Here is a 57,311-nt window from a genome sequence, read left to right as displayed (position 1 = left end):
CGCCCTTGCCGCAGTTCGGAGTGCCCAGCACCTGCCGGGTCGAGTGGTCGCCGACCGCGACGAGGTTGCACCAGAATCGCGAGGAGATACCCCGGTAGTTCGGATTCTTGACCACTTCGCAGAGTTGCCCCTTGCGGATCATCTGACCCCACTCGCAGCCGAACTGGAATTTATTGCGTGCATCGTCGATCGACCAGGAGCGGTTCGAGGCCATGAGAATCCCGTCCTCAATGCCTTCGATCAGTTGCGTGAGGTTGCCCTCGCCCGGCTCCACGTTGAGGTTGGCCATCCGGTCGATGGTGGGTCTATTCCAGCTGCAGGCGCGGCTGCTAGCCACCCCTTCTATACCGCTGCGGCGGGCAGACAGCGAGCCGCCGAGCGGGCGTTTGAGAATGCCGTCTTCGATCAGCAGGGCTTTTTGGGCCGGCGTGCCGTCATCGTCGTGGGAGTAGCTGGCCAGTTCTTCGGGGATATGCGGGTCGAAGCTGACGTTCAGCAGCGGCGAGCCATAACGGTAATGCCCGAAATCGTCCTGCTTCACGAAGCTGGTCCCGGCGTAGTTGCGTTCGTCTCCGAGGATCCGGTCCATCTCCAGCGGGTGGCCGATGGACTCATGGATCTGCAGGATCATCTGGTCGGGCATCAGCAACAGGTGGCGTTTGCCGCTCGGTGTGTTTGGCGCCAGCAGCAGTTGCAGGGCCTCATCGGCCAGGCGAGCGCCGGCGCCGAAGAGCCCGCTTCTGGCCAGCACATCGAGGCCGCCCTGCTGCGCGAAGTTTCCGCCGCTGAGGCTGCGAATCTGGCTGTCATGACCGTCGTAGGCGGTGATTTGCATGTTCGGGTAGACGAAACGCTGAGCAAAACGCAACTGCGAGCCCGTGCTGTCAAAAAACAGCTGCTCGCGAGTTTCCCAGCTCAGTCGGGCTTCCCGGTTGACGATCCGGCTATCCGACGGCACGGCGTCGCACTCCTGAAGCAGCAGGTCCAGGCACTGGGCAACCGTCGGCAGGGCCTGCATGAGGTCGAGAGAGACATAGTCGGCGCGTTGGCCCGTGCGTGACGGCGAGGCGGTTGGCAGCGAGAGGGCGTGGGACGCCGCTGCGGCGGCGAGCTGTTCGGCTTTTACCAGTGCTCGCTGAAGGCCGTCCGCACTCAGGTCGGAGGTTGCCGCATAGGCTTCGAAACCGTTGACCTGGGCAGTCAGCATGACGCCTTCGTCAAAGGTGGTGTGTACCGGAAGGGGGGTGGCCTTGATGACTCCAAGGTGAAGCGTCTGACTTTTTACGTGGCGTAGCGACCAGAAATCCGCATCGCTGCGAAGCGCGCTGACACGCGCCCTGAAGGATTCGAACGCATCGAACATGTCTGTTCCCCGAAACCGCCCTGCAGGGTAAGCAAGGCAATAAGTGGGCAGCGCTTTTGGCGCTGCGGTCTCCCGTTCCGTCGCAGCCGTCGATAAACGACCTGAGCGCGGTGAGGTGAAGTCCCTCTGAAACTTCTATGCCAAATATTAAGCACGGGTAAAAAAAAGCAGTATTCGCCTGCCCAGCGGGGCGTGACGTCATCCCGCTGCTACAGACGACGGGCTCCGCATCAGTGTTGGGGGGCCGAGGACCGTTGCAGCCCTTGCATACTCATGAGCGGATCGGACTGATGCGCAGCGCGAGTGATCACAAACTGTGCATATTGCTGTCTCTTTTGCCTTTATTGCACCGCTTTTGGGCGCCCTTGCCGCCGCTGACGAGCGTAGCGCCAGTGCGGGCGGCGGGCTTCAGCCGACGAGAGACGACGGTTTCGGATAACGCCGGTCGGCCTTGCCGGCCTTGAGGATCGCGCTCGGCACGTCGTGGCCGACCAGCATCGGCAAGCGTTCTGCGGCCTCGAGCAGCCGGTCCAGATCGACGCCGGTTTCCAGCCCCATGCGCTGGAACATGTGCACCAGATCCTCGGTGCAGATATTGCCGCTGGCCCCCGGCGCATAGGGACAGCCCCCCAGACCACCGAGGGACGCGTCGAAGCGGTCGATGCCCGCGTTCAGTGCCGCCAGTGCATTGGCCAGACCCATGCCGCGGGTATTGTGGAAATGCGCGGTAAACACGGCGTCGGGCCAACGGCTCAGCACTTCGCGGCAGATGCGCTCGACCTGCGCCGGGTCGGCCATGCCGGTGGTGTCGCAGAGGGTGATGCCCTGCACGCCGATCTCCAGCAGGCGTTGCACCAGCTCATAGATGCGCCGCTCGGGCACATCGCCCTCGAAGGGGCAGCCGAAGGTGGTCGATAGCGAGGCGTTGATGAACACGCCACTGCCGCGAGTGACTTCGATGATTTCGCGGAACTGCACCAGCGACTGTTCGGGCGTCATGCGCAGGTTGGCCAGGCCGTGGGTGTCGCTGGCCGACATCACCAGGTTGATCTCGTCCACCTCGCAGGCCAGCGCTCGCTCGCAGCCCCTCGCGTTGGGCACCAGCACGGTGTACTCGACGCCCTCCGCACGGCGGATGCCGCGCATCACGTCCTCGGCGTCGCGCAGGTTGGGGATGGCCTTGGGCGAGGTGAAGGAGGTGACCTCGATCTTCGCCAGCCCGGTTTGCGAGAGGCGGTCGATCAGGGCGATCTTGGCTTCGGTCGGCACGAAGTTCGCTTCGATCTGGAAGCCGTCGCGGGTGGCGACTTCCTGGATATACAGGCGTTTGCTCATGGGGAGTCCTGGGGTTTCGTAGGGTGGATGACGCTCTACCCATCCACCGTTGTGGCTTGCTGGCTGGTGGACAAGCTTCGCCTTGTCCACCCCTGCGTGGCGTTCAGATGATCCCGCGTTCGCGCAGGCCCTGGCGTTGTTCATCGGTGAGGCCGAGGCCGGCCAGCACATCGTCGGTGTGCTCGCCCAGTTGCGGGCCGCCTTCGCCGATGCGCCCTGGCGTGCGCGACAGCTTGGGCAGCACGCCCGGTACCTTGAGCGGGCCGGCGAAGGTCTGCACCTGCTCGATCATCTGCCGCGCCAGGTAGTGCGGGTCCTTGACGATATCGGCGGCGGTGTAGGGATAGCCGGCCGGTACGCGGGCGCCCTTGAGTGCTTCGATCACCTCGTCACGGCTGTGCTGGATGGTCCATTCGCCAATGGCGGCATCGATCAGCTCGGCGTGCTGGGCGCGGCCGTCGTTGTGGGCGAAGCGCGGATCATCGGCAAGGTCCTGGCGGCCCATCAGGGTCATCAGGCGCTTGTAGATGCTGTCGCCATTGCCGGCGATCAGCACGTAGGCGCCGTCGTTGCACAAATAGGAATTGGACGGCGTGATGCCGGGCAGGGCACTGCCAGCCGGCTCGCGTACATAGCCGAAGGCGTCGTATTCGGGCACGAGGCTTTCCATCATGGCGAATACGGACTCGTACAGCGCCACGTCGATTTCCTGGCCCTGGCCGCTACGGTTGCGCTCCTGCAGGGCGAGCAATACACCGATCACGCCATACAGCGAGGACAGCGAATCGCCAATGCTGACGCCGACCCGCACCGGCGGCTGGCCCGGATAGCCGGAGAGGTGACGTAGGCCGCCCATGGCTTCGCCGATCACGCCGAACCCCGGCAGGTCGCGATAGGGGCCGGTCTGGCCGTATCCGGAAATGCGCAGCATGATCAGCCGCGGGTTCAGCTTCGACAGCTCATCCCAGCCCAGGCCCCATTCTTCCAGCGTGCCGGGGCGGAAGTTCTCCACCAGAATGTCGGCTTCGGCCACCAGCTGGCGGACGATTTCCTGGCCTTCCGCGGCCTTGAGATCCAGCGTCACCGAGCGCTTGTTGCGCGACTGCACATGCCACCAGAGCGAGGTGCCGTCCTTGAGCTTGCGCCACTTGCGCAGCGGGTCGCCGACCCTGGGGGGCTCGATCTTGATCACGTCGGCGCCGAATTCGCCGAGCAGCTTGCTGGCGAAAGGGCCGGCGATCAGTTGGCCCATCTCGATCACCTTGAGGCCCTGCAGCGGCAGGCTCTTGTCTGTCTGTTCGCTCATCACGACACCTGTGCCGGTTGATTCATGGTGCCGAGCATGACCGACCCATCGGCAGCGGACAATTGGTCGTTGGCCAAGCATGGCTTCGCGCTCCACGAAGCCAGGAGACGTGCGGCCGTGGAATAGCGGGGGGAATAGGTGCATGCTTCGTCACCCGCGAATACGGAAGCCTGCCCATGCGCCGCATCGATTTCGTCACCCTTCGGCTGTTCGTCGCCATCGCCGAGACCCGTAGCCTGACCCGCGCCGCCGAGCGCGAGCATCTGGCGCTGGCAGCGGTGAGCAAGCGCGTCAGCGATCTGGAAGGGCAGCTCGGCGTCAGCCTGCTCTATCGCCAGCCCAAGGGCGTCGAGCTGACGCCGGCCGGCCACGCGCTGCTGCACCGCGCGCGCAACCTGCTGGACAACCTGCAGCAGCTGGACGCTGACCTCAGCGAGTTCAGCCAGGGCGTGAAGGGCCATGTGCGCATCCACGCCAACACCTCGGCGGTGATCGAGTTCCTGCCCGAAGACCTGAGCGCCTTCGCTCGCCAGCACCCGGAAGTGAAGATCGACCTGGAGGAGCGCGTCAGCAGTGACACCCTGCGCGCCCTGCGCGAGGGGCTGACCGATATCGGCATCTTCGCCGGGCACATGCCGGCCGAGGACCTGCAGGTGTTTCCCTACCGCGAGGATCGGCTGGTGCTGGTCACGCCACGTGAGCATCCGCTGGCCGGCCGCGAATGCATTGCACTGCGCGAGGCGGCAGGCTTCGACTTCATTGGCCTGCAGCAGGACGCCTCACTGCATGCCCTGCTGCAGCAGTCGGCGCAGCTGATGGGTACGCCGCTGCGCCTGCGCATTCAGGTACGCAGCTTCGAGGCGATCTGCCGGATGATCCACACCGGCATGGGCATCGGCGTGCTGCCCGAGCAGGTGGTGCGCAACTACCTGCCGGCGCTGGACGTGGCCATGGTGCCGCTGACCGATGTCTGGGCGCGGCGCGAACTCAAGCTCGGCGTGCGCAATCTGGAAAGCCTGTCGGTGACTGCCCGGCAGATGCTCGAGCACCTCACGCTTCGCGAAGGCCAGGCCTGAACGAAGCCGTTCGACGGCGCGATCGCGTCACGGCCTTCGCCAAACGCGAAGTCGCGCTTGGCCAATTAGCAATTCAGCCCGAGGGGGCAGCGGGGTAGAGTCGGACCAGCTGCATGGCTCACACAACTACAAAACGGAGCTCTCCATGGCACGACTCACCCGTGGCATCACCCGTCTGCTCGCCGCTTCCGCGCTGTTTAGCGTCCTCGGCGCCCAGGCCGATCCGATCCTGATCAAGTTCTCCCATATCACCGCCGACAGCACGCCGAAGGGTCAGGGCGCGCTGATGTTCAAGAAGCTCGTGGAAGAGCGCCTGCCCGGCCAGGTGGAAGTGCAGGTGTTCGCCAACTCCTCGCTGTACGGCGACGGCAAGGAGATGGAAGCACTGCTGATGAACGAGGTGCAGCTGCTGGCGCCAGCACCGTCGAAGCTCGAGCAGTACACCAAGCAGCTGCAGCTGTTCGACCTGATGTTCCTGTTCGACGACATGGCCGCGGCGCAGCGCTTCCAGCAGTCGGACAAGGGGCGCGCCATGCTCAAATCCATGGAGGACAAGGGCATCACCGGCCTGGCCTACTGGCTCAACGGCATGCGCCACTTCACTGCCAACAAGCCGCTGCGCGAGCCGGCCGACGCCCGCGGGCTGAAATTCCGCGTACAGCCCTCGGACCTGCAGGCCGCCCAGTACACCGCCCTGCGGGCGGTGCCGCGCAAGATGGCCTTCGCCGAGATCTACCAGGGCCTGCAGACCGGCGTAGTCAATGCCCAGGACAATCCCTGGTCGAACATCTACAGCCAGAAGTACCACGAGGTGCAGAAGTACATCACCGAGTCCGGCCACGGCATCGGCAACTACCTGCTGATCACCAACACCAGGTTCTGGAACGGCCTGCCGGCAGAGGTGCGCGGCGAGCTGGAAGCGATCATCGACGAGGTCACCGTGGAGGTGAACCGCCAGGCCGAGGCGCTGAACGAGAAGGCCAAGCAGGGCGTGATCGACTCGGGCAAGAGCGAGATTCTGGTGCTGACCGACGAGCAGCGTGCCCGCTGGCGCGAAGCGGTACAACCGGCCTGGAAAAAGTTCGAGGGCGAGATCGGCAAGGAGCTCATCGAGGCGGCCCAGGCAGCCAACTCTGCGCCCTGAGGCAAGCCCGCCAATGGTCTGTTAGACCAATGTGCAGTTTCGGCCACGGCGCTGGCTGCACAGAATGGCGGCGTCTATCTGCGTGATCGGACAAGTGTGTATTCCAACCGGATGGTTGACCGAGCGGCCCCTGAGGCCGCTTTTTTTTTGCCTTCAGCTTTTCGCCGGAATTGGCAGTAATGCCAGCGGCGCCAGTTCGTCATGCAGGCGGTTGATGCGCTCCAGCAGATCGTTGACCGCACGGCGGTCACGGTCGTTCCGCAGGTCCGTATCCGCGGCGTCGCGCAGCGCCGCCAATTCATCCACGTAGGCCTCCAACTGGTCGCTGGAGGCCTGCCCGTGCAAGGCAGTCTTCAGGCACTGCATCAGCGCCATGACGATCGCCGGGTCATTGCTGCCATAGGTACGAATCGGGTCGAGGATAAGCGTCAGCCGTCGTTGCGGGCTCAGCTGTGGATAGAACAGCCTGGGCTTGCCATTGTCGATGCAGCCCACGTCCAGCGGCGGGACGCCACCCAGGCGACCGAGCAACACGCCGTGCAGATTGAGCACGCGTATTGCCGTGCCCGGATCGTTGATCGACGGGCTGATGGCCTTTACCGCGATTTCGGTCATCTGCCGCATGCCATAGAAAACGTTGGCGCCGGCGAACTCTTCATCGTGGAAATCGAAGCAGTCGAGCACCTGTCGGGTTCGCCGGGCATCCAGTTCGGCGCTGACCTTGAGCAACGGATGCCCTTCGACCAGAAAGAAGCCGGGCTCCACCTGTAGCACCGCCTGCAGATCGTCCGGCCCCAAGAGCTCCCGCAGGCGTTGCTCGTTGACCTCGCGCAGATAGCCGGGCGTGACCGCTTCGATGCAGTACCAGTCGCGGTCATCCGGCGCCGCGGTGATCGACCCCAGGCGCTCGCAACGCTGCGCCAGGTTATGGCAGGCGCTGCGGTAGAGCTGGCCGACGATCCAGTCCACCTGGATGGACTGCGAGATGGAACGGATGAATACGACGAACAGGGCCATACAGCCCAGGCCCATCAGTACGGCGAGCAGCACGCCGAACGCAGGCAGGCTATCGGGTTCGTTCTTGTTGATGAAGGCGATCATCAGCAGGAAGAACAGGATGCAGCCCAGGTAGTTGCCGAGGATCAGCTGGTTGCGCCGATCGCTGATCAGCCCGGGCAGCACGCGCGGGGACAGTCGCGAGGCGGCCCCGTTGAGCACGACCATGACCATGGAAAAGCTGAACGCGGTCAGCGAAATGATGCTGGTGATGAGCGTGCCGAGGATTTCCCGGGCGTTGTCCGCCTCTGCCAGGCCGGGCGGCAGCATGTTTCGCCAGGCGTGAGCCAGGTCGGTCGTTTCGAAGAGCAGGACGAGACCGCCCAGCATGAAGTAGCCGGCCGGAATCACGGTGGGGTAGAAGACTATGCTCTGGGGGATCCGCTGCAGCTGACGAAACAGGGCATTGCTTGGTGCTGACATGGGGGCTCCCGGCGATGGCTGTTACGAATTGAGACAGCAGCCCTCGGCAAATGGCCGCGAAACAGTGTCTATGCTTGGAGAGTGGCCGCTGGTCGCGGCCGCTGCGGTATTCGGCATCGGCTGAAGCAGACGTCTGACAGGCGCGTGGTTGGCGATCCGCACGGGAAGGGTGGATCGATCGGGTGGTGAGGGTTCGCCTGCGAGACAAGGCTGCGACCGGAAAATAACCAGATAACCCGAGGTGACTGCCATGTGTGCTGCGTCCGTGTATCCCGTGTCCCCTGAGGCTGCAAAGCACTCCCTGACCGACGAGGCCGCTTATCGGGCCATGTATCAGCAGTCGGTGATCAACCCTGAAGGATTCTGGCGTGAACAGGCGGCACGGCTGGACTGGATTCGGCCCTTCAGCGAGGTCAAGCGCACCTCCTTCGACGACCACCACGTCGATATCAAGTGGTTTGCCGACGGCACGCTGAACGTGTCGGCCAATTGCCTGGACCGGCACCTGGCCGAGCGCGGCGATCAGGTGGCGATCATCTGGGAGGGGGACGACCCCTCGGAGCACCGCGAGATCACTTACCGCGAGCTCTACCAGGAGGTCTGCAAGTTCGCCAACGCCCTGCGTGGCCAGGATGTGCACCGCGGTGACGTGGTGACCATCTACATGCCGATGATTCCCGAGGCCGCGGTGGCAATGCTGGCCTGCGCGCGCATCGGTGCGATCCACTCGGTGGTGTTCGGCGGCTTCTCGCCGGAGGCATTGGCCGGGCGCATCATCGATGGCAGCTCGAAGGTGGTGATCACTGCCGATCAGGGCATACGTGGCGGCAAGACCATCGCCCTGAAGGAGAACGTCGACGAGGCGCTGACGAACCCGCAGACCCGTTGCGTGCAGAAGATCATCGTGGTGCGCCGCACCGGAGCGAACATCCGCTGGCACCCGCACCGGGATGTCTCCTACGACGACTTGATGCGGGTTGCCGGCGAGGTCTGCGCGCCGAAGGAAATGGGCGCCGAGGAGCCGCTGTTCATTCTCTACACCTCGGGCTCCACCGGGAAACCCAAGGGCGTGCTGCACACCTGCGGCGGCTACCTGCTGTACGCCGCGCTGACCCACGAGCGGGTCTTCGACTACCGCCCCGGCGATATCTACTGGTGCACCGCCGACATCGGCTGGATTACCGGTCATAGCTATCTGATCTACGGCCCACTGGCCAACGGTGCGACGACCCTGATGTACGAAGGCGTGCCGAACTATCCGGACGTTACCCGTATCGCCAGGATCATCGACAAGCACCGGGTCAACATCCTCTACACCGCGCCGACGGCAATCCGCGCGATGATGGCCGAGGGGCCGGCGGCGATGGAGGGTGCCGACGGTTCGAGCCTGCGCCTGCTCGGCACGGTGGGTGAACCGATCAATCCGGAAGCCTGGCACTGGTACTACGAGACGGTCGGTCGGTCGCGCTGCCCGATCGTCGATACCTGGTGGCAGACCGAGACCGGCGGCATCCTCATCAGCCCGTTACCCGGTGCCACGGCGCTCAAGCCCGGCTCGGCGACGCGGCCGCTGTTCGGCGTAGTGCCGGGGCTGGTGGACAATCTCGGCAACCTGCTGGAAGGCCCGGCGGAGGGCAATCTGGTGATTCTCGACTCCTGGCCAGGGCAGATGCGCACCATTTACGGTGACCACGACCGTTTCGTCGATACCTACTTCAAGACCTTCCGCGGCATGTACTTCACCGGCGACGGCGCGCGCCGCGACGAGGACGGTTACTACTGGATCACCGGGCGCGTCGACGATGTGCTCAACGTCTCCGGACACCGCATGGGCACCGCCGAAATCGAGAGCGCCCTGGTGGCGCATGCCAAGGTGGCCGAAGCCGCGGCCGTTGGCGTGCCGCATCCGCTCAAGGGCCAGGCCATCTATGTTTACGTGACTCTGGTTGCTGGTACCGAGCCCAGCGACACGCTGCGCCAGGAGCTGCAGCAGTGGGTCCGGCACGAGATCGGCCCGATCGCTGTGCCGGATACCATCCAATGGGCGCCGGGGCTGCCGAAGACACGGTCCGGCAAGATCATGCGCCGCCTGCTGCGCAAGATCGCCACGGACGACTACGACACCCTGGGCGATACCTCGACGCTGGCCGATCCGGGTGTGGTGGATCAGCTGATTGAGGCCCATGAAGCGGTGAAGTGGTGCTGAACTCGCGGGCGTCCTGCGAGCGGTCTACGAGGCGGCCGGAATGCCGTTACGGCTCCCCGTGACCGCTGCGTGCGAGCTTGCTCGCGCGCCGGTCGACTCGCGGGGCTCATGTCGCCTGGCAGCTTCGTTCGCAGACAGGTCCGCTTGCCACAGGCCCGCAGGGCGATGTTCAGACGCCGGCGGGCGGGCTTTTCAGATCGTCGTTGCCGGTGACCGTGGTGCCGTTGGTAGCAGCTGCGGCGTTGGCCTGCAGTTGCTCCTTGTTCGAGTCATAACGCTCGAACGGCATATGGTGCGAGCGCCCTTCGGCCATGCCCGCCTGTTCGCTGACTTCATTGAACACGCGCTTGGCCTCGCAGTGGCCGGTCACGCCCCGGGCAACGGCCATCCCGCCGATGCCCAGTTGCAGCAGGCCGCCGAGGCCTCCGCGGCGCAGACCCTTGGCGAGGAAGTACAGGCCGCCGGCCAGGGACATGGCGCGCTCCCAGCCGTGGACGTTCTGTTCGAGGTGCTTGGAAGAGTTGTTCATGGGGGGCTCCGACGAAGACATTCTCAATGAATGACTCTTGCCGGAGCCGCCTGTTCGCCACCGCAGGTCGGCAGGCATGGTCCGATCAGGCCATGCCGAACACCTTGAGCACGAAGGCGTACTCCAGCGCCACGTCCTTGAGCGCCTGGTAGCGTCCGCTCATGCCACCGTGACCTGCGCCGAACTCGGTCTTGAGCAGCAGCAGGTTGTCGTCGGTGCGGGTGGCACGCAGCTTGGCGACCCACTTGGCGGCCTCCCAGTACTGCACGCGGCTGTCGTTGTAGCCGGCCACGGCAAGCAGTGGCGGATAGGCCTGGGCCCGGACGTTCTCATAGGGCGCATAGGCGCGGATGCGTTCGTGCACCTCGGGCTGGTTCGGGTCGCCCCATTCGTCGTACTCGGTCACCGTCAGCGGCAGGTCGGCATTGAGCATGGTGTTGAGCACGTCGACGAAGGGCACCTCGGCGATCGCCGCACCGAACAGTTCCGGACGCAGGTTGAGCACGGCACCGATCAGCAGGCCGCCGGCACTGCCGCCGCTGATGGCCAGGCGTGGCGATGTGGTGTAACCGTCGGCCAACAGCTGCTCGGCACAGGCGATGAAGTCGCTGAAGGTGTTCGGCTTGTGCTCCAGCTTGCCGGCGCGGTACCAGGCCTCGCCGAGATCGCCGCCGCCACGCACATGGGCGATGGCGAAGATGAAGCCGCGGTCGAGCAGCGACAGCCGCGCGTGGGAGAACCAGGGGTCGAGGCTGTGGCCGTAGGCGCCGTAACCATAGAGGTAGAGCGGTGCGGGCTTGCCGAAGCTGTCACGCCGGCCGACCAGGCTGATGGGAATCTGCGTACCGTCCTGGGCGGTGGCCCAGATGCGCCGACTTTCATAGGCGTCCGCATCGAAGGGGCCTTCCACCGGGGTTTCCTTGAGCACCTCCTGCGTGCCGTCGGCCAGGGTCAGCTGGCGGATCTGCGCCGGGCGATTCAGCGCCTCGTAGCGCAGGCGGATCACCGTGCTGGTGAATTCCAGCGAGTTCTGCACGTGCAGGCTGTAGGCCGCATCGGGCAATTGCAGGCGATAGGGTTGGACGCCCTGCGGTCGTACCTCGATCACCGGCAGGCCGCTTTCGCGCAGGGTCAGGGTGATCGCCTCGGCGTTCAGGCTGACATCCTCGAGCATCACCGCGTCATCATGCGGGACCAGCTCCTGCCAGTGCTCGCGGCCTGGCTCGGTCTCGCTGGCGTGATAAAGGGCGAAGTTGATACCCGCCTGGTTGCTGCGGATCAGCCAGCGCCACTGGCCTTCGTAAAGGCCATGATCGGGGAAGTACTCGTGATCCTCCTGGCGCGGCGCCAGACAGGTCCAGCTGCCCTCCGGCTGGTCCGCCGACAACACCCAGGCTTCGCTGGTGGTCTTGCCGTGGGAAAGGATGACCAGCTGGCGGTCGGAGCTGGCGCGGTAGCAATGCACGAAGAAGCGCCCGTCCGGGTCGTGATAAACCTCGCTGCTGTCCGTATCGCCAAGGCAGTGGCGGTAAATCTTGTGCGGGCGGTGGGTGTCGTCCAGCTCGCCATAGAACAGGGTCTGGCTGTCGTTGGCCCAGGTCATGCTGCCGTCGCAGTTGTCGAAGGGCAGCTCGGTGACCGCGCCGCTGGCCAGGTCCTTGACGTACAGCCGGTAGATCTCGTCGCCCTCGCGGTCGAGGCTGTAGGCGAGCTTGCTGTGGTCCTGGCTGACGCTGAAGGCACCCAGCGAAAGAAAGCCGCCGCCGGCCAGCTCGTTGGGGTCGAGCAGCAGCTGTTCGGCGCTTTCATCGACGGTCAGCGAACCATCCAGGGGGCGCGGGCAGCGGTAGTGCCGGGGATACTCGTCGCCTGCGGTGGTGCGCTGGTAGTACAGCCACGGCCCCCACGGGGAGGGCAGTGACAGATCGGTTTCGCGGATGCGGCTCTTGATCTCCTGAAACAGGGCTTCACGCAGTTCGGCCTGATCGGCGAGCTGCTCCTCGAGATAGGCATTCTCCGCCTTGAGATAGGCCAGCACGTCCTCGGCGTCGCGATTCTCCAGCCAGCGGTAAGGGTCGGTGCCGGTGTCAGCGCGGGCGATGGGGGCTTGGGACATGCAGTACTCCGGATTCGGTGGTGCGTTGGCCGCACATGGCGTGCAACGAAATGCGGCAGTGTACCTGCTCGACTGCGTCTAGGATTGACCCGGTTGGTACGGCCCGGTTTCAGCCGGGCCGACCGCCGAGCCACGCGGCCATGGATAGGGTGAATGCAGGCGGATCGGCGCTGTCGATGGTGACCGGGTAGTCGCGAAATGTCCGCTTGCAGGTCACTTTCGGTTAGGCAAAGCAGCCGATTGACAATGCTGCGCTTTTACCCGAAGGTGTGCCGACCCAAATCAAACGGGCGTATGAATCGAGCGTTTGCCAGAGCAGATGCCGGTCACCCGGATTATCGTGTCGGTGGGTGTCGTTCGCCGCGAGGCGCGGTCGAGTCAGGGCCGAAGACGTGAGACACGTAACGTTCAGCTTCCATACCTGGAGATCAGTTGATGATTTACGAAGGTAAAGCCATCACGGTTAAGGCTCTTGAGAGCGGCATCGTCGAATTGAATTTCGACCTCAAGGGTGAGTCCGTCAATAAATTCAATCGCCTCACTCTCAACGATCTGCGCCAGGCTGTCGATGCCATCAAGGCCGACGCTTCGGTCAAGGGCGTGATCGTCACCAGCGGCAAGGATGTGTTCATCGTCGGTGCCGACATCACCGAGTTCGTCGACAATTTCAAGTTGCCCGATGAAGAGCTGGTTGCCGGCAACCTCGAAGCGAACAAGATCTTCAGCGATTTCGAAGACCTGGGCGTACCCACCGTGGTCGCCATCAACGGCATCGCCCTGGGTGGCGGTTTCGAGATGTGCATGGCTGCCGACTATCGCGTCATGTCCACCACCGCCAAGGTCGGCCTGCCGGAAGTCAAGCTGGGCATCTACCCGGGCTTCGGCGGTACTGTGCGTCTGCCGCGCCTGATCGGTGTGGACAACGCCGTCGAGTGGATCGCCTCCGGCAAGGAAAACCGTGCCGAAGACGCCCTCAAGGTGCACGCGGTCGATGCCGTCGTCGCTCCGGAGAAACTGCAGGAAGCTGCCCTGGACCTGGTCAAGCGCGCCATCTCCGGCGAGCTGGACTACAAGGCCAAGCGCCAGCCGAAGCTGGACAAGCTCAAGCTCAACGCCATCGAGCAGATGATGGCCTTCGAAACCAGCAAGGCCTTCGTGGCTGGCCAGGCCGGCCCGAACTATCCGGCTCCGGTCGAAGCTATCAAGACCATCCAGAAAGCCGCCAACTTCGGCCGTGACAAGGCCATCGAAGTCGAGGCCGCCGGCTTCGTCAAACTGGCCAAGACCTCGGTTGCACAGAGCCTGGTCGGCCTGTTCCTCAGCGATCAGGAACTGAAGAAGAAGGCCAAGGCCTACGACAAGCAGGCCCGCGACGTGAAACTGGCAGCCGTACTCGGCGCCGGCATCATGGGTGGCGGCATCGCCTACCAGTCAGCCGTCAAGGGCACGCCGATCCTGATGAAGGATATCCGCGAAGAGGGTATCCAGATGGGCCTGGACGAAGCCTCCAAGCTGCTCGGCAAGCGTGTCGAGAAGGGCCGTCTGACGCAGGAGAAGATGGCGCAGGCGCTCAACGCGATTCGTCCGACCATGTCCTACGGCGACTTCGGCAATGTCGACATCGTCGTGGAAGCCGTGGTCGAGAACCCGAAGGTCAAGCACGCCGTGCTGGCCGAGGTGGAAGGGCACGTACGCGAGGACGCGATCATCGCCTCCAACACCTCCACCATTTCCATCAGCTACCTGGCCCAGGCGCTCAAGCGTCCGGAAAACTTCTGCGGCATGCACTTCTTCAACCCGGTGCACATGATGCCGCTGGTTGAGGTGATCCGCGGCGAGAAGACCAGCGAAACCGCCATCGCCACCACCGTCGCCTACGCCAAGAAAATGGGCAAGAGCCCGGTCGTGGTCAACGACTGCCCGGGCTTCCTGGTCAACCGCGTGCTGTTCCCGTACTTCGGCGGCTTCGCCCGCGCCATCGCGCACGGTGTCGACTTCGTTCGTGCCGACAAGGTGATGGAGAAGTTCGGCTGGCCCATGGGTCCGGCTTATCTGATGGACGTCGTCGGCATGGACACCGGCCACCACGGCCGTGACGTGATGGCCGAAGGCTTCCCGGATCGCATGAAGGACGACACCCGCACGGCCGTCGACGTCATGTACGAGGCCAACCGTCTGGGCCAGAAGAACGGCAAGGGCTTCTACGCCTACGAGATGGACAAGAAGGGCAAGCCGAAGAAGGTCGTCGATGCCGAGGCCTACGAGCTGCTCAAGCCGATCGTTGCCGAGACTCGCGAGCTGTCCGACGAGGACATCATCAACTACATGATGATCCCGCTGTGCCTGGAAACCGTGCGCTGCCTGGAAGACGGCATCGTCGAGACCGCTGCCGAAGCCGACATGGGCCTGATCTATGGCATTGGCTTCCCACCCTTCCGTGGTGGCGCGCTGCGCTACATCGATTCGATCGGCGTCGCCGAGTTCGTCGCGACGGCCGACAAGTACGCCGACCTGGGCCCGCTGTACCACCCGACCGCGAAGCTGCGCGAGATGGCTGCCAACGGCCAGCGCTTCTACGGTTAATCGAGGGAGAGAGAATTCATGAGCCTGAATCCAAGAGATGCAGTCATCGTCGACTTCGGTCGCACCCCGATGGGGCGCTCCAAGGGCGGCATGCACCGTAACACCCGCGCCGAGACCATGTCCGCACAGCTGATCGACGGCCTGCTGGCGCGCAATCCGAAGATCGACCCGGCCGAGGTCGAGGACGTGATCTGGGGCTGCGTGAACCAGACCCTCGAGCAGGGCTGGAACATCGCCCGCATGGCGTCGCTGCTGACCCGCATTCCGCACACCAGCGCCGGCCAGACCGTGAGCCGTCTGTGCGGTTCGTCCATGAGCGCGCTGCACACCGCCGTGCAGGCTATCCAGACCAACAATGGCGACGTGTTCGTCATCGGTGGCGTGGAGCACATGGGCCACGTCAGCATGATGCATGGCGTCGACCCGAACCCGCAGCTGTCGCTGCACGCGGCCAAGGCGTCGGGCATGATGGGGCTGACCGCCGAGATGCTCGGCAAGATGCACGGCATCACCCGTGAAGCCCAGGACCAGTTCGGCTACCGCTCGCACCAGCTGGCATGGAAAGCGACTCAGGAAGGCAAGTTCAAGGACGAGATCATCCCGATGGAAGGTCACGACGAGAACGGCTTCCTCAAGGTCTTCGACTACGACGAGACCATTCGCCCGGAAACCACCCTTGAGGGTCTGGCCGAGCTCAAGCCGGCGTTCAACCCGAAGGGCGGTACCGTGACCGCCGGTACCTCCTCGCAGATCACCGACGGTGCGTCCTGCATGATCGTCATGTCGGCCCAGCGCGCCAAGGATCTCGGCATCCAGCCGTTGGCCGTGGTTCGCGCCATGGCACTGGCTGGCGTTGACCCGGCAATCATGGGTTACGGCCCGGTTCCGTCCACCCAGAAGGTGCTCAAGCGCGCCGGTCTGACCATGGACGACATCAGCCACGTCGAGCTGAACGAAGCCTTCGCAGCACAGGCTCTGCCGGTGCTCAAGGACCTCAAGCTGCTCGACAAGATGGAAGAGAAGGTCAACCTGCATGGCGGCGCCATCGCCCTGGGTCACCCGTTCGGCTGCTCCGGTGCGCGCATCTCCGGCACCCTGCTGAACGTGATGAAGCAGAACAACGGTACGCTCGGTGTCGCCACCATGTGTATCGGTCTGGGCCAGGGGATCAGTACGGTCTTCGAACGCCTCTGACAGACAGATGCAAATGACTGCGCTAGGCTGACAACCATTTCTGCAGGTTTGCGGAAAGAATGTTGTCAGCCGGTGCATGGAAGCCGGGGCCTGGTGCCCCGGTTTTTCTTTTTTGTCGTTGCGTGGAGGTAGGCATGCAGTTGGAGCCGGGGCGTTATCGCCATTACAAGGGGCCGGAATATCGCGTATTCGCCGTGGCCCGGCACTCCGAGACGGAGGAGCTGGTGGTGTTCTACCAGGCGCTGTATGGCGAGCGCGGACTCTGGGTGCGGCCACTGTCGATGTTTACCGAGACGGTCGAGGTCAACGGTGAAACGGTGCCGAGGTTCGCGCTGATCGAAGCCGAGGCCAGCGTCTTTCGGGATTGAGCTGGCACAGGGCTACCAGTGCCGCGCTTGACCTCAGCTCCATCGCCACTATATATAGCGGTGCTTTTTAGACAGAGCGCTAACCCAGGCGTCCGGTTCATGGCCTCGAATCGTCGCTCTGGTCCGCGCCAGGCCGAGCCGAGCAGGAATATCCTGCAGAGCCGCCCCGTTCGCAAAACGCGCACGAACGTTCGCTGATGCCTTGCCGATTACCGACGGCACGGGTATTCAAACTGCCGGAGGCGCCGCCTCTGTTCACCTCTAGATTCAGGAACTCTCCTCTCCATGGGTAAATCGCTGGTCATCGTGGAATCACCGGCCAAGGCCAAGACAATCAACAAGTATTTGGGCAACCAGTACGTGGTGAAGTCGAGTATCGGCCACATCCGCGACCTTCCCACCAGCGGCTCGGCCAACAAGGAGCCGGTCAAGCGCGGCAAGGCTGCGGCGGCCGAAGCGCCTGCGCTGTCGCCCAAGGAGAAGGCCAAGCGTCAACTGATCGCGCGCATGGGCGTCGATCCGGAACATGGCTGGAAGGCCAAGTACGAGATCCTGCCCGGCAAGGAAAAGGTTATCGAGGAGCTGCGCCGCCTGGCCAAGGAAGCCGACACGATCTATCTCGCGACCGACTTGGATAGAGAAGGGGAGGCCATCGCCTGGCACCTGCGCGAATCCATCGGTGGCGATGACAGCCGTTACAAGCGCGTGGTGTTCAACGAGATCACCAAGAAGGCGATTCAGGAGGCCTTTTCCCAGCCGGGCGAGCTCGATCTGAATCGCGTCAACGCCCAGCAGGCGCGGCGCTTCCTCGATCGGGTGGTTGGCTACATGGTTTCGCCGCTGCTCTGGGCGAAGATCGCCCGCGGCCTGTCTGCCGGTCGCGTGCAGTCGGTGGCGGTGAAACTGGTGGTCGAGCGCGAGCGCGAGATCCGCGCCTTCGTCCCGGAAGAATACTGGGAAGTTCATGCCGACCTGGCGACTGCCCAGCAGGCCAAGGTGCGCTTCGAAGTCGCCCGCGAGAAGGGCGAGGCGTTCAAGCCGCTGAACGAGGCGCAGGCCAATGCTGCGCTGGAGAAGCTCAAGGGCGCCAGCTACAGCGTGACCAAGCGTGAGGACAAGCCGACCAGCAGCAAGCCTTCGGCGCCCTTCATCACCTCGACCCTGCAGCAGGCGGCGAGCAATCGCCTCGGCTTCGGCGTGAAGAAGACCATGATGATGGCCCAGCGCTTGTACGAAGCCGGTTACATCACCTACATGCGTACCGACTCGACCAACCTGTCGGCCGACGCCATCAGCATGGTGCGCGGTTTCATCGAAGGCGAGTTCGGTGACAAGTACCTGCCCGAAAAGCCGAACCTGTATTCGAGCAAGGAGGGCGCGCAGGAAGCGCACGAGGCGATTCGCCCGTCCGATGTCAACCTGCGGCCGAACCAGCTGTCCGGCATGGAGCGCGATGCCGAGCGCCTGTACGAGCTGATCTGGCGTCAGTTCGTCGCCTGCCAGATGCCGCCGGCGCAGTACCTGTCCACCAGCGTGACGGTCGAGGCCGGTGACTTCGAGCTGCGTGCCAAGGGGCGCATCCTCAAGTTCGACGGCTACACCAAGGTCATGCCGCAGCAGAGCAAGGCTGGCGAGGACGACGTGCTGCCGGAAATGAGCAAGGGCGACGCCATGAAGCTGCTCAAGCTCGACCCGAGCCAGCACTTCACCAAGCCGCCGGCCCGCTATTCCGAAGCCAGTCTGGTCAAGGAGATGGAGAAGCGCGGCATCGGCCGGCCATCCACCTATGCGGCGATCATTTCCACCATCCAGGATCGGGGCTACGTCTCGCTGCACAATCGCCGTTTCTACTCGGAAAAGATGGGCGACATCGTCACCGAACGCCTCTCCGAGAGTTTCAACAACCTGATGGACTATGGCTTCACCGCTGGCATGGAAGAGCATCTGGACGACGTCGCTCAGGGCGAGCGCGACTGGAAGCATGTGCTGGACGAGTTCTACGGTGATTTCCGCAAGAAGCTCGAGGTCGCCGAGTCCAGCGAGAATGGCATGCGTGCCAACCAGCCGACCCTGACGGACATCCCGTGCAAGGTCTGCGGCCGGCCGATGATGATCCGCACCGCGTCCACCGGCGTGTTCCTTGGTTGTTCCGGCTACAGCCTGCCGCCGAAGGAGCGCTGCAAGTCCACGGTGAACCTCATTCCGGGTGACGAGATCGCCGCGGATGACGAGGGTGAGTCCGAATCCCGCGTGCTGCTGGGCAAGCATCGCTGCCCGATCTGCAGCACCGCGATGGATGCCTACCTGCTCGACGAGACGCACAAGCTGCACATCTGCGGCAACAACCCGGACTGCTCCGGCTACGAGATCGAGGAAGGTCAGTACCGTATCAAGGGGTACGAGGGGCCAAGCCTGGAATGCGACAAGTGCGGCAGCGAGATGCAGCTCAAGACCGGTCGTTTCGGCAAGTTCTTCGGCTGCACCAATGCCGAATGCAAGAACACCCGCAAGCTGCTGAAGAATGGCGAGCCGGCGCCGCCGAAGATGGATGCGGTGAAGATGCCGGAGCTCAAGTGCGAGAAGGTCGACGATACCTACGTACTGCGCGATGGCGCTTCCGGGTTGTTCCTGGCTGCCAGCCAGTTCCCGAAGAATCGCGAGACCCGCGCGCCGTTGGTGCGAGAGCTGATTCCCCACAAGGACGAGATCGATCCCAAGTACCACTTCCTGCTCCAGGCACCGCAGCAGGACCCGGACGGCCGCCCGGCGGTGATCCGCTTCAGCCGCAAGACCAAGGAGCAGTACGTGCAGAGCGAAGTGGATGGCAAGCCCACCGGCTGGAAGGCGTTCTACGACGGCGGCAAGTGGCAGGTCGAAGACAAGCGCTGATCCTGGCTCGACCGACTCGCCAGGCGAGTCGGTCGGGTTGATTGCCTCACGCCCACGCCGTCTGTTCGTCGTTCGCTCTGGTGCAGCGTTCGTCGAAGGTCCATTCTCTGCACATTCTCTTCCGGAGAGCATGCCATGGCTCACGAGCTCTACACCCGTACCAACCAGAAGATCTTCTTTGCAGGCCTCTCGCTGGAAAGCTGGCGCAAGGCCGAAGAGACTGCCTCGATGAACTCTCAGGGGCTTATCCAGGCCGAGCGCGAGGCGTGTCTGTTTCACCTGTACGGCGCGTTGCTCGGCCTTTGCCACGAGATCGCCGGCTACTATCGCTCGCCGGGCGCCGATGCGCCGGTGGTGGAGGCGTTCCTGACGCGCAGCGTTCTAGAGGCCGCGCCGAGTCCGGAGCTCGCCGAGCTGCTGGAACTGTCGGAACAGCCGAGTACCTGGCTCGGGCAGTTGCTGGCCGCCTATCGTCAGCTGTTCCAGCCGCCGCGCGCCCCGGCCAAGGCCAAGACCGATCCGCGGCAGCCATTGATCGAGGCGGTCACCGTCGAGGACGAGACTCCGCCGCTGACCCGCGCCGAGCTGGAAGCGTGGCGGCAGAACCTCAAGGGGCTGGCGCTGCGCTTTCGCGAATCGCTCACCGAGTGGTAACCGGCGACGCCGGGCTAATGGCGATGCCTGATGCGCAGGACCAGGGCGATGCCGCCCAGAATCGCGGTGCCGGCCAACAGTAGCGTTGTGGTCATCGCTTCGCCCAGCAGCACGGCACCGGCAATGGCCGCCAGTAGCGGAACGCTGAGTTGCACGCTGGCGGCCTGTATCGCCGCCAGACCGGGCAGGGCGGCGTACCAGATGGCATAGCCGACCCCTGACGTCAGCGCCCCGGAAAGCAGCGCGTAGGCCACGCCCGGCCAATCCCACGTCTGCTGGCCCAGCGAAAGCAGGCAGAGCACCGCCGCCAATGGAACCGCCCGGAGAAAATTACCCGCAGTGGCTGCAAGCGGTGTGGCTGCACCACGTCCACGGAGCGAATAGACGCCCCAGGCGATGCCGGACAGGATCATCAGCAAAGCGCCATCCAAGGGCGGGGTGCTGCTCCCCGGGAGCAGCAGGATCACCAATCCACTGACCGCCAGCAGCAGGCCGGCGAGCTGCCCGGCGCTGAAACGCTCGCCTCTCAGCAAGCCCCAGGCAAGCATGCTCAGCTGTACGGCACCGAACAGCAGCAGTGCGCCGGCGCCAGCGTCCAGGTCGATATAGGCAAAGGAAAAACAGGCCGCGTAGACGAACAGCGCCATGGCACCGACCCAGTCACCCCCTAGGGGCTGGTCGGCCCTGTCGACGCGCAACAGCAGCCATAGAGTGAGCGCTCCGGCGACTATCCGCAGGCCGGTGAAGCTGGCTGGATCGATGGCGGTGTCCCGCAGCGCGATCCGGCAGAGGATCGAGTTGCCGGCGAACGCCAGCATGGCCAGAGCGGTGAGCAGCAAGGTGCGGGTGGTCATGCACGATTCCTTGTCCCGGCGCAGAGATGCGCGCGCTTTTTTCAGCGCATGCTACGTTGCCGATCCGCCTTGGGCACGTCATTTTCGGGGCGCAACGCACGAGGTGTGCGCCCCGCAACGCGCCGGACTGGTGGCCTGAAGCGCCAAAGGCTGCCGCGACGGCGACCGGCTGCTACAATGGCGGCCTTTCACGCGGAGCTGATCCATGCCTACATCTTTTCTGGAAATCGTCGAGCTACCAGACGGGCGCATCGTGCTTCGTCGTGCCGAGGACGAAGAGGTGTTGGTCACGCTCGACTTTTCCGACGACGCCAAGCTCTTCCTGCAGGGGCAGCATGTGGAGATTGCCAAGGCGATGTTCAATGTTGGCGTTCAGATGGCGGGTCGGATGACAGAAGGCGATTTCGACCACGATGCAGACGAGCCGCGCGTTCTGCACTGAGCGCAGCTGCTCCGGGGCTCGGCCTTCACTTCACAACAGGCAGCACGTCCTTGTGCTCGCCGCCACTCAACAACCCAGACGAATATTCAGGCTCTGCGCCCCGCCCAGGCTGGCGGCGTTGCGCAGCTTGCTGCGTGTCGCGTCGTCGATCTGGCCGAGCCAGCTGATGACGGTATGGCTGCAGCCGGACGCCAGCGCCTTGCACGCGAGTTCCAGCGCGCCTTCCGCGTTGCGTGGTTGCAGCAGGATGATGCGCTCGCGGTTCAGGCCGCACTTGCGCAGGAAGCTCTGTGAAAGGAAGGCGGGCGGCGCGATCAGTGTCAGCCAGCGGCTGTCCGTCGCGTCGCCGAGTTCGCGCAGGATCGGCGTGAGCAGCAGATGGCAGTGCTGACTGCTGCCGCTGAGGCTCAACTCGCTCAGGTGATCCTTTTTCTCCTGCTCGGGTTTGCTGCGCGGTGCAAGGCTGCCGAAAGGTGCCAGGCTTTGTGCGATGACACCGTCGAACAGCGATAGTTGGGGCCGGGAAGTGCTGGTCTGGTACTGCATAACCTTCTCCTCAGCGGCGTATGACGCCGACACTCAAGCCTTCGATGACCAATTCCTGATGTTCGAGGTCGACTTCGATGGGGGCGAATTCCGGGTTCTCCGCCAGCAGCCAGACCTTCTTGCCGTCGCGCTTGAAACGCTTGACGGTCACCTCATCGCCGACCCGCGCCACCACGATCTGGCCGTTGCGGGCCTCACGGGTGGTGTGCACGGCCAGCAGGTCACCGTCGTAAATGCCGATGTCCTTCATGCTCATGCCGTGCACACGCAGCAGATAATCGGCGCGCGGATGGAAAAAGGCGGGGCTGATCTGGCAGGATTCCTCGACATGCTGCTGGGCCAGTATCGGTGCGCCAGCAGCGACGCGGCCGATGATGGGCAAGCCGGTTTCGGCAGGTGCGGGCTCGAAGTCGGGAATACGTATCCCGCGGGAGGCGCCGGGCGTCATCTCGATGGCGCCTTTGCGGGCGAGCGCCTTGAGGTGCTCCTCCGCGGCATTGGGCGACTTGAAGCCGAGCTCCTGAGCGATCTCCGCGCGGGTTGGCGGATAACCGTTGTCTTCCAGGCAGCGCTTGATGAAGGCGAGGATTTCCGTCTGGCGAGGCGTCAGCTTGATCATGTCGGTCTCTGTTCTTTTATACAGTGACTGGGATTATATACAGTGATCCGGCCTTGGCAATGAATGTTTCATGTCGGGTCAGCCGGCGGGCTGGACGGTGCGTCTGCGACAATGACGCTAGTGCCATGCGGCGTTTCGTGGTTGACTTGCCGGTCGGTGAAACGTAAGTTTCAAACAGTTGTTTGTCTTTCGGAGGGGGCATGGCGCAGTCGGAAACAGTTGAGCGCATTCTTGATGCAGCGGAACAGCTGTTCGCGGAAAAAGGCTTCGCCGAGACCTCGCTTCGCCTGATCACCAGCAAGGCTGGGGTCAACCTCGCGGCGGTCAACTATCATTTCGGTTCGAAGAAGGCGCTCATCCAGGCGGTGTTCTCGCGTTTCCTCGGGCCGTTCTGTGCCAGCCTGGAGCGTGAGCTGGATCGCCGCGAGGCGCTCACCGACAAGAAGGACACGCTCGAGGAGCTCCTGGAAATCCTCGTGGAGCAGGCATTGGCGGTCAAACCGCGCAGCGGCGACGACCTGTCGATCTTCATGCGCCTGCTGGGCTTGTCCTTCAGTCAGAGCCAGGGCCACCTGCGGCGTTACCTGGAAGACATGTACGGCAAGGTGTTCCGTCGTTACATGCTCAAGGTTCACGACGCCGCGCCGGCCATTCCGCCCATCGAGCTGTTCTGGCGCGTGCACTTCATGCTCGGGGCTGCGGCATTCAGCATGTCCGGTATCAAGGCGCTGCGTGCGATCTCCGAGAACGATTTCGGCGTTCGGACTTCCATCGAGCAGGTGATGCGCATGATGGTGCCGTTCCTGGCAGCCGGCATGCGTGCCGACAGCGGTATCGATGACAATACCCTGGCGGCGGCGCAACCGATCGCGCGGCGCAACGCCGTGGCCATCCCGGCGAAGGCTTGAGCTACAAGCCTGCCGGGTGATCGGCTAAGCTAGCCGCCCATGGCCTTTCTCGATCTTCTGCATATCTCCGTCGCTGACCAGCAGCTTTATGGCTTTGCCGGCGGGCAGCTGCGTCTGCGCTTTCCGGTGTCCACCGCTCGTAACGGTGTCGGCGAACAGAATGGTTCCGGCTGTACACCGCGCGGCGTGCATCAGGTGCGTGCGCGCATCGGTGATGGCCTGCCCGAGGGGGCGGTGTTGCGCGGGCGGCGCTGGACCGGTGAAATCTGGACACCCGAGCTGCATGCGGTGTTTCCCGGGCGCGACTGGATCCTGACCCGCATCCTCTGGCTCAGCGGTTGCGAGCCGGGCGTCAACCGGATGGGGCAGGTCGACACGTTCCGCCGCTACATCTACATCCACGGCACGCCCGATTGCGAACCTATGAGTGTGCCGCTTTCCCACGGTTGCGTGCGTATGCGCAATGCCGATCTGCTGCAACTTTTCCCCAGGGTGCCGCCTCACTGTCAGGTGCGCATCACCGAGGCACCTTGCCCGAGCTGGGCTGCCGCTGAACTCGAATAAGGATCTGCGTCTGTATGCACGGTTCATTGATGCTGGACATCGCCGGTACCTGGCTGACTGCCGAGGATCGGCACCTGCTGCGCCAACCCGAAGTGGGTGGGCTCATTCTGTTCGCTCGCAATATCGAGTCTCCGCGACAGGTGGAGGAACTGTGCCGTGCGATCCGCGCCGTGCGCCCCGATCTGCTGCTGGCGGTGGATCAGGAAGGCGGCCGCGTGCAGCGGCTGCGCCAGGGTTTCGTGCGGCTTCCGGCAATGCGCGAACTGGCGCGTTGCACCGACGCTCCCAGGCTGGCCGAAGCCTGTGGCTGGGTCATGGCCAGCGAGGTGCTTGCGGTGGGCCTGGATTTCAGCTTCGCGCCGGTTCTCGATCTGGATCATCAGCGGAGCGCGGTGGTAGGCGCACGCGCCTTCGAGGGTGATCCTCAGGTCGCGGTGACGCTGATCGACGCCTTTATTCGCGGCATGCATGCCGCCGGCATGGCCGCCACTGGCAAGCACTTCCCCGGGCACGGCTGGGCTGAGGCCGATTCGCATGTCGCGATACCGGTGGATGAGCGCAGCCTCGACGAGCTGCGCCGCTGTGATCTGATTCCCTTCATGGCGCTGAGTGGCACGCTCGATGCGATCATGCCGGCGCATGTCATCTATCCTCAGGTCGACGAGCAGCCCGCCGGTTTTTCCCGGCGCTGGTTGCAGGACATCCTGCGCAACGAGCTGGGTTTCAAAGGCGTGATCTTCAGCGACGATCTCTCGATGGCCGGAGCGCATGTCGCAGGCGACGCGGCGCAGCGGATCGAATCCGCTCTGGGCGCTGGTTGCGACATGGGGCTGGTCTGCAACGATCGTGCGGCCGCAGAGCTGGCGCTGACTGCGCTGCAGCGCTTGAAGGTGACGCCGTCGACCGCGCTGGCGGGAATGCGTGGCCGGGCGGGTTGCCCGGCGGACTACAAGCAGAACCCTCGCTGGCTGGACGCCATCGGCGCGCTGAAGGCTGCCGATCTGATTGACTGATCCTTCTCTTTTCAAGGAATCCCCATGACTGTCCATGCCATCATCGGCGGCACCGGCCTGACCCAGTTGACCGGCTTCAAGCTGCACCGCGCACAGCTGATCGATACGCCCTATGGACGTCCCTCTGCGGAAATCCTGCGGGGCGAGTATGGCGGTCGCGAGGTGCTGTTCCTTGCGCGGCACGGCCATCCGCATCGTGTGCCGCCTCACCAGGTGAACTATCGCGCCAACCTCTGGGCATTGAAGCAGGCGGGCGCTGACGCGGTGCTCGCGGTCAATGCAGTGGGTGGCATTCACGCGGCGATGGGGTCCGGACATTTCTGCGTGCCGCACCAGATCATCGATTACACCTATGGTCGTGAGCAGACCTTCTTCGAGGGTGACATCGATCATGTGACGCATATCGATTTCAGCTACCCGTACGACGAAGCGCTGCGCGAACGACTGATCGGCGCGCTGGCGGCAGAGGGGTTCGCCTTCAGCAGTCACGGTGTGTACGGCTGCACCCAGGGCCCGCGCCTGGAAACCGTGGCGGAAATCGTTCGGATGGAGCGCGACGGATGCGACATCGTGGGCATGACCGGCATGCCCGAGGCGGCACTGGCCCGCGAGCTGGAACTGCCGTACGCCTGCCTGGCGCTGGTGGTCAATCCGGCTGCGGGCAAGGCGAGCGGGGTGATCACCATGGCGCAGATCGAGGCGGCACTCGCCGCGGGCATCGGCAAGGCCCGACTGGTCCTGGCGCGGATGCTGGCCGGTTGATTGCTCTTCAGGCAGGTGCGCGCGGTCCGGGCGGCTACCTGCCACGACGTTGTCATAATGCGGCCTGAGACTGGTATTTTTGCGGCGGCACCCCATTGCGGTGAAGATGCTGCTTGCTACACTTGGCCGTCCTTTGGAGTACCGGAATGTCTTGCCAGGCACACACAATAAGAATTCTAAGAACGGTCGTGTTGCTGACGCTGCTTGGCGGCATGGCCGGTTGTTCGACCTGGTTCTCGGGTAACTTCAAGGACCCGAAAGTCGAACTCACCAAGGTCGATATCATCAAGGCGCGGCTGCTGGAACAGCAGTTCATGCTGCGTTTTCGCATCGACAACCCCAACGATCGCAGCCTGCCTGTACGCGGCCTCATCTACACCGTCCATCTCAACGACGTGGAGCTGGCCAGCGGCGAGTCCAGCGGTTGGCTGACCGTTCCCGCCAACAGCTTCGAATATTACGAAGTGCCGGTGCATACCAACCTGTGGCGGCATATGAAGTACATCGTGCGGCTGCTGGAAAAGCCGGATCGGCCGATCAACTACCGACTGGCCGGCGAGCTCAAGACCGGGCTGATGGCCGGGCGACGCGTGCACATTTCCAGCAATGGCGAGATAATCCCGGGCAACTTTATTCCGGAGTAGTACCCAGATGAGTCACGAGCCCCATGTGCATGGTCCCGACTGCAACCACGATCACGACCATGACCATCACCACGTTCACGGTCCGCATTGCAATCATGGCCACGAGCCGGTGCGTAATCCGCTGAAGGACGTCGGACGCAACGACCCGTGCCCTTGCGGCAGCCAGAAGAAATACAAGAAGTGCCACGGCGCCTGAGCCTGTCATGACACTTTCCGTGAGCCTGTTCGCCGCCGCCACGCTGCTGATCGCCGCGCTGGCGGGCTATGCGCTGTATCTCTGGCGCCGTGTCTGGCGCAATGAATGGCAGCAGGCCGAGCTGAAGGAAAAACGGCAGACGGCGCTGGCGGAGGATCTGCGGATTCTCGCCAGCTGTCTGCTGGACGAGCAGCTGCCGCTCATCGAGGGCGCCATCCGCATCAAGGTGCTGCTCGACAATTACGACGCCGAGCTCGGGCAACATCCGCGCTGTCAGGTGTTCCAGCAGTTGTTCGAGGCCACCGAACAGGTGCCGACCCATGCCGCCTGGAAGGCCCTGGACAAGAGCGAGCGCCGTCGCCACGAAGCGCAGTTCAGCGCGCTGGAACTGCGGCACAAGGCAGAGGCGCGCCGCTCGGCCCGTTGGCTGCTCGACGAGGCTCTGCCAAAATCGCGCGACGCGGCCTGACCGACCTTCTTCGCCGTACGCCCTCTAATCTGTTAGCACCATCCTCGCCAAGCCCGCACAGGAGTCTTCGATGTCTCTGCGTCTGCCGTACGCCCTGGTTCGCCTGACGCTGGGGGCCGCGCTCGGCCTGGCCGGCCTCGGCGGTTGTCAGGCCTATCTCGATAACCGCTACAGCGCCAGTCTGCCGCCGGCACAGGGCGTTCAACCGCTGACCGGGCTGGCGGGCAGTGCGAGCATCCGGCGCAATTCCATGGGCATGCCGCTGATCGAAACCTCGTCGTTTCACGATGCGCTGTTTGCCATGGGATACGTCCACGCCACCGACCGACTGAGCCAGATGGTCAGCCTGCGGTTGATGGCCCAGGGCCGCCTGGCGGAAATGGTCGGCCCCGGCGTGCTGGAAACCGACCGTTTCATGCGGGCGGTCAATCTGCGCCAGAGCGCCGAGCTGCTGTACCGTGAATCCTCGCCGAGGATGAAAAAGTTCTTCGAGGTGTACGCCCGTGGCGTGAACGCCTACCTGTATCGCCATCGCGACAAACTGCCGATGGACCTCGCCGAGTCCGGCTACAAACCGGAGTACTGGAAGCCCGAGGATTCGGTGCTGGTGTTCTGTCTGCTCAATTTCGGCCTTTCGCAGAACCTGCAGGAAGAGGTCGCCGCATTGCTGATGGCGCAGAAAGTGGGTAGCGACAAGCTGGCCTGGCTGTTGCCCATCTACCCGGACGAGGTGCTGCCGTTCGACGAGGTGGACAAGCTCAAGGGCTTGAAGCTGGGTGGCAATGTGCCCGGGCTGGCGGCACTCGAACGTGCCACACAGCCGCTGGCGGCTCTGACGCCGGCCGGCATGGCGGCTTCCAACAACTGGGCCATCGCCGGCAGCAACACGCGCAGCGGCAAGCCGATCCTGGCCAACGACACGCACCTGCCGCTGTCGATGCCCTCGTACTGGAATTTCATGCAGATCCGCGCACCGAAGTTCCAGGCGGCGGGTGTCACCATCGCCGGCGTCCCCGCCGTGGTGGCGGGCTTCAACGGCAAGCTCGGCTGGGGCATGACCATGGTCATGGGCGACAACCAGGACCTCTATCTCGAGCAGGTGCGTCGCGAAGGCTCGCGGCTGATGTACCTGGCCGACGGCAAATGGCTGCCGGCCCGCGAGCGCCACGAGACCTACTTCGTCAAGGGCGAGCGGCCGATCCGCGAGACCATTTTCGAAACTCGCAACGGCCCGCTGCTCAACAGCGTACTCGGCGAGCGCAAGCACCCTCTGCAACCGTTGCAGCTCGGTAGTGGCTACGGCTTGGCGCTGAAAACCACGCAGCTGGAAGCCGATCGCACGCTGGACGCCTTCTTCGACCTGTCCCGCGCGCAGTCGGTGGACCAGGCCTTCGAGGCGACCCGGGAGATTCGCGCCGCCGCGCTCAATCTGGTGTTCGCCGACCAGCAGGGCATTGGCTGGCAGGTGACCGGGCGCTTCCCCAACCGTCGCGAGGGGCTGGGGCTGGTGCCGTCGCCGGGCTGGGACGGTCGCTACGACTGGGATGGCTATGCCGACCCGATGCTGCATCCCTACGACCAGGACCCGCTCCAGGGCTGGCTAGGCACCGCCAACCAGCGCAGCGTGCCGCGCGGCTATGGCATGCAGCTGTCCAGCTCCTGGTACGGCCCGGAGCGCTACGAGCGACTGGCGGAGCTGGCCGGGCGGGGCAAGCATGACACCCGCAGCACCATCGCCATGCAGTACGACCAGGTCACGCCGTTCGCCGCCAAGCTCAGGACGATGTTCGAGGCGCCGGGCATGGCCGGGCCGCTGCGCCAGGCGATCGATGCCCTGCCGGCCGCCGAACGCAGCAAGGCGCGCGAGGCGCTGGATCGGTTGCTCGCCTTCGATGGCAAGCTCGCGGCCGATTCGGCCAACGCCGCGCTGTATGGCGCCTTCCTGCACGAGAGTGCGCGGCACATCTTCCTCGACGAACTGGGGCCTGAGGACTCGCCGGCCTGGCGTGCGCTGGTACAGACCGCCAACACTTCCTATTCGGCCCAGGCGGACCATCTGCTCGGTCGCGAAGACAGCCCGTTCTGGAACGACCAGCGCACCGCGCAGAGCGAAGACAAACCGGCGATCCTGGCGCGCAGCCTGGCCGCTGCGGTGAGTTTGCTGGAAACCCGTCTGGGCAACGAGCGCAGCGCCTGGCAATGGGGCAAGCTGCATACCGCTCGCTGGACCTCCGGCGCGACGCAGCTGGCACCGCACATGGCGGCCGGCCAGCGCAGCAGAATCCACGCCATCGGCAACTACCTCGATCGTGGTCCCTATGCCATGGGCGGCGATCACAGCACGCTGAACGCCTCGGCCTATCACCTGGGCACGGACTTCGATACCTGGCTGATCCCGGCAATGCGCATCATCGTCGACTTCGGACTGGACGAACCGATGATCGGGCTGAACAGTTCGGGCCAATCCGGCAACCCGGCCAGCCCGCACTACGCCGACGGCATCGAGGCGTGGCTGAAGGCGCAGTACCTGAGCTTCCCGTTCAAGACGGAAAATCTCGACAAGGTCTATGGCACGCAGCGTTTGTTGCTGACCCCGGCCGGCAAGTGACGTCGCGCCGCGCCGGCGTCAGGTCGGTCGCGGCGTCGCGGGTATCACCTCGAGCACGCGGATCGTGTCCGGCGCAGGGTAGTGCCAGCGCACGTCGACATCCCAGAACTGCGCGCCGTAGCGCCGCTCGGGCTCCGGCTTCTGGTACGCGGGGCGCGGGTCCTGTGCCAGGCATTGCTCGATGAGTTCCAGCAGTGGCTCGCCGAGGCGCAGCGCTTCGCGGTGGGCCTGCAGCAACCCGCTTTCCGTCCACTGCACCTCGATCAGTGTCGGCGCGTCCGCAGCCATGTCGTTGCGCGCATCCGGCAGGGCATCGGCGTAGGGAACATAGGGCTTGATGTCCAGCACCGGCGTGCCATCCAGCAGGTCGATGCCGGAGATGAACAGCCGATCCGCTTCGACGCGATCCAGCCTGACCACCGATTGACCGATTCCGTTGGGGCGATGCGTCGCGCGGGTGGCGAACACGCCGACCATGCGATTGCCGCCCAGGCGCGGCGGTCGCACCTTGAGACGTGGTGTGCTTTCCAGCGCCTGATGGAAGAGGAACAGCAGCCATACATGGCTGACCTGTTCGAGTCCGGCCACCGCATCGCCCTTGTCGAACGGCGGCAGCAGTTCCAGCACGCCGCGTGCGGCCGGGGCCAGGCTGGGTTGGCGCGGAATGGCGAACTTTTCCTTGAAGCAGGAGCGGACGTAGCCGATCGGCGAGACGCTATGTTGCATGGGGGCAGGCCTGGATACGGACGGGCGGCTGCGCATCTTACCCGCTATGGCGCCGCGCTGCGCGACGTCGGGCCGCGTCCTCTCGGGAGGTGGCGGCCCGGCGCCAGGCTTACAGGCCGAGCAGCTTGGCGACGTAGTCGGCATCCTTGTCGCCGCGGCCGGACAGATTGACCAGAATGTGGCTGTCCTTGCCCAGCGTCGGCGCGGTACGAATCGCCCAGGCCACCGCATGGGCACTTTCCAGGGCGGGGATGATGCCTTCGACGCGCGACAGGGTCATGAAGGCATCCAGACACTCCTGGTCGGTCGCGGTCTGGTAGTTCACCCGGCCGATGTCCTTGAGATAACTGTGCTGTGGGCCAACACCGGGGTAGTCCAGGCCGGAGGCGATGGAGTGCACTGCGGACGGGTTGCCCTCGGCATCTTCCAGCACATAGCAGGCCATGCCGTGCAGTTCACCGGGTTTGCCCTTGGACAGGGTGGCCGAATGGCGGCCGGGCTTGTCCAGGCTTTCGCCGGCCGGCTCGATGCCCACCAGCTCGACCGCGGCGTCTTCCAGGAAGGCTGTGAAGATGCCCATGGCATTGGAACCGCCGCCGACGCAGGCGACCACCTGGTCCGGCAGGCGACCATGCCTGGCGAGAAACTGGCCGCGCGCCTCTTGACCGATGATCGACTGGAAATCGCGGACCATCTTCGGGAACGGATGCGGGCCTACCACCGAGCCGATGGCGTAGAGGTAGTTCTGCGGATCCTTCAGGTATTCCTCGAAGGCGCTGTCCACCGCTTCCTTGAGCGTCGCCGCGCCTCGGGTGACCGCCACCAGCTTGCAGCCGAGGATCTTCATCTTGGTGACGTTGGGATGTTCCTTCTCGATGTCCACCTGGCCCATGTGGATTTCGCAGGGGATGCCCACCAGCGCGCAGGCGGTGGTCAGGGCGACACCGTGTTGGCCGGCGCCGGTCTCGGCGATCACCTTGGTCTTGCCCATGAACCGGGCAAGCAGTGCCTCGCCCAGACAGTGATTGATCTTGTGTGCCCCGGTGTGATTCAGGTCCTCGCGCTTCAGGTGAATCTGCGCGCCACCGAGCTGCTCGGACAGGCGCCGGGCATGGAAGATCGGGCTCGGCCGGCCCACGTAGTCGGCGAACAGGGCCGCCAGTTCCTGCTGGAAATCCTCGCGCTGGCGGATCTCTTCGTAGGCCAGGTTGATGTCGTCCATCGCCTGCTTGAGGTGCGGCGGCACCAGCTGGCCACCGTAGGGGCCGAAGTAGCCGTTGGCGTCGGGCATGGCAGTGAAACGAGGATCGGACGACATAGGTTCATCTCTGCAGGTTGAAGGGAGCGCCTGGTTACGCGGGGCCGATCATAAGCCAGCGTCCGTACCGCTGAAAATGCAGCCGCAGCCACGCCGCGATGCTCACCGGTTCGCTGCTGCGCGTTGCCGAACGCCGGGGTAGCGAAGGCGCTGGCCGGCACCGAGCAGGCTGTGGGTGGTTCGGTTTGTTCGCGGGATTGGCATTTATCGTGTAGGATGCCTCGCGTATTTCATCTGATCGGAGCAAATCAACGCTTTTGTTTTGTCGGCGCTCTTGTCGCCGAAGGGTATGGCTGTCATCAGCACAGCACGTCTTGCATGCCCGCCCCGCCATCAGGCCCGCGCAATTTCCATGGAATTGCACGCTACCTGCCGCAATACGTCGCACTGCGATGTCGTAAAGCCAGAACAAGTTCAGGAGATAGAACTGATGAACGAGGCTGAGCTCTCGCCCAATGATTCCGACGCGCCCGCTGATCGAATCAATCCCGTAGTGTTCTACGGTTCCGCCATCGCCATCGTGGTATTCGCCGTATGGACGATGTTCTTCACCGATCGCTCGCTGGCGGTCATCAACACGGTACTCGGCTGGATATCCAACAGCTTCGGCTGGTTCTACTTTCTCGCCGTGCTGCTGTACCTGCTGTTCGTGGTGATCGTCGCCACCAGTCGTTACGGCAAGATCCGCCTCGGGCCGGATCACTCCAAACCTGAATTCAACGTGGTGACCTGGGCGGCGATGCTGTTTTCCGCCGGGATCGGCATCGACCTGCTGTTCTTCTGCATCGCCGAGCCGATCACCCAGTTTCTCGAACCGCCGGTAGGTGAGGGCGGCACAACCCAGGCGGCACGCCACGCCATGGAGCTGACCTTCCTGCACTGGGGCCTTTCCGGCTGGGGCGTCTACACGCTGGTCGGCATGTCGCTGGCCTATTTCAGCTTCCGCCAGGGCTTGCCGCTGTCGATTCGCTCCTCGCTCTACCCGATCTTCGGCAAACGCATCTATGGCCCCATCGGCCACACCGTGGATGGCGCGGCCGTGCTGGGCACGATCTTCGGCATCGCCACGAGTCTGGGCATCGGCATCATCCAGCTGAACTTCGGCCTCAACTACATCTTCGGCATCCCCGAAGGGACCCTGACCCAGGCCGTGCTGGTGGTGCTGATCGTGGTGTTTTCGGCCATCTCGGCGGCCACCGGCGTGGAGCGCGGCATTCGCCGGCTTTCCGAGTTCAACATGCTGTTGGCCGTATTGTTGCTGTTGTTCGTGCTGGTGGTGGGCGACTCGGTATTCCTGCTCAATGCTCTGGTGATGAATGTCGGCGACTACTTCTCCAACTTCATCAGCCTGTCGCTGGACACCTACGCCTACCAGCGCCCGACCGACTGGCTGAACGCCTGGACGGTGTTCTTCTGGGCCTGGTGGATCGCCTGGGGGCCTTTCGTCGGGCTGTTCCTGGCGCGCATTTCCCGCGGCCGGACCATTCGTGAGTTCGTCATCGGCACGCTGTTGCTGCCGCTGGCCTTCATGATGGCCTGGATGTCGATCATGGGTAACAGCGCCATCGAGATGGTCATGGGCGGCGCGCTGGAGTTCGGCGAGCAGGCCATGAACAACCCTGGCTCATCGATCTACCTGTTCCTCCAGAGCCTGCCGTGGTCGGGGATCACCACCATCGTGGTGACCATCCTGGCCATCGTCTTCTTCGTCACCTCGGGCGACTCCGGTTCGCTGGTGCTGTCGAACTTCACCTCCATCCTCAAGGATGTGAACAGCGATGCGCCGGTGTGGATGCGCATCCTCTGGGCCGCGATCATCGGCGTGCTCACCCTCGCGCTGCTGATCGCCGGTGGCCTGACGGCGCTGCAGGGCACCGTGGTGATCATGGGGCTGCCGTTCTCCATCGTGCTGCTGTTCATGATGGTGGGTCTGTTCAAGGCCCTGCATGTTGAAGGGGTGATGGCCGACAGCTACCAGAAGAGCCTTGCCGGATATCTGTCCGGGCGAGCCACGCTGGAGCACACCCACATGAACTGGAGCCAGCGTCTTTCGCGGGCGATGAGCTTCCCCAGCCAGTCGCAGATTCGCCGCTATCTGAAGGAGGTCGGCAGGCCGGCCATGGAAGAGATCAAGAAGGCGCTGGGCGAGAAGGGCGTACCGGTGGAGATTCTCGAGGGCGAGCCGGGCAACGAGCATCTGATCCTCAACGTCAACCTGGGCAGCGAGCAGGATTTCACCTATCAGATCTGGCCGGTGCGCAGCACCATGCCGTCGTTCGCCATGCGCACCCAGAGCAGCAAGGCCGATTACTACCGGCTCGAGGTGCACCTGCGCCAGGGCAGCCTGGGTTACGACCTGATGGGTTACTCGCGGCGCCAGCTGATCGAGGACGTCCTCGACCACTACGAACACCACATGCACTTCCTGCATCTGCAGCGCGAGAACGGTGGGGGTGAAAGCGGCATGCCCAACCCGGGCGCGACACCGACGCCCTGACCACACACGTCCGGGCGATCCCCGGACGTTCCATTCACGTCGCGGCAGCGTCGATCCGCTGTCGCCTCGATCACAGGAGCTAGAACATGGCCCGTTTTCCACGGCAGCAACTCTATATCCATGGCGGCTACGTCGACGCCAGCAGCAACCAGACCTTCCAGAGCATCAACCCGGCCAACGGCGAAGTCCTGGCCGATGTGGCTGAGGCCGGTGCGGCCGACCTGGAGCGCGCGGTCGAAAGCGCCGAGCGGGGCCAGCACATCTGGGCTGCACTGACCGGTATGGAGCGGGCGCGAATCATGCGTCGAGCGGTCGATCTGCTGCGCGAGCGCAACGACGAGCTGGCGCTGCTGGAAACCCTGGATACCGGCAAGCCGCTGAGCGAAACCCGCAGCGTTGATATCATCACCGGCGCCGACGTGCTGGAGTACTACGCGGGCCTTGCCCCGGCCATCGAGGGTGAGCAGATTCCGCTGCGCGACAGCAGCTTCGTCTACACCCGACGGGAGCCGCTTGGCGTGGTCGCCGGCATCGGCGCCTGGAACTATCCGATCCAGATCGCCCTGTGGAAGGCGGCTCCGGCGCTGGCCGCCGGCAACGCGATGATTTTCAAACCCAGCGAGGTGACGCCGCTGAGCGCGCTGAAGCTGGCGGAAATCTTCAGCGAAGCTGGGCTGCCCGATGGCGTGTTCAACGTGCTGACCGGCAGTGGTGCCGGTGTCGGATCGCTGATCACCGAGCACCCGCGCATCGCCAAGGTTTCGTTCACCGGCGGCGTGGCCACCGGCAAGAAGGTCATGGCCAGTGCGGCGGCGTCGTCGCTGAAGGACGTGACCATGGAACTGGGTGGCAAGTCGCCGCTGATCGTCTGCGAGGATGCCGATCTGGATCGCGCAGCCGATATCGCGGTCATGGCCAACTTCTTCAGCTCCGGCCAGGTGTGCACCAACGGCACCCGGGTGTTCGTCCCGGCGGGCCTGAAAGCAGCGTTCGAGGCCAAGCTGCTGGAGCGTGTGCAGCGCGTTCGCCTGGGTGATCCGCAGCAGGAGGCGACCAACTTCGGCCCGCTGGTCAGCTTTGCGCACATGGACAAGGTGCTCGACTACATCGCCCAGGGCAAGGCCGCCGGCGCGCGCATTCTGTGTGGCGGCGAGCGGGTGACCGAGGGCGAGTACGCCAAGGGCGCCTTCGTCGCCCCGACCATCTTCAGCGACTGCAGCGACGACATGAGCATCGTGCGCGAAGAAATCTTCGGCCCGGTGCTGAGCCTGCTCGAATACCAGGACGAAGAGGAGGTCATCCGTCGCGCCAACGCCACCGAGTACGGCCTGGCCGCGGGCGTGGTCACCCCTGACCTGGCGCGGGCGCACCGCATCATCCATCGCCTCGAGGCCGGCATCTGCTGGATCAATACCTGGGGCGAATCGCCGGCGCAGATGCCGGTCGGTGGCTACAAGCAGTCAGGCATCGGCCGCGAGAACGGCATCGCCTCGTTGGCGCACTACACGCGGGTCAAGTCGGTACAGGTGGAGCTGGGCGAGTTCGCCTCGGTGTTCTGAGGGAGGTTTGAACCATGGAATATGACTACATCATCATCGGCGCCGGCTCGGCGGGTAACGTGCTCGCCGCGCGCCTGACCGAGGACGCCGACGTCAGCGTGCTGCTGCTGGAAGCCGGCGGCCCGGACTACCGGCTGGATTTCCGCACCCAGATGCCTGCGGCGCTGGCGTATCCGCTGCAGGGCACGCGCTACAACTGGGCCTATAAGACCGATCCCGAGCCGCACATGAACAATCGCCGCATGGACTGCGGTCGCGGCAAGGGCCTGGGCGGTTCTTCGCTGATCAACGGCATGTGCTACATCCGCGGCAACGCCCTGGACTACGACAACTGGGCCAAGGCACCGGGGCTGGAGGACTGGACCTACCTCGACTGCCTGCCGTACTTCCGCAAGGCCGAGTCGCGCGACATCGGCCCCAACGACTACCACGGCGGCGACGGCCCGGTCAGCGTGACCACGCCCAAGGCCGACAACAACGAGCTGTTCCATGCCATGGTGGAAGCGGGCGTGCAGGCTGGCTATCCGCGTACCGATGACCTCAATGGCTACCAGCAGGAAGGCTTCGGCCCGATGGATCGCACCGTCACGCCCCAGGGCCGGCGCGCGAGCACGGCGCGCGGTTATCTGGACCAGGCCAAGGAGCGGCCGAACCTGACCATCCATACCCATGCCGTCACCGACCGCGTGCTGTTCGAGGGCAAGCGTGCCGTCGGCGTTCGTTATCTGCGCGGCCGCGAGCAGCCCCACGTTGCGCGCGCGCGCCGCGAAGTGCTGCTGTGCGGCGGCGCCATCGCCTCGCCGCAGATCCTGCAGCGTTCGGGGGTCGGCCCTGGCGCGTTGCTGAAGAAGCTCGGCGTCACGCTGGTGCAGGAGCTGCCCGGCGTCGGCCAGAACCTGCAGGACCACCTGGAGATGTACCTGCAGTTCGAGTGCCTGAAGCCGGTGTCGCTGTACCCGGCGCTCAAGTGGTGGAACCAGCCGGCGATCGGCGCCGAGTGGCTATTCCTCGGCAGCGGCATCGGTGCCAGCAACCAGTTCGAGGCCGGCGGCTTCATCCGCAGCAGCGACGAGTTCGAATGGCCGAACATCCAGTTCCACTTCCTGCCGGTGGCGGTCAGCTACAACGGCAGCAACGCCCATGACGGCCACAGCTTCCAGGCCCACGTCGGCTCGATGCGTTCACCCAGTCGCGGCCGCATCGAGATTCGCTCCACCGATCCGCGGGTCGACCCCAGTATCCTGTTCAACTACATGGCCCACGAGCAGGACTGGCGCGAGTTTCGCGATGCCATCCGCATCACCCGCGAGATCATCGCGCAGCCGGCGCTCGATCCCTACCGCGGTCGCGAGTTGAATCCGGGCGTGGAGGCGCAGAGCGACGCCGAGCTGGACGCCTTCGTCCGCGAGCACGCGGAGACGGCCTATCACCCGTCCTGCTCCTGCAAGATGGGCACCGACGACATGGCCGTGGTCGACGGGCAGGGCCGTGTGCATGGAGTGGACGGGTTGCGCGTGGTGGATGCCTCGATCATGCCGCAGATCATCACCGGCAACCTCAACGCCACCACTATCATGCTGGCCGAGAAGATCGCCGACCGCATCCGTGGGCGCAGCCCGCTGCCGCGCAGCACGGCGAGCTACTACGTCGCCAACGGCGCACCGGTGCGGCAACCACCGCAGCGTTGACGGATCTGCAGTCTGTGGAGAAGGCTTCGCCGTAGGCTGCCGAGGACTGGTTGCGCAGAAATGAAAACGCCCCGCTAGTGCGGGGCGTTTTTCTGTAGCGGAGCAGTTCAGATCACTTCGGCCCAGAGGTCGTACTCGTCGGCATTGGTGACGCGCACGCGCACCTTGTCGCCCGGCTGCAGCGGTTGTTCGCTGTCAACGTAGACCATGCCGTCGATCTCCGGGGCATCGGCCCAGGAACGGCCGATGGCGCCGTCCTCGTCCACTTCATCGATCAGTACATCCAGTTCCTTGCCGACCTTAAGCTGCAGGCGCGCGGCACTGATGGCCTGCTGGTGCGCCATGAAGCGGTCCCAGCGATCCTGCTTGATCTCGTCCGGTACCGGCTCCAGGTCCATGGCCTCGGCCGGCGCGCCGTCAACCGGCGAATACTGGAAGCAGCCGACGCGGTCGAGCTGGGCTTCGGTCAGCCAGTCGAGCAGGTACTGGAAATCTTCTTCGGTCTCACCGGGGAAGCCGACGATGAAGGTCGAGCGAATGGTCAGCTCGGGGCAGATCTCGCGCCATTTCTTGATGCGCGCCAGAGTCTTGTCCTCGAACGCCGGGCGCTTCATCGCCTTGAGCACCTTCGGGCTGGCATGCTGGAAGGGGATGTCCAGGTACGGCAGGATCTTGCCGGCGGCCATCAGCGGGATCACGTCGTCGACGTTGGGGTAGGGGTAGACGTAGTGCAGGCGCACCCAGACGCCCATCTTGCCCAGCTCCTCGCACAGCTCGAGCATGCGCGTCTTGACCGGCTGGCCGTTCCAGAAGTCCAGCTTGTACTTGAGGTCGACGCCATAGGCGCTGGTGTCCTGGCTGATCACCAGGACTTCCTTCACGCCGGCCTTGACCAGGCGCTCGGCTTCGCTGAGCACATCGCCCACTGGGCGGCTGACCAGCTTGCCGCGCATGGACGGGATGATGCAGAAGCTGCAGCTGTGGTTGCAGCCTTCGGAAATCTTCAGATAGGCGTAGTGGCGCGGGGTGAGCTTGATGCCCTGCGGCGGCACCAGATCGACGAAGGGATCGTGTTCGATGCTCGGCGGCACCACTTCGTGCACCGCGTTGACCACCTGCTCGTACTGCTGCGGGCCGGTGACCGCGAGCACGCTGGGATGCACGCCGCGGATGTTGTTCTCGTCCACGCCCATGCAGCCGGTGACGATCACCTTGCCGTTCTCGGCGATCGCCTCGCCGATGGCATCCAGCGATTCCGCCTTGGCGCTGTCGATGAAACCGCAGGTATTGACCACCACCACATCGGCATCCTCATAGGACGGCACGATCTGGTAGCCCTCCATGCGCAGCTGAGTGAGGATGCGTTCAGAGTCGACCGTTGCCTTGGGGCAACCCAAGCTCACGAACCCGACTGTTGGCGTTTTGCTCATCGACTTTGAACCTCGAAAACCGCGCATGAAAAAGGCGCGCGAGTATACAGAGCTGAGCATTTTTTAGCCATGCCGAACGTGCCGTTCAGCGGGACGTTGCAGCGACGCCGGCGGTCTGTGCGGGTGGCTGCGGCAGATAGCGCTTGAGCCTGAGCGCCGGCGCTTCGATCAGATGCCAGCACAGCACGGCTGCGGCCAGGCTGGTGATGAAACTCAAGGCCATGAACGGCAGCAGCGGTAGCCGACCATCGCTCCAGTGCATGATCAGCTGCTGGATCGGAAAGGCGAAGATGTACAGGCCGTAGGAGAAGTCGCCGGCCTTGCCGAACCCGGCCAGGCGCGGGATGCGTAGCTGGGCGAGGTAGAGCGTGAGGTAGGGGAGCGTCAGCACGTGGACGAACTCCCACTGGTCGCTGCGCACGAAGATCAGGTTGGCGACCACCATCAGCGTGGCGAGCTTCCAGCTCCACAGGATTCGCTGGCGATACAGGTAGAAGGCCACTCCGGCATAGAAGAACGCTCCCAGTCGGGTGGCCTTGTACAGCAGGTCGCTCTGCACCTCGTAGAGTGGGATCAGCCAGAAATGCGTGACGACCATCAGCAGCAGGCTGATCAGCGCCATGTTGCGACCGAATGCCTTGAGCAGGCCAAGCGTTACCACAGTGGCGTACATCAGCACCTCGTAGGGCAGCGTCCACAGCGAGCCGTTGACCGTGTCCGGGAAGGGATTGCTGGCGAACACGCCGGGCAGGCGGAACTCGGTGATCAGCGCGGCGTTACTCAGGTAGGCGAAGGTGCCGGGTGCACTGAAGTACTCGCCCAGCGGCAGGCGTGTGGCCAGCGGCCCGATCACGAGCACGACGAACAGCACCGAAACGATCAGCGCCGGCATGATGCGCAGCGCCCGCTTGGCGGCGAAGTCCAGCACGCTGCGGCTGTTCAGCCAGGAGGCGGCGATCAGGAAGCCGCTCATGACGAAGAATACGTGCACGGCGATGTCCGCCGAGTCGTAGCTGCCACTGAACAGGCGCAACGGCTCTCGGTGCGCCTGCCCGGCGAGGCCGTAGCTGTGACCGAACACCACCATCGCGGCGGCGAAGAAACGCAGGAAATCGAAGTTGTTGTCTCGGTTCGGCGGGGTGGGCGCGGACATTGGAACCTCCTGTGGGCGTGTTCAACGCAGTGGGAATGTCTGGCTCATCCCCAGCGTGCGGCTTTCGCCGTCACGGATCGCCTGTTCGATCAGCCGCAGTCGTTCCGGCACCTGCTGGCGCCGCGCGACATGACGCAGCAGGCCGAGGAAGATCAGACGGTTCAGGCGGTACAGCCAGGGCGAGGCCGCCCACACATGGGTGTCGAACCAGGCCTGGTTGCGGGCCGTGTAGTAGGCACGGAAGTCCGAATCGCCGAGCAGGAAGGCCTCGTAGATGTTGCGGGTGTGCGCCTTGATGTTCCACGACAGCTCCAGCTCGTCGATCAGCGCATCGGTGACCAGCCGCAGACGGCCACCCATGGCGGTGATGCGGCGGGTGTACTCGGTGTCGTCGGCGTAGAGCACCAGTTCGCGCAACGGCAGACCGATCGCCTGGTACAGGCTGCGATGCGCGAGCATGCCGCCGTAGGGGGCGAACGGCAAGTCGATGGCGCGCGGCGGCGTTCCTTTGGGCCGGCCCCAGGGCAGGCGCCGCCAGAGCTTGTAGGGCAGTTGCGCGACATGGAAGCCGAAATAGCTGGAGCGCGGCTGGATGGCGAAGCGCCGCGGCACGCCGCGAGCGATATCCTCCTGCTGGCTGGGGCGGAAGCCCAGCACCGCGGCATTCTGCAGGCCCACCTCATCGCCCAGCCGCGCCAGTTCCTCATGCAACAGGCGCACGGCGGACGCGGTGGGCGCGTTGTCGTCATCCATCATCCACAGGTATTCGGCGCTTTCTTCGAGCGCGGCCTGCAGGCCTACCGCATAGCCGTTGGCCGAGCCGGTGTTCTGCTCCAGCGGGATGATGCGCACCTGGCCGGGCCAGCGGCTGGTGAGCTGTTCGAGCGGTGCGCGGGAGGCGTTGCTGACCACCACCACGCGGGTAATCTGCTCGAAGGCAAAGGCCTGTTCGATCAGGCGACGCAGGTAGATGAGGCGATCGCCGTAGGTGACCGTGACGATGGTCGTCTGGCGCTTGACCGGCATGTCGCAGGCCATGTCGGCCAGAGCCGGCGTCTGTTGGCGGCACGGTTGAATGCGAGCCTGGTTGTGCATGGTGACGGTCCTCAGCTCTGTTCCGGTGTGGCAAGCGGCGTGTGGTACGCCTCCACCTCGGGCTCGGGTGTTTCTTCCTGCGGGCTGAAGAAGGCGTGGAAGATGCGGATGAAGCCGGAAGGGCTGTCCGGCACGGGAATGAGTTCGGTGTAGGAGTAGCCATCGGCCAGAATCAGCGGAGATCTGGCGGTTCCTTCTGTGCTCATGCTGAGGCTCCTGAGTGGCCGGGCGCTGCGACGCCCATGGTCAGAATGAATAACGTCTGCTGTCCGTCGGGGCATACCAGAACGAGCCGGAGGCTGGCTCGACGACGCGATGGCCCGGATGGCCAGGCGACTGACTGGTGCCCTGGCTGCCGCTGGTGGTGGCGCAGGGCAGCGCTGAATCGTTGGATGACTCGCTGTAGGCGATCGGGCTCGGGCTGCGGGCATTGTCGCAGGACGGCGAGGTGCTGCCCTGAACGTCCGGTATGCCCGCGTCGGCGCTCAGCGACTCGACGATCACCCTGGCCGGATCGACCACCAGCACGAGTGCGAAACCGAGGGCGCGGGTGGCCCTCATCCACTGCTTTACCGTGTTCATCCTTGAAACCTCGTAAATGCGTAGATGAATGGCTGGGTAGGTCGTTCAGGCTTGCTTGATCGGCACCACCGCGGCTGGGTAGAGCGGGGTGCTGGGCTGCGCTGCGGAGCTAAGGTCCTGGCCTTCGAAGCGGGCCTCGCGCACGCGGGCCTCGACGAAGGCGCGGATTTCCTGCTCGAAGCGCTCGCCGGAGAAACGTTCCGAGTTGCTGCGGCAGTTGGCAGGGGTGATGCGTGCGCGATTCGCTTCGAATTCCGCGATGGCGGCAATGATCGAGTCGGTCGTCTGCTCCGGGTAAAACACGCCGGTCGGCTCCGGCTGGTCGAGCCCGCGCACGGTTTCCAGCACCCCGCCGCGGCCATAGGCGATCACCGGCGTGCCGCAGGCCTGAGCCTCGATCGGGGCGATACCGAAGTCTTCCTCGGCGGCGAAGACAAAGCCCTTGGCGCGCTGCATGTGGTGCAGCAGTACCTCGAAGCTCTGATAGCCGAGCAAGGTCACGTTGGGCCCTGCGACTTCGCGTGCCTTGTCCATCTCAGGACCGGTGCCGATGACGATCAAGCGCTTGTCCGGCATCGCGGCGAAGGCCTCGACGATCAGCGGAATCTTCTTGTACGGCACCATGCGCGAGGCGGTCAGATAGAAGTCCTCCTTGGCCTCGTGGAGCGTGAACTGGCGCGTGTCTACCGGTGGGTAGATCACCGTGGACTGGCGCCGGTAGCTCTTGTTGATGCGCCGGCCGATGAAGTGCGAGTTGGCGATGAACTCGTCGACGCCGCTGGCCGTGCGCTGGTCCCACATGCGCATGTAGTGCAGCAGCATGCGCGCGAGCTTGGCCTTGATGCCACGCTCCAGGCTGGCCTCGTGCAGGTACTGGTGCTGCAGGTCCCAGGCATAGCGGATCGGCGAATGCACATAGCTGATATGCAACTGGTTGGGGCCGGTCAGTACGCCCTTGGCCACCGCGTGGCTGCTGGAAATGATCAGGTCGTAGGAGGACATGTCCAGCTGCTCGATGGCCAGCGGCATCAGCGGCAGATACTTCTGGTAGTGCGTCCGCGCCTTCGGCAGCTGCTGGATGAAGGTCGTGGTAGCGCGCTTGCCGCCCAGATGGGCGCGGTCTTCATCGGAGAGGAAGTCGATGACGGCGAACAGGTCGGCCTCCGGCCAGACCGCGCACAAACCGGCCAGCACGCGCTCGGCGCCGGCGTAGGTCACCAGCCAATCGTGAACGATGGCAACTTTCATGGGATGACATCCTTGGTCGAAACGAATGAGCGGCCAGGCCGCGATACGGAAAGCGTTGGTCAGCGGCTGTGCAGACGGCCCAGGGGCAGTACGCCGCGCTGTCCGGTGAGCCGATTGCCGGCGCGCGTCAGCGGGTGCTCGAGCAGGCGGCGGCAGAGCAGGGCGGCTGTGATCGCCAGCGCCAGGCCAAATACCGCGCCGGCACTGGCCGCCAGCGGACCGTTCAGGCCCAGCGTCTGCGTCAACAGCTGGCCCGGGCGCTGCATCGCCGGCAGCAGCAGGTAGAGCGAGCAACTGAGGCTGCCGAACCAGATGAGCAATGGCGCCCGCAGGCGCAGGCGACCGGTGAACAGCAGGAACAGGGCGACGGCCACGGCGTAGCCGAGCAACTGTCCCGGCCAGGCGGCCTGCTGTGCCGAGCCGTCCCGCGCCCAGCCGGCAACGAAAATCACCGGCAGCACCAGCAGGTAAACCCGCAGCGTGTAGCGCGCATATTCACGGGCGCGCCGGCGGGCGTAGCTGCTGGCCTCGTGCTGCACCTCGTAGCGCAACGAGGCGAAGAACATCAGCGACAACACCAGCGGCAGGGTGACCGGCAGCGTCCTGTCGATCAGCTGCTGGGTCAGGGCCAGCAGCAGTGCGGCCGCGAGCAGCACCAGGGCGCAGCCGGCCCGCAGGCTCACGCTGTGCAGCAGGCCGAGCGCATGCAGCAGCAGGCACAGCCCGTAGAACAGCAGAAGGGGCGGCAGGGCGCCGTAGGCGCTCACGGCCTCGAATGCCATGCCTGGGTAGCGGCTCGTCACGCCGGGCAGCCAGGCCGGCAAGCTTGGTAGCAGCACCGCAGTCAGGAGGACCGCCAGCAGATACACCGGCAGCAGGCGCAGCAGGCGCCGGATGGCGAAGCCGCGTCCGTCATTGCCACCTGCATGCAAGGCGGCCGGTACCAGAAAGCCGCAGCCGAACAGCAGCCACAGCGTGGCCACCAGCCAGAGGTCGATGGCCGGCGAGGAACCGGGCTCTGTCAGCAGCGGCAGCGCTACGACATGAACAATCAGAAGGATGGATGCGCCGCCTCGCAGCGCGTCGATGTGCACCAACCGTTCCATGGTCTGCCTCGTTTGACGGATGGAAATGTACGGGCCGGGCATAGGCTCGGCGCTGCTAGGGGCGGTCCGACGACCAGGCGATGAAGGTCGGTGGCTTGCTTCTGCCCATCAGCGTCTCGTCGATCAGCTGGGAAACCGTCTGCGCGGAGCGCTTCCAGGAGTAGCGCTCGACGTTGGCCAGCCCGAGGGTGCGCAGGTCTTCGCGCAGGCCGGCGTCCTGCAGCACGTGGCGCATGCAGCGGGCGATGTCCTCGATGTTCAATGGCTCGAAATACAGGACGCTTTCGCCGAGCACTTCGGGAATCGACGCGGCCCGCGCCGCGATCACCGGGCAGCCACAGGCCTGCGCCTCCAGCGGCGGTATGCCGAAGCCTTCGTAGAGCGACGGAAAGACGAACGCGGTGGCGCCCTGGTATTCGCGCACCAGCTGCTCGTCGTCGAGGCGGCCGAGCACGCGTACCCGGGGATTGCCTTCCAGCCGGTAGTCGTTGCCGGAGAACACCGAGTGGGAGTCGCCGACGATGTGCAGCTCCACCTCGTCGAAGCCTTCCAGGCTGAGGAAGGCGGCGACCATGCGAGCGAAGTTCTTGTGCGCATTGGGCGACGACACGGCGAGCAGATAGGGCCTGCCAGCTGGTGGCTGGTTTCCGGGGGCGGGTGGGCGGAACTTCGCCGACACGGCATTGGGCACTACGCAGATGTTCTCGCTGGGATAACCGTAGTAGCGGGCGATCTCCTTGCGGGAGAAATCGCTGACCGTGATCAGCGCCTTGATGCGCTTGAGCAGCAGCGGTGTGAGCCCCTTGTAGAAACCGCGAAAGGTGCGCGAATAGCTTTCCGGATGGCGCACGTAGGTGATGTCGTGATGGGTCGCGATCTGGTTGCTGTAGATCAGCGGGGCGGTGTTGCACAGCGATACCAGCGGCGGTCGCCCGTTGCGTGCCAGCCACAGCGGCAGATCCAGCTGTTCCCACAGGTGACCGCGGTTGCGTCCGATGCGGCGTACCTGCAGCCGTTCGGCGCTGCCGTTCACGGGCGTGTCCTGAGGCGCGACAAAGGTGAGGTCCTTGCGCATGGCGCCTAACTCCAGGCAGACCTGTTCGGCGAAACGTTGCACGCCGCGGGTTTCCTGGGTCAGGAAGCGAGCGTTGATGACGATCATGGGTCTCTCCTTGCAAAGGGCGATCGCGCGGGCCGGCAGCGCTCGCGCGATGACTGTGACGCAGCGGGTGCGTTGCGTTGTGATTGGCAGCGGGCCAGTGGACCTGGCCCGGTTCTATCGGCCGGCGGCCGAGCGCAAGGCCGGCGCGGCGGCCGGTTGCGCGCAAAGCAGTGGGGCGCTAGTCCTGCACGGCGCGCAGGCTGACGATCTTGGGAAAGCCATCGAGCTTGAGCGTTGTGCGGCAACGACCGCCCCTGCCCGTGCATTCCCAGCGGGCGTTGCTGGTGACACGGCCGTGCTGTGGTTGCGCCGTATCGATCAACGCCACCCGGCCGGGTTGCGGGTCGAGCGCTTCGAGCTCCAGGTTGCGCGGCTTGCCGGCGCTCCAGGCCACCAGCAGTTCGTCTTCACCACGGGCGAAACGCAGCGCCACCACGTCACCGTCGCTGTTCTCGTCGCGGCCGATGAAGCGGTAGTTGGCGACGATATCGCTGACGGCGGTGAGCACGCGGTAGGCCGGCTTCGGCGTGAAGTCCTGGCGGACCAGGCCGAAGTTGTGCTCGCGCTCGGTTCTGTCGGTACCGTCGTTGCGGAAGTCGTACCACCACATGCCGCGGATGCTCGGCAACGTCCTGGCGAGGAAGAACGCCCGTGCCAGGTAGGCCGCCTGCAGGTTCTCGTCGATGCCGCAGGCACCCTGATGCGACGGCCAGGCCATCTCGGTGAGGTAGAGCGGCACGGGCCGTCCCGCGGCGCGGGTCAGCTCCTTGTCCACCTCGGCCATCCAGTCGATCCAGGCTTCCGGGGTGTTGCGTCGCCAGCCGCGGCAATGCACGTAGGGATGCAATGACAGGCCGTCCACCGATTGCATCAGCCCGTTCTCCAGCAGACGCAGGGCGAATCCCGACTCGATGCCCTGGGTGGTCACCGCGCCGGCCAGGACCTTGGCGGCGGGGTCGCGCTGGCGAACGATACCGGCCGCATCGGCGATCAGGCGGGCGTAGTCCTGGGTGAACCTGGGGTCGCGCGGGTCCTCCACGTCCCATTCGTTCCAGATCTCGTAATAGGCCACCTGACCCTTGAAAGCCTCGCTGAGGTGATTGACGTAGCGGTTGAACGCCGCCCGGACCGGCTCGGTGCGGGGTTTTTCGCCGCCGCCGTGGTGCTGGTTGCCATAGCCGAGGATGAACTGGGTGCTCAGGCCGTGACGGGCGGTTTCCTTGAGGTAGCGGTGCCAGGACGGCTCGATCTTCAGCTGGTTCGGCTGGCGCTCGACATAGGCCCAGTGGGCATCGGTGCGCACGGAGGTGATGCCGGCATCGCGCATCATGGCGTAGGCGCGGCCGCTGGGATCACCGCGGTGCAGCTCGTGGGCGCAGACACCGACGACGAAGGGTTCCTCGGTGGTCTGTGCGGCGCTCTGTAGGGATGCACCGAGCAGCCCCCCGAGCAGCAAAGCGTGGAGCAGGGTAGAGCGAATCGTCATGTGGATCATCCGTGATGGTTGATGCTCAGGTCAGGTGTCGCAGTTCCGGCAGCCGTTGCGGGGCGAGACCGCGGGCCGACGCCCGGGCTGGCGTCAGCACGTGGGAAATGGCCAGGCCGAGGAAGAGCGTGGCGGTGGTCACCTCCAGTACGTCCGTGGCCCAGGCCACCAGGCACAGGCAGAAGACGATCGGCAGCAGTGCGTCGCGCAGCCTTGGCCCGCGCTCGTGCAGGCGCAGCATCAGAGGAAAGCAGAGCAGGTAGAGCAACACGCCGAACACGCCGAGCATCCCCCACAGGTACAGCGCGGTGTTATCGGCAATGACCAGCAGCTCCAGGCCTGGCACCGGATAGGCGTGACCGGCACTGCCCACCGCACCGAAGCCCGCGCCCCACCAGCCCCAGCCCTCGCGGAGCATGACGCCGATGAAGTTCGGCCAGCTGTTGATCAGCCGGTCGGCGAACGAGGCGAGCAGCGTGCCGTTGTTGGCCGCATTCGGGTCCAGGCTCAACACCAGGCTGATCGCTGGCAGCATCAGGCCGACCAGCACGGCGATGAGGAAGACCGCGGCGCTGGCGAAGCGATAGGCCGTGAAGATCAGCATCAGCAGCGTCAGTACATAGGCCGCCGCGGTGGACTTGTTGGTGGTCAGCACGATGCCGATCAGGGCCGCGACGTAAAGCAGCAGCCGCAGCAGCCGCGAGCGGATGAATGCGGCGATGAACAGGCTGTAGACCGCGATCATCACCGACAGCGCGGTGGACATGCGGGCGAAACCGCCGATGCGGTCGATGTCGTCGAATGCCCAGGAGCGGTTGGCGCTCAGTTCCACCTCGCCGACCATGTAGCTGTAGCCCTTCCACGGCACGCTGGTCGTCAGGTCGAGGGCGATGCCGACGAACGAGGCGATCAGGCAGAAGCCGATGACCCGTCGCAACAGCCCGAGCCGCAGCTCCAGATGCCGGCCGCAGATCAGGCCGAACAGCAGCGGAATGTAGATGAACAGGCTGAAACCGATGTTATGCAGCTCCGCCCCGTGCATCAGCGCCAGCTGGCTGGATGTCACCAGCCCCAGCATCACCAGCCAGAACAGCGGCCAGCCGCGGTAGCGCAGCAGCTCCAGGCTCAGCGCTGCCAGGCAGGCGACCTTCGGCAGGTACAGCAGCCAGGAGATCCCGGCCATGTCGAAGTAGTAGCGCAGGGCACCGGAGAAGGTTTCAGTCAGCAGCAGCGAGGCGACGACCAGCGTCAACAATGTCGGCTTGTCGAAGGCCAACGGGTTCGAGTCGCGTCGCCGTGGGGTGATCAGCAGGCTCTGGTTCATGGTGAATTCTCGTTCCCTGAAGTGTCTCGTGCAGGATGGACTGGTACTGGTCCAGCATGCGTTCCATATCCAGCAGCGACAGCACGCTGGCTCGTGCCTGGCCGGCGAGGCGCTGGCGCAACCCGCCGTCGATGTAGAGCCAGAGCATGGCGATGCCGAGCGAATCAGGATCGTCGGGCGAGCAGAGCAGGCCGTTGTACTCGTCGCGGATGATCTCCGGCAGGCCGCCCATGTTGCTGGCGATCACCGGCAGGTTGTTGGCGCAGCCTTCGACGGCCACCAGGCCGAACGGCTCGTCCCACAGCGACGGCACCACCAGCACGTCGATGCTCTGCATGAACTCGTCGCTGTCGCAGTAGCCGAGAAAACTGACCTTCTTCGGATCGGCCATGGCCTTCAGCTTGGCCTCGTAATCCAGCTTGCCGCGCCCGGCGATATCCAGCCGGGCGTCGATGTCCAGCCGCTGGAACTGCTCGATCAGCCAGCCGACGCCCTTGTTCTCGGAGAGCGTGCCGATATAGCCGAAACGCAGCGGATGGTTGCTGCGCTGCTTCGGCTTGCTGCCCTGGCCGGGATTGGCTGGCGTGCAGTTGTGCACTACATGGCGGCGGGCGTGGCTGAAGTAGCCTTGCGTGGCGACTCGTTCGAGCACGAAGCGGCTGACACCGACCACGGTGGCAACTTGCGCCGACGCACCGGCGTGGCCGAGGCGGAACACCGAGCACAGGCCGCACTGGCGCTGGCAGCACTTGCCGCGATTGAACATCGTGTCCTTTGGGCAGAGCAGGTACAGGTCGTGCAGTACCTGGACGATCGGCAGACCCGCGGCGGTGATTTCGTCCCAGGCGGAAATCGACCAGCCGGTGAGGTTGTTGCTGACGACGATCTCCGGCTGCTCGCGCTCGATCACGTCGCGTACGTGCAGGCGCATGTCGGCGTTGTAGCGGTCGCGGTAGTGCCAGCCGAGGCGGGCGAGGCGGCTTGGGCGCTGCTGGGTGTAATGCCAGTAGCTGTTCGCCAGATTGGCGCGATAGACCCGCACGCCGTCCTGAATCTGCATGTTCAAGCCGGCGTCCGGGCCGGTGGCCAGCACGGCTACCTCGCAACCGCGGCGCTGCAGCCCCTCGGCCAGATGGCGGAGAATGACTTCTGCGCCTCCGCCGATGTGCGGTGCATAGAACGCATTGAGAAATAGGATCTTCATCGGTTGGCTCGCTGATTGAACCTGTCAGGCTGCTCGCATGGCCCTACGGGCACTCGCCTGGCTCAGGAGTAGGACTGGAGATAACGGGTGGGTACCCGGACCTTCTGCTCACGCTGCAGCAGGTTGAGCAGGATGACGGAGCGTTCTTCGCCGTCGCTGCTGACGAAGATCGCTTCGATGTCGCTGAAGCTGCCCCCGCTGACCTGGACCCGTTCGCCGGGTGAGAACGTCGCCGCCGCCATGGTCTGCGGCTGGGCCAGGCGCTGTCGCAACTGTTCGATCAGCTCGTCGCGTACCGGCGTTGGCTGGCCGCCGAAGCTAACTACGCGGCTGACGCCCCGAGTGGAGCGAATCGGGTACCAGTTGTCGTGAATGCAATCGAGGCGGATGAACAGGTAGCCCGGAAACAGCGCCTCGCCGGACTTGGTCCCCTGTGAGCCGCGCAAGGGCGCAGGCGCCTTGAGCGGGCGGTAGCACTCGAAGTGCTGGCGCTGCAGGTGCTCCTCGGCGCGGGCTTCCTGGCGTGGCTTGGTCTGTATCAGGTACCAGCGTGCGGTATTGCTCGGTGTCATGGGGATGTCCTTCCCTGATTGGCCTGCCCGAATCCCGATGGCAGGCGGAATGTCGTCACGCCAGTGTCAGCGTTGCCCTTTTTTCCTGTCCCTCGACCACGCTGAAGCGCTGCAGCAATTCCTTGATCTCTTCGCGGCTGTTGAACATCAGCACGTCGATGATCGACAGCGACGGCACGAACGGATGCTTGAGCTGCGCGTAGGTGACCTCATCCATGCGCAGGAAGCGCAGCAGCAGGCCGTCGGCGCGGAAGCGGGCAGGGCAGTACAGCTCCATGCCGCCGATGGGGTTGAGGTAGAGCTCGCCGTCCATGCGATGGGTGATCTGGATGACGCGGTCCTGCATGTCCATCTTCGCCGGCAAGCCGAGGCTGGAGCCGCGGTAGATCAGCGTGCGGATGTTCAGGTAGGCGCAGAGGCAGCGCAGCGAGTTTTCGGTGAACAGCGCCAGATTGCGTTCCGGGCACTGCAGGATGCCGCGGATCAGCGGCAGCACCGCGTCGCGCTGGGGTGCCTTGGCGTAGCAACGCTCGAGGGTCAGCATCAGCCCCGCGGCTTCCTTGTCGAAGTCGTCGCAGAGCCAGCGCTCGTTGATGCGCTCGGTCTGGTGGCCCTTCTTCAGCGGGAAGCTGATGAGCTTGGGTTGGCCATTGACGAGAATCCGGTTGCGGTTCATCCAGGAGCCCCTGACGAATTGCAGGTCGTCACCCAGCACGAACACGTTGCTGAGTGCGATCAACTGAAAATAGCCCAGGTAGGGAAATAGGTAGGGCTGCATCATCGAGACGGTTCTGAGCACGGTGCACCTCCTTGTCTGGCGATCAGGCTTGCTGGGTGTAGGTGTAATAGCCGTAGGCGCCACTGTCGTACGGCGAGGTCGAGGCCTTGCGCTTCACGGCATTGAGGATCACGCCCTTGAGCAGCACGCCGTTCTGCGCGAGCCGCCGCTTGGATGCATCGATCTGCGAGCTGGTGCTGAGGCCGAAGCGGGCCACCAACAGGTTGGTGCCCGACTGCTGGGCGACCAGTACGGCGTCGGTCACCGCGAGCACCGGCGGCGTATCGATGATGATGAAGTCGTAGAGCTTTTCCGCTTCACGCAGCAGGCGGGAGAAGTTGTCGTGCATCAGCAGTTCGGACGGATTCGGCGCGGAGAACCCGGCGGAGATGAAGTGCAGGTTCTTCTGCTCGGTGCGGTTGGTGATCTCCGCCAGGTTCAGGCCACTGGCCAGTGCATCCGACAGCCCGTGACGCGGCGCCATGCCGAACAGCGTGTGCAGGTAGCCGCGGCGCATGTCGGCATCGATCAGCAGCACGCGCTGGCCGGTCTGCGCGATCACCGCAGCAAGGTTGCTGGACACGAACGACTTGCCAACCGAAGGGGTCGGGCTGGTGATCATCAGCACTTTGTTGCGCGCCTCGAGCATGGCGAACTTGAGGCTGGTACGCAGGCTGCGCAGCGATTCGACGGCCAGGTCGGTCGGCTCGGTGAGGCTGAGCAGCCGGGTTTTGCCGTCGCGGCTCTTGCGGCTGCGGTTCAGCTGATCCTGCGAAGCACTGTAGGGCAGGCCGGCATAGACCGGCACGCCAAGCTTCTCGATCACGTCCGGGCTTTCCACACCGCGGTAGAAGGCCTGGCGCAGCAGGATGACTGCCGCCGAGACGAGCAGGCCGACGAAGATCGCGATGGCCACCACCAGCGGTTTGACCGGTTTCGACGGCTTCTCGATCATCGAGTAGGCGTTGTCGATGATGCGCACGTTGCCGATGGTGCCGGCGCGCAGGATGTCTTGCTCCTGTGCCTGGTTCATCAGCAGCGTGTAGGTCTGGGTCGTGACTTCCATGTCACGTTGGAGGCGTAGCAACTCCTGCTGCGTCATGGGGAGGGCGTCGACCTTCTTCAGCAGCTGTGCCTTTTGCGCCTGCAGCTCGTTCATCTGGGTGATCAGCGTGCGATAGGTCGGGTGCTCGCGGGTATAGAGGCGGTCGTACTCCACGCGCTTGAGCGACAGTTCGGATATCTGCGTTTCCAGCGCGACGATCTGGTCCAGCACGCCCTTGGTCTCGATGCTGATATCCACCGACTTGGAGCTGGTCTGGTAGGCATTCAGCGCGGCTTCGGCCTTCTCCAGCTCCTTGCGTACCTGAGGTAGTTGAGAGCGCAGGAAGTCCAGGCGCTGGGCCGCCTCGGCGGAGCTGCGTTGGATGTTCTGGCTGACGTACAGACGGCTGATTTCGTCCAGCACGCGGCTGGCCAGCTGCGGGTCGGGATCTTCCAGCGACATGTAGATGATCCCCGAATCCTTGCCGGCCTCGCCGACCTTCAGGCGATCCTGGTAGTCCAGCGCAGTGGTCTGCGGGCGATTTCTGACCAGCCTGAACTCGGTGCCCGGACGAGCCTCGAGTTCGGCGATCTGCACCTTGAAGCCCTGGGTTTCCACGGCCTGGTTGACCTGGCCGCGGAGGATCAGCTGCTCCTCGTCGTCATACAGGCTGTAGTTACCGGCCGTGCCGGCTACCAGGGTGAGGTCCATGCCCAGATAGGCCTCGGGTACGTCGAGCTGGAAGACGTCGAGCTTCTCGCCGCCCCAGGCAAAGGCGGTCAGCCCGAACAGGGGCTTGGCCAGCGCGCCGTCGGTTGCCGGGTCATGCTGACGGGCCATGTAGCCGCCGATCAGCGGAAACTGCCGCGGCTTGGCGACGATGTAGAGCTTGAGTTCCTCGACAGCCTTGCCGAGCACTGCGCGGGATTTGAGCAGGGAGATTTCAGTGACCGCCTGGGACACCGAATCCGGCCGGGCCGATATTTCCGGCACGCCGGTGATCGCGGCTTTTTTCGGTTCGATCTGGATCATCGCGGTCGCCTGGTAGATCGGCGTGGCGATCAGGGCATAGAGCACGCCCAGTGCAGCGAAAAAGCCGGTAATGGTGATGATCAGCGCCTTGTGATCGTAGGCGGTGCGCATTATTCCGGCGAGGTCGATGCGGTTGTCCGCGTCATATTCCAGCGAAGAGCGGGTCAAGGCAGTCATTGGGAATCCTTCCTCATGGTGCGTTTTTGCAAAGAAGCGGGGTCGGGCTGATCAGCTCCTGGCCAGCCGTGGGCTCAACCGGCGCAGCAGGTTGAGGCTGATGTTCTGGGCGATGGTTGAAAGCGCCTGAATCTTGCTGAACGGCGAGATCAGCGACAGGCACTCGCCGAACACCTGGATCAGGAAGTACTCGTAGAGCGCGTTGTTGCCGATGCGGTTGTAATAGCTTGCCAGCGAATAGTGGGCGTGCATGGCCATCTGGATGCGCTGCCGGCTCGGCTGCATGGAGAAGATGCCACCCTCGTGCACCCGGTAGGCGGCGGGGCTGATGCCTTCCATGAACTTGCCTTTGCCGTAGGCGCCGAGCAGCGACCACCAGCAGATATCCAGCACTTTCACGCCGAGCAGTTCCGGCGGAAGTTCCTGAATCAGGTTGCGAAAGCACACCGTCAGCGTCGACAGCGGACGGCCCTGCATCAGTTCCAGCGCAGTGGCGTCCTTGCGCAGCTTTCCGGTCAGCTGCGGGCTCTGGATGATGCCCTGGCTGTTGAACATGAACGCATCGTGATAGGTGATCACGTAGTCACGATGCTGCTCGAGAAAGTCCACCTGCTGCTGCAGCTTGGTCGGATCGGTCCAGTAGTCGTCGCCTTCGCAATAGGCGATGTATTTGCCCCCCGCACGGGCGAACAGCCGCGTGCTGAATGGCACGCCGAGGCTGAACTGATTCTGCGTCTGGTAGATCGGCTTGATGATGCTGGGGTAGCGCGCCGCGTAGTCGGCGATGATCGCGGCGGTGGTGTCAGTCGAGGCGTCGTCGTGGACGATCACCTCGAAAGGGAAATCCGTTTCCTGCTGGAGGAAGCTCTCCAGCGCCTTCCTTATAAAAGATGCGTGGTTGTAGGCCAGGCAGACGACGCTCAGCAGCGGTTCGGTCTTGCCGCCCCAACGTTCAATCAAGGCTTGCTCGCTCTTCAATTCCATTTTTGGATGCTCGCTTGGTGATGAGTAGATGAAGCTTGAGTAGCAGTGATTTCGAGGTCGCCGCGACCAGCAGCAGGCAGATGAACCCGCTTACGGCCAGCGCGATCAGAATGTCGAAGCGGTTGTCGCTGACGATCAGCAGGAACAGCGGCTCGCCCAGTGCCACGCCGATCACGGTCGCGGCGGTAATCCGCAACATGTCTCGTGCCCAGACGCCCTGCAGGCCCGGAGCAAAGCGCCGGTGCACCACCGGTGGCCAGATCACGAAGGTCGCCAGGCGCAGGAAGAACCACGCCAGTGCGGCACCGTAGGCACCGTGGGCAAGCGCTGCGTAGATCACGATCGGCATGCTGATGGCGGTGGAAACCACGCTGTACCAGATGTGCAGGCGCAGCTGGCCGTAGGCGTACTGCAGGTAGAACTGGAAGGCACCGACCGCCATCAGTGCGCTGCCCGGCACGTACCAGAACAGCATTCGTTCGCTCCATTGGGCAGCGGCAGCATCGCCAGTCCAGGCGTAGATCAGCGCCTGACCGTGCCAGGCGATCACCGCAGCGATGGGAAACAGCACGCTGCAGACGAAGCGGGTGGCGTTCAGGTACAGCCGCTCCATCTCGGCGATTCGCCCTTCGGCCACGAGCATGGTCATGCGCGGCAACAGCGTCTGCACCAAGGGGTTGGTCAGAGTCATGATGCCGGTGGTGATCAGCGCCACCAGCGAGAAGTAGCCGTACTCCTTGAGCAGCAGCACCTTGGAAAGCAGCACTTTGTCCAGCTGGGTCAGCACGATCCACAGCAGCGAGGTGAAGAACATGCCGCCGGCAAATGGCAGCACCGGCTTGACCACGCGCCAGTCGATGCCGGTGAGCAAACGTGGGCTGGCCAGTTGCACATAAGCCTTGCTGGCGAAGGCGAGCGTTTCCACCAGGGCGACGGCCGTCTGGAACAGGAAGAAGTCCAGCGGATCTTGCGACACGAGGGCGACCAGAATCAGGCCACCGAAGTAACGCAGGGTAGCGATCAGTACGTTCGCTGCGTTCAGCCAGCCGTGCAGCTCGACGCCCTGCAGTCCGCTTTTGTACAGGGTTGCATAGAGCCTCAGCCCGACCATCAGGCCCATCAGGCTGATGCATTGCATGATGGTGCCGGTACCCAATTCGCGGGCCTGCAGCCAGGTTCCAGCGATCCAGCCGCTGCTCAGGTAGATCGCCACGCAGGTCGCCAGCGCAATCGGTAGCAACAGCAGCTCGAACGAGCGCAGAAGGCGCCCGGCGGGGCCGGGCGCGGCGGACAGGTCGCCCTGCCCGCGGTACTGCGCGACCTGTCGGACCAGTGCAGGCGACATCCCGGCATCGAGTAACTGCAACCAGGCCTGGAGCACCGCGAAGAAACCAATCAGGCCGTAGGCTTCGGCGCCGAGGTGCTTCAGGTAGAACGGCAGGATCATAATGCCGACAAGCAGGGCATACGCCTGCCCGAGGTAGTTCAGGCTGGTGTTGCGGATCACCGATAACCGCTTGGGATCTGACATGGGTTATTGCTGGCCTCCGGATGTCAGGGGCATGCGCGGGTAGTCGGCGCCCGGCAGGCGCTCCGCGGCGTTGAACAGCCCGAACGCTTCGGCAAGGGGCTGGAACAGCGTGCGGCTCGACTGCTCGCTGTGGATTGCCTCCTGGATCAACGTCTGCATGACCTTCTCCTGCACCTTGCGCGGCAGCCCGGGATAGATCGGCAGGCACAGGACCTTGCGACTCAACGCTCGCGAGCGTGGTTGTGGTACCTGCGGCTGCAGATGGTCGAGCGTGTCCAGCGAGGGGTAGAAGTAGCGGCGGGGGTTGATGCCGTTCTCGTTCAGTTGCGAGCGGCAGCGCAGCAGCTGGCTTTCGTCGGCAAGGGCAACGGGAAAATAGCTGTAGTTGCACTGGGATTCGGGCTGCGGTCGTTGCAGCTCGAAATGCTCGCCGAGGCGCCGCTCGTAGCGATGGCCGATCTCCGCCCGGCATTCGAAAATCAGCTCGATGTCGTCGAGTACGCACATGCCCATCGCGGCAGAGAACTCGTTGAGCTTGGCGTTGATGCCGATGCCTTCGATCTGGTCGGTGTCGACGATGCCGAAGTTGCAGAGCAGACGGATGCGATCGGCCAGCGCGTCGTCGTTGGTGACGATGGCGCCACCCTCGATGGTGTGAAACAGCTTGGTCGCATGGAAGCTCAGCGTGCTGATATCGCCCCAGTCGTAGACCGACCGCCCCTTGTGACGAACGCCGAACGCATGGGCGCCGTCGTAGACGACCCTCAGATTGTTCTTGCGCGCGATCTGCTCGATGCGTTCGACATCGCAAGGATTGCCGAATACGTGCGTCGCGACGATGGCGGAGGTGTTGGGCTGGATATTTCGCTCGATCTGTTCCGGGTCCAGATTCCAGGTCGCCGGATCGATGTCGGCGAAGATCGGCTTGATGCCTTCCCATTGCAGCGAGCTGGTGGTGGCAACGAAGCTGAAGGGGGTGGTGATGGCGCTGCCGGTCAATCCCAGCGCTCGATAGGCAATCTGCAGCGCGATGGTGCCGTTGTTGGTGAGGATGATGTTCCTCACCCCGAGGTAGTCCTTGAGTCGTTGCTCGAGTGCAGTCACTAACGGTCCGTTGTTGGTGAGCCAGCCGGTGTTGTAGATCCTGTCAATGTAAGCCTTGAGCTTGTTTTTGCTGCCCAGGTACGACTTGGTCACGTTGATCATGGTGATTTCCTTATCGAAGCTCAGCCGCCCCCGAATGGCATTCGGGGGTTATCGCTGGGTGCTACAGATGCGCGCTCAGACAGGTTGATGCGCGCCGATCGCACTAGCCCGCCGTGCCCTGCGTTGGTTGTGTCTGAGGATCATTCGGGTCATCAGGCTGCCGGCGTGGGGATCGCCGTAGTGGAAGATCGCGGTAGCGCGCAGCTGCGCCGGATCACAAGGCTCGTTGGCATGCAGGGATCGGTAACCCCAGAACAGGTAGAGATTGCCGGGTACCAGCTGCAGGCGCTGTGGCTTGAGCAGCCCGAGGCCTATCGCGCGGCTAATCAGTTTGCGGCTCAACTTGTTCTGCAGCAGTGCTTTCTCCACCACGTTGACCAGCACGTACTTGCGAAGCTTGCGCAGGTTGGGAAATACCAGCAGGTCGCCGCGCTGGTCGCCGTCCTGCGGGATTTCCACCGGCAGCAGTGCCGTAACCAGCGAAGCGTCGTAGTGGAAGCAGTTCGACTCCTTGCGTCCTGTCTGCCCCTGCACGCATCGC

Annotated in this window: 49 protein-coding genes (2 of these 49 running past the window's edge); 20 read left to right on the top strand and 29 right to left on the bottom strand. The window is 64.2% G+C overall.

Features of this window, described 5'->3' with window-relative positions; genetic code table 11:
• The 3 genes from VF716_RS07010 to VF716_RS07000 all read right to left on the bottom strand — a co-directional run.
• On the bottom strand, nucleotides 1-1,363 hold the 5' portion of the coding sequence (locus tag VF716_RS07010) for a TldD/PmbA family protein (RefSeq protein ID WP_011912872.1). It extends 83 nt beyond the left edge of the window; 1,363 of the gene's 1,446 nt are visible here — the first part of the coding sequence; its start codon is at nucleotides 1,361-1,363; its stop codon lies off the left edge, out of view.
• A gap of 408 nt (nucleotides 1,364-1,771) precedes the next feature.
• On the bottom strand, nucleotides 1,772-2,698 hold the full coding sequence (locus tag VF716_RS07005) for a hydroxymethylglutaryl-CoA lyase (protein WP_440552353.1): 927 nt from the start codon (nucleotides 2,696-2,698) through the stop codon (nucleotides 1,772-1,774).
• A 103-nt stretch (nucleotides 2,699-2,801) separates the two neighbouring features.
• On the bottom strand, nucleotides 2,802-4,004 hold the full coding sequence (locus VF716_RS07000; RefSeq protein ID WP_440552352.1) for a CaiB/BaiF CoA transferase family protein: 1,203 nt from the start codon (nucleotides 4,002-4,004) through the stop codon (nucleotides 2,802-2,804).
• Nucleotides 4,005-4,180: 176 nt separating this feature from the next.
• Between VF716_RS07000 and VF716_RS06995 the strand changes: the two genes are divergently transcribed.
• Nucleotides 4,181-5,080, top strand: coding sequence for a LysR family transcriptional regulator (locus tag VF716_RS06995; RefSeq protein ID WP_125856889.1), 900 nt, complete (start codon nucleotides 4,181-4,183; stop codon nucleotides 5,078-5,080).
• Nucleotides 5,081-5,225: 145 nt separating this feature from the next.
• Nucleotides 5,226-6,224: a TRAP transporter substrate-binding protein gene (locus VF716_RS06990; protein ID WP_020306080.1), complete on the top strand. Its 999-nt coding sequence runs from the start codon at nucleotides 5,226-5,228 to the stop codon at nucleotides 6,222-6,224.
• A gap of 153 nt (nucleotides 6,225-6,377) precedes the next feature.
• Here the strand turns inward: VF716_RS06990 and VF716_RS06985 are convergent, their stop codons facing one another.
• On the bottom strand, nucleotides 6,378-7,703 hold the full coding sequence (locus VF716_RS06985; RefSeq protein ID WP_440552350.1) for a DUF2254 domain-containing protein: 1,326 nt from the start codon (nucleotides 7,701-7,703) through the stop codon (nucleotides 6,378-6,380).
• A 250-nt stretch (nucleotides 7,704-7,953) separates the two neighbouring features.
• Between VF716_RS06985 and acs the strand changes: the two genes are divergently transcribed.
• Nucleotides 7,954-9,909: an acetate--CoA ligase gene (gene acs / locus VF716_RS06980; RefSeq protein ID WP_043942154.1), complete on the top strand. Its 1,956-nt coding sequence runs from the start codon at nucleotides 7,954-7,956 to the stop codon at nucleotides 9,907-9,909.
• Nucleotides 9,910-10,078: 169 nt separating this feature from the next.
• On the opposite strand, the gene VF716_RS06975 is transcribed toward acs, so the two are convergent.
• Together VF716_RS06975 and VF716_RS06970 are read right to left on the bottom strand one after the other, a co-directional pair.
• Nucleotides 10,079-10,438 carry a YgaP-like transmembrane domain gene (locus tag VF716_RS06975; protein WP_013982476.1) on the bottom strand — a complete coding sequence of 120 codons (360 nt, stop codon included), beginning with the start codon at nucleotides 10,436-10,438 and terminating at the stop codon, nucleotides 10,079-10,081.
• A gap of 85 nt (nucleotides 10,439-10,523) precedes the next feature.
• A complete protein-coding gene (locus VF716_RS06970; protein ID WP_014596412.1) occupies nucleotides 10,524-12,554 on the bottom strand; it encodes a S9 family peptidase in 2,031 nt (676 codons plus the stop codon).
• 435 nt (nucleotides 12,555-12,989) lie between these two features.
• Here VF716_RS06970 and fadB point away from each other — a divergent pair, with 435 nt between their 5' ends.
• From fadB to VF716_RS06945, 5 genes are all read left to right on the top strand, one after another.
• A complete protein-coding gene (gene fadB, locus VF716_RS06965; RefSeq protein WP_440552347.1) occupies nucleotides 12,990-15,137 on the top strand; it encodes a fatty acid oxidation complex subunit alpha FadB in 2,148 nt (715 codons plus the stop codon).
• Between the two features lie 18 nt (nucleotides 15,138-15,155).
• A complete protein-coding gene (gene fadA / locus VF716_RS06960) occupies nucleotides 15,156-16,331 on the top strand; it encodes an acetyl-CoA C-acyltransferase FadA (protein ID WP_019405752.1) in 1,176 nt (391 codons plus the stop codon).
• A gap of 134 nt (nucleotides 16,332-16,465) precedes the next feature.
• The gene (locus VF716_RS06955; protein WP_019405753.1) at nucleotides 16,466-16,699 is read left to right on the top strand and encodes a DUF1653 domain-containing protein; all 234 of its coding nucleotides are present in this window, start codon (nucleotides 16,466-16,468) and stop codon (nucleotides 16,697-16,699) included.
• Between the two features lie 285 nt (nucleotides 16,700-16,984).
• The gene (gene topA / locus VF716_RS06950) at nucleotides 16,985-19,588 is read left to right on the top strand and encodes a type I DNA topoisomerase (protein WP_011912884.1); all 2,604 of its coding nucleotides are present in this window, start codon (nucleotides 16,985-16,987) and stop codon (nucleotides 19,586-19,588) included.
• Nucleotides 19,589-19,723: 135 nt separating this feature from the next.
• Nucleotides 19,724-20,242, top strand: coding sequence for a DUF6586 family protein (locus VF716_RS06945; RefSeq protein WP_011912885.1), 519 nt, complete (start codon nucleotides 19,724-19,726; stop codon nucleotides 20,240-20,242).
• 14 nt (nucleotides 20,243-20,256) lie between these two features.
• Here VF716_RS06945 and VF716_RS06940 read toward each other — a convergent pair whose 3' ends face one another.
• A complete protein-coding gene (locus tag VF716_RS06940; RefSeq protein WP_011912886.1) occupies nucleotides 20,257-21,096 on the bottom strand; it encodes a DMT family transporter in 840 nt (279 codons plus the stop codon).
• A 205-nt stretch (nucleotides 21,097-21,301) separates the two neighbouring features.
• On the opposite strand from VF716_RS06940, the gene VF716_RS06935 reads away from it, so the two are divergent.
• A complete protein-coding gene (locus VF716_RS06935) occupies nucleotides 21,302-21,538 on the top strand; it encodes a hypothetical protein (protein WP_011912887.1) in 237 nt (78 codons plus the stop codon).
• A 66-nt stretch (nucleotides 21,539-21,604) separates the two neighbouring features.
• On the opposite strand, the gene sulA is transcribed toward VF716_RS06935, so the two are convergent.
• Nucleotides 21,605-22,084, bottom strand: coding sequence for an SOS-induced cell division inhibitor SulA (gene sulA, locus VF716_RS06930; protein ID WP_011912888.1), 480 nt, complete (start codon nucleotides 22,082-22,084; stop codon nucleotides 21,605-21,607).
• A 10-nt stretch (nucleotides 22,085-22,094) separates the two neighbouring features.
• Complete coding sequence (gene lexA / locus VF716_RS06925; protein ID WP_014596417.1) at nucleotides 22,095-22,703, bottom strand: transcriptional repressor LexA; 609 nt, start codon at nucleotides 22,701-22,703, stop codon at nucleotides 22,095-22,097.
• A 200-nt stretch (nucleotides 22,704-22,903) separates the two neighbouring features.
• Between lexA and VF716_RS06920 the strand changes: the two genes are divergently transcribed.
• The 8 genes from VF716_RS06920 to VF716_RS06885 all read left to right on the top strand — a co-directional run bounded on the left by VF716_RS06920 (nucleotide 22,904) and on the right by VF716_RS06885 (nucleotide 29,867).
• Nucleotides 22,904-23,611, top strand: coding sequence for a TetR/AcrR family transcriptional regulator (locus tag VF716_RS06920; RefSeq protein ID WP_011912890.1), 708 nt, complete (start codon nucleotides 22,904-22,906; stop codon nucleotides 23,609-23,611).
• A 39-nt stretch (nucleotides 23,612-23,650) separates the two neighbouring features.
• The gene (locus tag VF716_RS06915; protein ID WP_013982483.1) at nucleotides 23,651-24,175 is read left to right on the top strand and encodes a L,D-transpeptidase; all 525 of its coding nucleotides are present in this window, start codon (nucleotides 23,651-23,653) and stop codon (nucleotides 24,173-24,175) included.
• Between the two features lie 14 nt (nucleotides 24,176-24,189).
• Nucleotides 24,190-25,188 (top strand): beta-N-acetylhexosaminidase, encoded by a 999-nt coding sequence (gene nagZ, locus VF716_RS06910; protein ID WP_125460477.1) that lies wholly within the window; start codon nucleotides 24,190-24,192, stop codon nucleotides 25,186-25,188.
• Between the two features lie 24 nt (nucleotides 25,189-25,212).
• The gene (locus VF716_RS06905; protein ID WP_049324835.1) at nucleotides 25,213-25,950 is read left to right on the top strand and encodes an S-methyl-5'-thioinosine phosphorylase; all 738 of its coding nucleotides are present in this window, start codon (nucleotides 25,213-25,215) and stop codon (nucleotides 25,948-25,950) included.
• A gap of 146 nt (nucleotides 25,951-26,096) precedes the next feature.
• Nucleotides 26,097-26,594, top strand: a complete 498-nt coding sequence (locus VF716_RS06900; protein ID WP_011912894.1) for an LEA type 2 family protein — start codon at nucleotides 26,097-26,099, stop codon at nucleotides 26,592-26,594.
• Nucleotides 26,595-26,601: 7 nt separating this feature from the next.
• Nucleotides 26,602-26,790 carry an SEC-C metal-binding domain-containing protein gene (locus VF716_RS06895; RefSeq protein ID WP_013982487.1) on the top strand — a complete coding sequence of 63 codons (189 nt, stop codon included), beginning with the start codon at nucleotides 26,602-26,604 and terminating at the stop codon, nucleotides 26,788-26,790.
• A gap of 7 nt (nucleotides 26,791-26,797) precedes the next feature.
• Entirely contained in the window at nucleotides 26,798-27,259 is a 462-nt protein-coding gene (locus VF716_RS06890) for a DUF2489 domain-containing protein (protein ID WP_061373455.1), read from the top strand.
• 70 nt (nucleotides 27,260-27,329) lie between these two features.
• Nucleotides 27,330-29,867: a penicillin acylase family protein gene (locus VF716_RS06885; RefSeq protein ID WP_125912669.1), complete on the top strand. Its 2,538-nt coding sequence runs from the start codon at nucleotides 27,330-27,332 to the stop codon at nucleotides 29,865-29,867.
• A gap of 18 nt (nucleotides 29,868-29,885) precedes the next feature.
• Here the strand turns inward: VF716_RS06885 and tsaA are convergent, their stop codons facing one another.
• Together tsaA and trpB are read right to left on the bottom strand one after the other, a co-directional pair.
• The gene (gene tsaA, locus VF716_RS06880; protein ID WP_011912897.1) at nucleotides 29,886-30,593 is read right to left on the bottom strand and encodes a tRNA (N6-threonylcarbamoyladenosine(37)-N6)-methyltransferase TrmO; all 708 of its coding nucleotides are present in this window, start codon (nucleotides 30,591-30,593) and stop codon (nucleotides 29,886-29,888) included.
• 109 nt (nucleotides 30,594-30,702) lie between these two features.
• The gene (trpB, locus tag VF716_RS06875) at nucleotides 30,703-31,911 is read right to left on the bottom strand and encodes a tryptophan synthase subunit beta (RefSeq protein ID WP_049341137.1); all 1,209 of its coding nucleotides are present in this window, start codon (nucleotides 31,909-31,911) and stop codon (nucleotides 30,703-30,705) included.
• A 430-nt stretch (nucleotides 31,912-32,341) separates the two neighbouring features.
• On the opposite strand from trpB, the gene VF716_RS06870 reads away from it, so the two are divergent.
• From VF716_RS06870 to betA, 3 genes are all read left to right on the top strand, one after another.
• Complete coding sequence (locus tag VF716_RS06870) at nucleotides 32,342-34,408, top strand: choline transporter (protein WP_440552340.1); 2,067 nt, start codon at nucleotides 32,342-32,344, stop codon at nucleotides 34,406-34,408.
• A gap of 86 nt (nucleotides 34,409-34,494) precedes the next feature.
• Nucleotides 34,495-35,967, top strand: a complete 1,473-nt coding sequence (betB, locus tag VF716_RS06865) for a betaine-aldehyde dehydrogenase (RefSeq protein WP_125912671.1) — start codon at nucleotides 34,495-34,497, stop codon at nucleotides 35,965-35,967.
• Between the two features lie 14 nt (nucleotides 35,968-35,981).
• Entirely contained in the window at nucleotides 35,982-37,655 is a 1,674-nt protein-coding gene (gene betA / locus VF716_RS06860) for a choline dehydrogenase (RefSeq protein WP_423567378.1), read from the top strand.
• A gap of 107 nt (nucleotides 37,656-37,762) precedes the next feature.
• On the opposite strand, the gene rimO is transcribed toward betA, so the two are convergent.
• The 18 genes from rimO to VF716_RS06770 all read right to left on the bottom strand — a co-directional run.
• Nucleotides 37,763-39,085, bottom strand: a complete 1,323-nt coding sequence (gene rimO / locus VF716_RS06855; RefSeq protein ID WP_013982493.1) for a 30S ribosomal protein S12 methylthiotransferase RimO — start codon at nucleotides 39,083-39,085, stop codon at nucleotides 37,763-37,765.
• Between the two features lie 85 nt (nucleotides 39,086-39,170).
• Nucleotides 39,171-40,238: an acyltransferase family protein gene (locus VF716_RS06850; protein WP_440552338.1), complete on the bottom strand. Its 1,068-nt coding sequence runs from the start codon at nucleotides 40,236-40,238 to the stop codon at nucleotides 39,171-39,173.
• 21 nt (nucleotides 40,239-40,259) lie between these two features.
• Nucleotides 40,260-41,333: a glycosyltransferase gene (locus tag VF716_RS06845; protein WP_125872600.1), complete on the bottom strand. Its 1,074-nt coding sequence runs from the start codon at nucleotides 41,331-41,333 to the stop codon at nucleotides 40,260-40,262.
• Nucleotides 41,334-41,344: 11 nt separating this feature from the next.
• Nucleotides 41,345-41,539: a hypothetical protein gene (locus VF716_RS06840; RefSeq protein WP_013982496.1), complete on the bottom strand. Its 195-nt coding sequence runs from the start codon at nucleotides 41,537-41,539 to the stop codon at nucleotides 41,345-41,347.
• A gap of 40 nt (nucleotides 41,540-41,579) precedes the next feature.
• Nucleotides 41,580-41,915, bottom strand: coding sequence for a hypothetical protein (locus VF716_RS06835; RefSeq protein ID WP_125872601.1), 336 nt, complete (start codon nucleotides 41,913-41,915; stop codon nucleotides 41,580-41,582).
• 45 nt (nucleotides 41,916-41,960) lie between these two features.
• Nucleotides 41,961-43,163 carry a glycosyltransferase family 4 protein gene (locus VF716_RS06830; protein WP_125872602.1) on the bottom strand — a complete coding sequence of 401 codons (1,203 nt, stop codon included), beginning with the start codon at nucleotides 43,161-43,163 and terminating at the stop codon, nucleotides 41,961-41,963.
• Nucleotides 43,164-43,222: 59 nt separating this feature from the next.
• Nucleotides 43,223-44,269: an acyltransferase gene (locus VF716_RS06825; protein WP_079328711.1), complete on the bottom strand. Its 1,047-nt coding sequence runs from the start codon at nucleotides 44,267-44,269 to the stop codon at nucleotides 43,223-43,225.
• A gap of 55 nt (nucleotides 44,270-44,324) precedes the next feature.
• A complete protein-coding gene (locus VF716_RS06820; RefSeq protein WP_440552335.1) occupies nucleotides 44,325-45,431 on the bottom strand; it encodes a glycosyltransferase family 4 protein in 1,107 nt (368 codons plus the stop codon).
• A gap of 178 nt (nucleotides 45,432-45,609) precedes the next feature.
• A complete protein-coding gene (locus VF716_RS06815) occupies nucleotides 45,610-46,917 on the bottom strand; it encodes a hypothetical protein (RefSeq protein ID WP_172883657.1) in 1,308 nt (435 codons plus the stop codon).
• Nucleotides 46,918-46,942: 25 nt separating this feature from the next.
• Nucleotides 46,943-48,241 carry a hypothetical protein gene (locus VF716_RS06810; RefSeq protein WP_440552333.1) on the bottom strand — a complete coding sequence of 433 codons (1,299 nt, stop codon included), beginning with the start codon at nucleotides 48,239-48,241 and terminating at the stop codon, nucleotides 46,943-46,945.
• Nucleotides 48,135-49,445 carry a glycosyltransferase family 4 protein gene (locus tag VF716_RS06805; RefSeq protein ID WP_440552331.1) on the bottom strand — a complete coding sequence of 437 codons (1,311 nt, stop codon included), beginning with the start codon at nucleotides 49,443-49,445 and terminating at the stop codon, nucleotides 48,135-48,137. Before VF716_RS06805 ends, VF716_RS06810 begins: the two co-directional genes overlap by 107 nt.
• A 62-nt stretch (nucleotides 49,446-49,507) precedes the next feature.
• On the bottom strand, nucleotides 49,508-50,017 hold the full coding sequence (gene rfaH, locus VF716_RS06800) for a transcription/translation regulatory transformer protein RfaH (protein WP_003285530.1): 510 nt from the start codon (nucleotides 50,015-50,017) through the stop codon (nucleotides 49,508-49,510).
• Between the two features lie 55 nt (nucleotides 50,018-50,072).
• Entirely contained in the window at nucleotides 50,073-50,816 is a 744-nt protein-coding gene (locus VF716_RS06795; protein ID WP_440552329.1) for a WbqC family protein, read from the bottom strand.
• A 22-nt stretch (nucleotides 50,817-50,838) separates the two neighbouring features.
• Complete coding sequence (locus tag VF716_RS06790; RefSeq protein ID WP_440552327.1) at nucleotides 50,839-53,049, bottom strand: polysaccharide biosynthesis tyrosine autokinase; 2,211 nt, start codon at nucleotides 53,047-53,049, stop codon at nucleotides 50,839-50,841.
• A gap of 51 nt (nucleotides 53,050-53,100) precedes the next feature.
• Nucleotides 53,101-54,033 carry a glycosyltransferase family 2 protein gene (locus VF716_RS06785; protein WP_003301339.1) on the bottom strand — a complete coding sequence of 311 codons (933 nt, stop codon included), beginning with the start codon at nucleotides 54,031-54,033 and terminating at the stop codon, nucleotides 53,101-53,103.
• Entirely contained in the window at nucleotides 54,002-55,564 is a 1,563-nt protein-coding gene (locus VF716_RS06780; protein ID WP_003301341.1) for a lipopolysaccharide biosynthesis protein, read from the bottom strand. The genes VF716_RS06785 and VF716_RS06780 overlap by 32 nt, the downstream gene beginning before the upstream one ends.
• A gap of 3 nt (nucleotides 55,565-55,567) precedes the next feature.
• The gene (locus VF716_RS06775) at nucleotides 55,568-56,770 is read right to left on the bottom strand and encodes a DegT/DnrJ/EryC1/StrS family aminotransferase (protein WP_125460472.1); all 1,203 of its coding nucleotides are present in this window, start codon (nucleotides 56,768-56,770) and stop codon (nucleotides 55,568-55,570) included.
• Between the two features lie 75 nt (nucleotides 56,771-56,845).
• A protein-coding gene (locus tag VF716_RS06770; protein ID WP_036999343.1) for a hypothetical protein crosses the window boundary here: on the bottom strand, nucleotides 56,846-57,311 show its 3' portion. 308 nt of this gene lie beyond the right edge of the window; the window shows 466 of its 774 coding nt (coding positions 309-774); its start codon lies beyond the right edge, outside the window — the gene reads right to left on this strand; the stop codon is at nucleotides 56,846-56,848.

This window comes from Stutzerimonas sp. Brlt_14 (assembly GCF_051948915.1).
In the GTDB taxonomy this organism is placed as follows: domain Bacteria; phylum Pseudomonadota; class Gammaproteobacteria; order Pseudomonadales; family Pseudomonadaceae; genus Stutzerimonas; species Stutzerimonas stutzeri.
Note: the sequence above shows the minus strand (reverse complement) of the source record. Positions and strands in the feature narration are given on the sequence as shown.

Coding starts and splice junctions, on each gene's coding strand:
- VF716_RS06975 (WP_013982476.1), bottom strand. CDS start 10,438: ATGAACAACTCTTCCAAGCACCTCGAACAGAACGTCCACGGCTGGGAG.
- acs (WP_043942154.1), top strand. CDS start 7,954: ATGTGTGCTGCGTCCGTGTATCCCGTGTCCCCTGAGGCTGCAAAGCAC.
- VF716_RS06790 (WP_440552327.1), bottom strand. CDS start 53,049: ATGACTGCCTTGACCCGCTCTTCGCTGGAATATGACGCGGACAACCGC.
- VF716_RS06935 (WP_011912887.1), top strand. CDS start 21,302: ATGCCTACATCTTTTCTGGAAATCGTCGAGCTACCAGACGGGCGCATC.
- VF716_RS06995 (WP_125856889.1), top strand. CDS start 4,181: ATGCGCCGCATCGATTTCGTCACCCTTCGGCTGTTCGTCGCCATCGCC.
- VF716_RS06870 (WP_440552340.1), top strand. CDS start 32,342: ATGAACGAGGCTGAGCTCTCGCCCAATGATTCCGACGCGCCCGCTGAT.
- VF716_RS06835 (WP_125872601.1), bottom strand. CDS start 41,915: ATGAACACGGTAAAGCAGTGGATGAGGGCCACCCGCGCCCTCGGTTTC.
- VF716_RS07005 (WP_440552353.1), bottom strand. CDS start 2,698: ATGAGCAAACGCCTGTATATCCAGGAAGTCGCCACCCGCGACGGCTTC.
- sulA (WP_011912888.1), bottom strand. CDS start 22,084: ATGCAGTACCAGACCAGCACTTCCCGGCCCCAACTATCGCTGTTCGAC.
- trpB (WP_049341137.1), bottom strand. CDS start 31,911: ATGTCGTCCGATCCTCGTTTCACTGCCATGCCCGACGCCAACGGCTAC.
- VF716_RS06780 (WP_003301341.1), bottom strand. CDS start 55,564: ATGTCAGATCCCAAGCGGTTATCGGTGATCCGCAACACCAGCCTGAAC.
- VF716_RS06810 (WP_440552333.1), bottom strand. CDS start 48,241: ATGAACCAGAGCCTGCTGATCACCCCACGGCGACGCGACTCGAACCCG.
- betB (WP_125912671.1), top strand. CDS start 34,495: ATGGCCCGTTTTCCACGGCAGCAACTCTATATCCATGGCGGCTACGTC.
- VF716_RS07000 (WP_440552352.1), bottom strand. CDS start 4,004: ATGAGCGAACAGACAGACAAGAGCCTGCCGCTGCAGGGCCTCAAGGTG.
- rfaH (WP_003285530.1), bottom strand. CDS start 50,017: ATGACACCGAGCAATACCGCACGCTGGTACCTGATACAGACCAAGCCA.
- VF716_RS06840 (WP_013982496.1), bottom strand. CDS start 41,539: ATGAGCACAGAAGGAACCGCCAGATCTCCGCTGATTCTGGCCGATGGC.
- VF716_RS06900 (WP_011912894.1), top strand. CDS start 26,097: ATGTCTTGCCAGGCACACACAATAAGAATTCTAAGAACGGTCGTGTTG.
- lexA (WP_014596417.1), bottom strand. CDS start 22,703: ATGATCAAGCTGACGCCTCGCCAGACGGAAATCCTCGCCTTCATCAAG.
- VF716_RS06815 (WP_172883657.1), bottom strand. CDS start 46,917: ATGACGATTCGCTCTACCCTGCTCCACGCTTTGCTGCTCGGGGGGCTG.
- topA (WP_011912884.1), top strand. CDS start 16,985: ATGGGTAAATCGCTGGTCATCGTGGAATCACCGGCCAAGGCCAAGACA.
- VF716_RS06845 (WP_125872600.1), bottom strand. CDS start 41,333: ATGCACAACCAGGCTCGCATTCAACCGTGCCGCCAACAGACGCCGGCT.
- VF716_RS06940 (WP_011912886.1), bottom strand. CDS start 21,096: ATGACCACCCGCACCTTGCTGCTCACCGCTCTGGCCATGCTGGCGTTC.
- VF716_RS06990 (WP_020306080.1), top strand. CDS start 5,226: ATGGCACGACTCACCCGTGGCATCACCCGTCTGCTCGCCGCTTCCGCG.
- fadA (WP_019405752.1), top strand. CDS start 15,156: ATGAGCCTGAATCCAAGAGATGCAGTCATCGTCGACTTCGGTCGCACC.
- VF716_RS06915 (WP_013982483.1), top strand. CDS start 23,651: ATGGCCTTTCTCGATCTTCTGCATATCTCCGTCGCTGACCAGCAGCTT.
- VF716_RS06785 (WP_003301339.1), bottom strand. CDS start 54,033: ATGGAATTGAAGAGCGAGCAAGCCTTGATTGAACGTTGGGGCGGCAAG.
- betA (WP_423567378.1), top strand. CDS start 35,982: ATGGAATATGACTACATCATCATCGGCGCCGGCTCGGCGGGTAACGTG.
- VF716_RS06830 (WP_125872602.1), bottom strand. CDS start 43,163: ATGAAAGTTGCCATCGTTCACGATTGGCTGGTGACCTACGCCGGCGCC.
- VF716_RS06920 (WP_011912890.1), top strand. CDS start 22,904: ATGGCGCAGTCGGAAACAGTTGAGCGCATTCTTGATGCAGCGGAACAG.
- VF716_RS06945 (WP_011912885.1), top strand. CDS start 19,724: ATGGCTCACGAGCTCTACACCCGTACCAACCAGAAGATCTTCTTTGCA.
- VF716_RS06955 (WP_019405753.1), top strand. CDS start 16,466: ATGCAGTTGGAGCCGGGGCGTTATCGCCATTACAAGGGGCCGGAATAT.
- VF716_RS06825 (WP_079328711.1), bottom strand. CDS start 44,269: ATGGAACGGTTGGTGCACATCGACGCGCTGCGAGGCGGCGCATCCATC.
- VF716_RS06895 (WP_013982487.1), top strand. CDS start 26,602: ATGAGTCACGAGCCCCATGTGCATGGTCCCGACTGCAACCACGATCAC.
- VF716_RS06985 (WP_440552350.1), bottom strand. CDS start 7,703: ATGTCAGCACCAAGCAATGCCCTGTTTCGTCAGCTGCAGCGGATCCCC.
- nagZ (WP_125460477.1), top strand. CDS start 24,190: ATGCACGGTTCATTGATGCTGGACATCGCCGGTACCTGGCTGACTGCC.
- VF716_RS06970 (WP_014596412.1), bottom strand. CDS start 12,554: ATGTCCCAAGCCCCCATCGCCCGCGCTGACACCGGCACCGACCCTTAC.
- rimO (WP_013982493.1), bottom strand. CDS start 39,085: ATGAGCAAAACGCCAACAGTCGGGTTCGTGAGCTTGGGTTGCCCCAAG.
- VF716_RS06890 (WP_061373455.1), top strand. CDS start 26,798: ATGACACTTTCCGTGAGCCTGTTCGCCGCCGCCACGCTGCTGATCGCC.
- VF716_RS06850 (WP_440552338.1), bottom strand. CDS start 40,238: ATGTCCGCGCCCACCCCGCCGAACCGAGACAACAACTTCGATTTCCTG.
- fadB (WP_440552347.1), top strand. CDS start 12,990: ATGATTTACGAAGGTAAAGCCATCACGGTTAAGGCTCTTGAGAGCGGC.
- tsaA (WP_011912897.1), bottom strand. CDS start 30,593: ATGCAACATAGCGTCTCGCCGATCGGCTACGTCCGCTCCTGCTTCAAG.
- VF716_RS06905 (WP_049324835.1), top strand. CDS start 25,213: ATGACTGTCCATGCCATCATCGGCGGCACCGGCCTGACCCAGTTGACC.
- VF716_RS06775 (WP_125460472.1), bottom strand. CDS start 56,770: ATGATCAACGTGACCAAGTCGTACCTGGGCAGCAAAAACAAGCTCAAG.
- VF716_RS06885 (WP_125912669.1), top strand. CDS start 27,330: ATGTCTCTGCGTCTGCCGTACGCCCTGGTTCGCCTGACGCTGGGGGCC.
- VF716_RS06805 (WP_440552331.1), bottom strand. CDS start 49,445: ATGAAGATCCTATTTCTCAATGCGTTCTATGCACCGCACATCGGCGGA.
- VF716_RS06820 (WP_440552335.1), bottom strand. CDS start 45,431: ATGATCGTCATCAACGCTCGCTTCCTGACCCAGGAAACCCGCGGCGTG.